Below are 55,323 nucleotides of genomic sequence, written 5' to 3'. Positions count from 1 at the left end.
GTGCTCACGATCCGCGACTCGTCGAGCTCGCGGCCGGTCATGTGCTCGGCGATGGAGCGGCGGTCGAAGTCGGCGACGGGGCCGCTGGTGACCACGCGGCCGGAGCGCATGATCGTCACCCGCTGCGAGATCTCGAGGACCTCCTCGAGCTTGTGCGAGACGAACGCGAGCGCGACGCCGCGGCTGCGCAGCCGTTCCACGATCGTGAACAGCCGCGCCACCTCGGTGTGCGTCAGCGCGGTGGTGGGCTCGTCCATGATGATGACGCGCGCGTCGTTGACGAGGGCGCGGCAGATCGCGGTGAGCTGCTTGTCGGCGACGGAGAGGTCGGCGACGTCGGCGTCGAGGTCCAGGTCGAGCTGCAGCTCGTCGACGATGGCCTTCGCCCGGGGGCGCGCGGTGCCGGCGCGGTAGAGGCGGTGCTTCGCCGCGACGGCCGAGGTCAGCACGATGTTCTCGGCGACCGTGAGGTTGGGGAAGAGCGAGAAGTCCTGGTAGATGACCTGGATCCCGCTCGTGATCGCGGAGGTGGTGTCCATCCGGGAGCGGGTGTCCCCGTCGATGGAGATCTCGCCCGCGTCGGGGCGCTCGGCCCCGGAGATGATCTTGATCAGGGTGGACTTGCCGCAGCCGTTCTCGCCGGCGAGGCAGTGCACCTCGCCGGGGATCAGGTCGAGCGAGACGCCGTCGAGGGCGGTGACGCCGCCGAATCGCTTGGTGATGCCGCGGGCGCTGAGGATCGGGGCGGTGGTGCCGGGGGGAGCGTCGGTCATCGTCGACCTTCCTGAGGGTGCTCCGGGGCGCGCGGGCGGCGCGCCCCGGAGCGGGGGTGGAGGGGGATCAGAAGTCGTACTGCGCGGCGGTCTCCGCGTCGGCCGCGACGGACGCGTTCCCGACGAAGACGTTGTCGAACCCGTCGAGCTTCTTGAGCGAGTCGTAGCCCTCCACGCCGAGGTCGGTTCCCTCGGTGATCTCGCCGCCGTCGGCGAGGATCTTCGCGATCGACAGCTGGGCCTCACCGGCGAGGGCCGGGTCCCAGAAGAAGATCTTGTCGATGGAGCCGTCGGCCAGGTACTGGTTGGCCACCGACGGGATCGAGGTGCCCATCACGCACACCTGGTCCTGGAGGCCCGCCTCCTGCACCGCGCGCGCGATGCCGGGGACGTCGTTGCCGGCGGAGCCCTGGAAGCCCGCGATGTCGGGGTACTTCGCGAGGATCTCCTTCGCGCGCTCGTACGCCGTCTCCTGGTTGTCGGTGCTCTCGATGGGGGTCTCGACGCGGGTCATGCCGGGGGAGTCGGCCTGCTGCGTCTCGTACGCCGCCTCGACCCACTCCATGTGCGTCTTCGCGGTCAGGCCGCCGACGAACTGGACGTACTTCCCCTCGCCGCCCATGCACTCCGAGAGGTTGTCCATGATCTCGGAGCCGTAGGACGCGTTGTCGAAGGCCTCGATGTCGACGTCGACGTTCTCGATGCCGGACGCCTCGTGCGAGACGACGATGATGCCCTGCTGGCGGGCCTGGGCGAGCACGTTGCTGAGCGACTCGGGCGAGTTCGGGACGACCGTGATGGCCGTCGGGCGCTGCGCGATCAGGTCCTGCACGATCGCGGTCTGCTTCTCGGGGCTGACGTCGTCGGCGCCCTCCTGGCGGGCGTCGATCCCGGTCTCGTCGGCGAAGTCCTGCACGCCGACGGCCATGCGCTGGAACCACGGGATGGTCTGCGCCTTGACGACGGTCACCATGACCATCTCGCCGGGGGCGGCCGAGCCTCCGCTGCCGGCGGCGGTGTCGGAGCCGGCGCCGACGGTCGTGCATCCGGTGAGGAGGATTGCGGCGCCCGCTGCGAGCGTCATGCCTCGGAAAAGTCGAGAGCGGTCCATTCGTTGACTCCTTCGTGAACGAGAGGATGGCGGCCGTTCGGCCCTCATCCGGTGCGGTGTTCTGACGCTGCTGTGTCGGAATCCGTCGCAGGAGCCCGACGCTAATCGCTGATCGAGCACGCCGTCAAGCGATAACGCGCAGATGGCTGCACTCTTTCGCGCATGACACGTGGGAAGCGCGCGAATCGCGCATCCCGGGCGCCGCGGGTGCGTTCGACCGCGCAGATCAGCCGCGTACCCGCCGGTCGGGACGCGCAGCCGCCCGCGCATGCGCGCAATCTGCGCGTTTCCGCGCGCCGTCTGCGCCTCCTCCCCGCTCCGCCCCGTAGCCTCGACGGAGGCGAGACCAGGATCGAGGTGTGGGATGTCCCGTCAAGCAGAGATCGTCGACGTCCTCCAGGACGGCGGCTTCCAGTCGGTGCGAGACCTCGCGGAGCGGTTCGACGTCACTCCGTCGACCATCCGGCGCGACCTCGAGCGGCTCGAGGCGATGGACCTGGTCAAGCGCACGCACGGAGGCGCGATCCCGGTGAAGCAGTCCGAGACTCCGCACCACTTCAAGGAGGAGCTGCACCGCAGCGAGAAGGCGGCGATCGGGCGGGCGATGGCCGAGCGCGTCCTCGAGGGGCAGACGATCCTCCTCGACGGGGGCACCACGACGCTCGAGGTCGCGCGGCACCTCGAGAACCAGCGCCTCACCGTCGTGACCGGCGACCTCCGGGTCGCCCTCGCCGTCGCCCGCAAGCAGACGATCCACCTCGTCTTCATCGGGGGCGAGCTCCTGCCGAACGCCTTCTCGATGTGGGGGCCGACCTCGGTGCAGCAGCTCTCGAACCTGCGGGTGGACGTCGCGATCTTCGGCGCCGACACCGTGGGCGACGACGGCATCTACAGCACCACCAGCTACGAGCTCGAGCTCAAGCGCCTGATGATGGCGTCCGCGCGCGAGGCGTTCTTCGTCGCCGACAGCTCGAAGTTCGGGCGGGAGGCGCTGTTCAAGGTCTTCGGCACGGAGGACTTCACCGCGGGGATCACCGACAGCCTGCTCGACCCGCTGCGGGCGTCGCACTTCCCGGTGCCGCTCATCCAGGCGTCGATCCTCCCGCCCGACGGCAGGCGCGCCTAGCCGCGAAGCCCGCGCCTCTGCGGGGCGGAGGCGCAGTCGTCCCCGCGGCGGGACGGCGCTCGTCACTCCTGTGGTGGAAGCGCGGCCGTCACTCCTGCGCGGCCGCCGCGAGGGCGCGGTCGAGCCAGTCCGCGAGCAGCAGGCGCTCCGCGGGCGTGAGACCGGCGAGCTCCGGTGCGAGGGCCCGGACGCCGACGAGGGCGGTGAGCCGCCCGCTGTCGCCGGGGGAGGGCGGGTCGGCGAGGATCCCCGCGAGCACGCTGTCGAGCGCGGCGTCGGCGAGACCGGGGTCGCGGTCGGCGGCGGGGGTGGAGAGCAGGGTGGTGACCACGCCGGTGCCCGCCGCCTGGATGAGGCCGACGGCGCGCTCCTCCGGCACGCGGAGGCGGCCCTCGGCGGCCACTCGCTGCACGCGCGCGGCGAGGACCCGCCGCCCGGAGAGGGCGGCCGGCGATCCGGAGGCGCGGCCCGGATCGCCGAGGAGGCGGAAGAGCGCGGGGTTGGCGAGGCCGAACTCCACCTGCGCGGCCCAGCCCGCGCGCAGGTCCTCGACCGGGTCGACGCCGCCGGCGACGGCCGCTTCGACCGTCCGCGCTTTGGAGTCGACCCAGGTGGCCAGTACGTGCTCCGCGACCGCCTCGAGCAGGCCGTCCTTGTCGCCGAAGAGGCGGTAGATCGCCGGGGCCTGCAGCCCGGCCGCCTGGGCGACCGCTCGCGTGGTGACGGCGGCGGGGCCCTCGTCGCGGAGGAGGCCGGCGGCCGCCTCGACGATGCGCAGGCGCGTGTCGGTCGGAGGAGTGGAGCTGGTCACGTATCGACGGTAGCGCACGGTTGCTATCAAGGGAATTCCGTGGTTATCTTCGTCGTGGTATCGCTGATACCCCTCATCGGAAGGCTCTCCCCATGATCATCGTGACCGGTGCCACCGGCGCTCTGAACGGCGCCACCGTCGACCACCTCCTCGACTCCGTCCCCGCCTCCGGGATCGCCGTCGTCGCCCGCGACGCCTCGAAGGCCGCCCGCTTCGCGGAGCGCGGAGTGGAGGTGCGCGTCGGCGACTACGCCGACCCCGCCTCCCTCCCGGCCGCCTTCGACGGAGCGGATCAGCTGCTCCTCGTCTCCTCGAGCGATCCGCGGGCCGACGCCGTCGCCCTGCACCGCACCGCCGTCGAGGCGGCCGTCGCGGCCGGAGTCGGACGGGTCCTCTACACGAGCCACCAGGGCGCCGCCGCCGACACCCCCTTCGGCCCGGGCCGGGACCACGCGGCGACCGAGCGCCTGCTCGCCGAGTCCGGACTCGCCTGGACGTCGCTCCGCAACGGCTTCTACGCGCACAGCCTGGGCCTCTTCCTCGGACCGTGGCGGGAGGCCGGAGTGATCGAGGTCCCCTCCGACGGCCGCGTCTCGTGGACGGCCCGCGAGGACGAGTCGGAGGCGGCCGCCCGGCTCCTCCTCTCGGGGAGCCCGCACGACGGGCCGGTCACGCTGACCGCGACGGAGGCTCCGACGTTCGAGGAGATCGCCGGGATCGCGGCCGAGGTCGGCGGGCGGCCCGTCGAGCTGCGCGTCCTCGGCGACGACGAGTGGGTCGCCGCGCGCGTCGCGGCGGGTCAGCCCGAGTTCCTCGTGCGCTTCACCCTCGGGATGCACCGGGCGGCCGAGCGCGGCTTCTTCGCGGGCACCGGCCCCGAGCTCGGGCGCCTCCTCGGACGCGAGCCGCGCAGCGTCCGCGACCTGCTCGAAGCCGGACCGGCAGCCGTCACCGGATGACGCCGGGCGGGCCGTCCCGGGTCCGCCCGCGCGCCGCGGCACCGCGCCGTCCGCCGAGGCGCCGCCGAGGGAGCGGTGCCTCGGTGTCAGGGCGGTGTCCCGACTCCCTCCGCACGACGACGGGAGCCCGCCGCACCGGTGAGGTGCGACGGGCTCCCGGGGAGTGCCGTGCGTCAGCCGCAGCTGCGCGCGCTGTACGGCGCGGTGGCCGTGGCCGTGACGGTCTTGCCGCCGACCGAGGCCGTGCCGGTGACCGTCGCCTCGCCCGCGGCGAGCTGCGTCGAGCGCACCGTGAACGCGGCGGAGCCGGAGGCGCCCGGCTTCACTCCGGCGATCGTCTTCACGCCCTCCGGGGTGCTGATCGAGACGTCCATCGGCACCGTGTCGCCGTTCCTGCCGACGACCGTCAGCACGACCTTGCCGGCGACGCAGCGCGACGTGGCGGTCGCGCTCACCTTCAGCGAGGACTGCACGGTGACCGTGACCTGCACCGGCATGCGCGACGCGTCCTGCGCGACGCCCGAGACCGTGAAGGTCCCGGCCGTGGCGTAGGCGGCGGGCGCGACGGCGTCCCAGGCCACGTCGACCGTGCTGGTGGTGCCGGCGGCGGTCGTGATCGTGGCGCGGGGCAGGACCGGCGCGGTGCCGACCGTGGTCGTCGCGGTCAGCGGAGCGACCGAGGCGACGGCCAGGCCGGGGGCGTAGCCCTCGAGCACCTTCTGGTACTCGGAGCGCGTCACCGGGATGACCGTGCCGTGGCGCGGCTTGCCGCCGTCGGCGTTCTGCGGCAGGCCCGTGCGGAGCTTCGCTCCGAGCGGCTGCCAGGAGTCGCCGTTCGCGAGGTCGTCGGTGCCGAACGGGATGTAGTGGTTCGGCCCGTCGTGGTAGTTCGGCTGGTCGATGAAGAGGAACCAGTCGAGGCCGTTCACGTCGCCCTCGTTGGCGGGGAAGACGTTGGGGCCCTCACCGCTGGTGAAGGTCTTCCCGGGCTCGCCGTTGGGCAGGCCCGAGGCCACCTTCTCCTTGACCAGCGACCACTCGTCCGCCGGTCCGCCGGTGCCGGGCAGCGAGCCCGAGACGGTGGCCAGCAGGTCGGTGCTCTTCTCCTCGCGGAGGGTCATCGACGCCTCGTCCTTGGTGAAGCGGTAGTAGGTGTCGCCGTCCTTGGCGACCGTCGAGTCGATGGTGCCCTTGCCGGCGCCGCGCTTGACGTCGATCCACGGCTTCGCCTCCGAGAAGGAGGTGAAGTCCTCGGTCGTCGCGTACATCATCTGGTTGTAGGTGACGGAGGTGCGGTCGGCCGTGTTCGTGGTCGGGTACATGTTCGAGGCCCAGAACACGACGTAGGTCTGGAGCTCGTCGTCCCAGTACGCCTCGGGGGCCCAGGTGTTGCCGGCGAAGTCGGTGGAGACCTTGACGTGGCGCTGGGCGGACCAGTTCACCAGATCGGTCGACTCCCAGACCTCGATGTACTTCGAGCCCGACTTCTGCGCGGTGTCGAAGCCGCCGGGGAGCCCGTCGATCTTCAGGTCGGTGGCGAGCATGAAGAACTTGTCGCCCTCGTGCGAGCGGATGATGAACGGGTCGCGCAGGCCCATCGTCCCCAGGTTCGAGGTGAAGACCGGCTTGCCGCCGTTCAGCGTGTTCCAGCTCAGTGCGTCGTTGCCCTTCGAGGCGGCGAGGCTGATGCGCTCGGCGCCGTCGCCCTCTCCGGTGAAGAACGCCCAGACGTACGCCTCGGTGTCGTCGGTGCCGGCGGGGAGCGGCTGCACCCGGAGGGTGAAGTCGCGGGTCCGGGTGGTGGATCCGCTGGTCGCGGTCGCGCGGACGACCACGTCGATCGAGGGGCTCCCGGTCGCGGGGCGGTCGACGTCGATGGTGCGGGTGCCGGCGGCGCTGCCGTCGCGGACGGTCGCTCCGCTCGGGCTGACGACGCTCCAGGCGATGCTCGAGCCGAGCGTGCCGGTGGTGGGCACCGAGACGTTCGTGCGGATGTCGCCGACGTTCGGGATCGCGATCGCGGCGAGGTCGCGCTGGACCTTCGTCGCGTCGTCCAGCTGCGCGGCGACGCGCACCGTGTAGTCGACCGAGCGGGTCTCAGTGCCGACCCTGTAGGTGGCGGTGAGGGTGGCGGTGGCGTCCGGCTGTCCCGCGGCGGGGCGCGTGACGGTCGCGGTGCCGCCGGTGATGGCCACGGCCGCGCTGTTGGACGTCCAGGTGATGCCGACGCCGCTGGCGGTGGTGGGCACCGTGAAGCCGGCGGTCGCCTCCGTGGGCACCGTGACCGACGCGACGGCGCGGTCGAGGGCCTGCGAGGAGTAGAGCGCCTGCACGGAGCTGCTGCTGAGGGCGCTGTCGTAGACGGCGAAGTCGTCCATCTCGCCGTTCCAGCCCGGGTCGTTGTAGGTCGAGCGCGCGATGTACGCGACGAGCGACGGGCCGAACGAGGAGACGTCGCGGGCGATCGTGCTCTGCGAGATCTGCGCGCCGTTGACGTACACGGTGAGCTTGCCGGTCGAGCCGTCGATGACGGTCGTGTAGAGCGAGAGGCCCGAGGGGGTGCGCGCGCCGACGGTCGGGGTGCCCGTCGCTCCGGCGCCGACCTCGGTGTTGTAGGGAGCGCCCGCGTTGACCGAGTTGGTGACGACCGACTTGGTGTAGCCGGAGAGGTTGCTCGGGTTGAGCAGCCAGTAGCCGGAGGAGAACGAGGCGCCGGAGGCGACGGGCGCTCCGACGAACGCGGCGGCGACGTTGCCGGTGCCGCCCTTGTGGGCGAGCCAGGTGGAGAAGGTCAGGTCCTTCTTGCCGACGAGGCCGGCGGTGGGGATCTCCAGGTAGGGGGCGGCCGCGGCGGATCCGCCGGGGAGGCTGATGAGCCCGTTGCGGAACTGGGCTCCGGAGCCGCGCAGCGTCGCGCTGTAGCCGTTGCCGCTGGTGTCGGCGACCGTGGTGCCGGTGGGGGCGGTATCGAACGTGTAGTGGAGTATCGGGGTCTCGGTGGCTCCGAAGGCGGAGCTGGGGACCGTGGCGCCGAGCAGCGCCGTGGCGGCGACGGTCGCGACCGCCAGAGCGGTCCTCACCGCCGATCGTGATCGTCTCATGCAGATAGGCCCTCGTGATCGGGTGCGGCGTCGAGGCACGATCCGCAGGGCCGCGGAGGTGTGCGTCTTCGCACGGAATGTGAACGTGAACATCCTAGATCGCGGTACCGGATCCTGACCAGACCCCGGGAGAGGTCTGCGGGCTCGTGCAGAACGCCCGCCGAAAGCGCCGTCCCTCGCCCGCCGACGCACAGGCCCTCCTCTCCGCCGACGTTCTGCAGGAGCCGGCCGGGTGGCACGATGTCCGCATGGCCTCCGACCGCCCCGTCCTGCTCGTCGTCGACGTCGCCGACGGCGGCCGCGAGGACCCCGAGTTCGAGATCGAGCTGCAGCTGCTGACCGCGAGCGTCGTCACGGCCGCCACCGCCGCGGGCTTCGTGGTCGACCGCGTCCCTGCCGAGCAGGCCGGCGCCGCCGAGCTCGAGCGCCGGCTCGCCACCGCCGACGCCGTCGTGGTCACCGGAGGGGAGGACGTCGACCCGTCCCTCTACGGCGGCCGACCCGACGACCCGCACCGAGGCCAGTCCTTCCCCTCGGCCGACCGCGCGCAGATCGCGCTCGTCCGCCGTGCCGTCGAGACGCGGACCCCGCTGGTCGGGATCTGCCGCGGGATGCAGCTGGTCAACGTCGCCCTCGGCGGCGACCTCGTGCAGCACCTGCCGGGCGCCGGTCACGTGGGCCGGTCGGTCCCCGGCGAGCACCTGTCCGGGATGGTCGACCACCGCGTGGCGCTCGAGCCGGGCAGCGCCCTCGCTCGCATCCTCGGCGCCGCCGAGCTCGACGTCCGCAGCTCCCACCACCAGGCCGTCGACCGTCCCGGCGAGGGCCTCGTCGTGGTCGGCCGCGCCGACGACGGCACCGTCGAGGCCCTCGAGCACGAGTCCGCGCCGCTCTGGTGCGTGCAGTGGCACCCGGAGGACGCGGGCTCGCGAGGCACCGTGCTCACGGACCTGCTCGAGGCGGCGCTCGCCGCGACCGCTACTTGATCGACCCGCGCATCACTCCGCTGACCACCCAGCGCTGCGCGAAGAGGTACACGATCAGCAGCGGCGCCATCGCCATCAGGTAGGACGCGAAGGCGACGGTGTAGTTCGTGTTGAACTGCCCCTGGAAGACGTACTCGGCCAGCGGCAGGGTGCGGGCGGACGGGTCCGAGAGCACCACGAGCGGCAGGATGAAGTCGTTCCACGCCCACACGCAGGTCAGGATCCCGACGGTCGCGTTCATCGGGCCGAGCAGCGGGAAGATCACCTGCCAGTAGGTCCGCCAGGTCGAGGCGCCGTCGGTGCGCGCCGCCTCCTCGAGCTCGATGGGGATCGAGCGGATGAAGGCGGTGTAGATGAACGTGTTGATCGAGAGCCCGAACACGGCGTAGAGCAGGATCAGCCCGGCCTGGTTGTCCAGGCCCAGCAGGGCCGTCTCCTTCACCACCGGCAGCATGATGATCGGGAACGGCACGAAGACCGCGGCGAGCAGGTAGAAGTAGACGCCCTTGAAGAACGGCCTGTGCATGTTCCGGGCGACCGCGTAGGCGACCATCGAGTTCGAGAACAGCGTCAGCACGACGGCTCCGACCGTGATCAGCGCGGTGTTCACGAAGGCCTGCGGGAAGCGGGTCGCCGTCCACGCCTCGGCGAAGTTGCCCCACGAGATCGAGGTCGGCAGCTCGAACCCGGTGCCGCCGAGCTGGTCGGGCGTCTTCAGCGCGGTCACGACGGCGAAGTAGAGCGGCAGGAGGATCGTCAGCGAGCAGACCGCGATGAGCGCGGTCGCCCACCAGTTGATCCGGTAGGTGTCGCGGGAGGGCCGGCGCCGCCCCTCGGGCTCGCCGAGGGCGATCGCGGTCGTGGGGGTGATGGTCGATGTCATCAGAACGACGCCTCTCTGCGGCTGAGGACTCGGAACTGGATCAGCGAGACCACGATGATGATGAGGAAGTAGAGGACGGCGTTGGCCGTCTGATAGGCGTACTCGCCGCCCTGGAAGCCGCCGCGGTAGATCAGCAGCGTGATCGACTCCGTCGCGGTGCCGGGGCCGCCGTTGGTGAGGGCGATGATGTGGTCGAACACCTGGAGGAAGTTCTTCATCGAGATGACCATGTTGATCGTGAAGAAGGAGGCGATCAGCGGGAACGTGATCGAGGTGAACTGCCGCCACCTCCCCGCTCCGTCGAGCGAGGTCGCCTCGTAGAGCTCGCCCGGGATGGTCTGGAGTCCGGCGAGGTAGATGATGATCGAGAAGGCCGAGGCCTGCCAGACCGCCAGCACCACGATCGCCACCCACGCCCAGTCGGCGTTCGCGAGGATGTTCTCGCCGATCACCGGGATCGCGCCGAGGATCTGCGGCAGCGAGTTCGCGAAGAGGTACTGGAATACGTAGCCGATGACCAGGGTCGAGAGCACGTAGGGGATGAAGTAGATCCCGCGGAACGCCGTCTGGAACTTGATCCGCGCGTTGAGGGCGACGGCGATGGCGAGCGAGATCACGTTCACCAGCACGGTCGCCACGATCGCGAAGCCGAAGGTGAACCCGTAGGCCTTCCAGACGCGGTCGTCCTGGAGGAGCGCGAGGTAGTTCGAGGCGCCGATCAGGTCCCAGGAGCCGTAGCCCGCGTAGTCCGTGAAGCTGAAGAAGATTCCGGTGAGGACCGGGACCGTGTGGAGCACGAAGAAGAGCAGGACGGCGGGGACCGTCATCCAGTAGAAGGTCTTCGAGGTGCGCCCGATGGTGCGCTTGCGGCGCGCGGGCGGCGGAGGAGTGGTCGCCACCGCCTGCGCGGCGGCCGTCGTGGTCGTGGTCATGGGGTCACTTCCTGGTCGTGCGTGCCGCGACTTTGCGCCACTCACTGTCGAGGGTCCGGAGCGCCGCGTCGGCGTCCCCGCTGGCGAGGAACGCCTGGAGCGTGGGGTTGAGCGGGATGCTCGCGGGGATCTGGTGGTCGACGAAGCCGATCAGCCGTCCCTGCTCGAAGTAGGGCTGCAGCTCGGCCAGCGTGGGGTCCGAGTTGGGTGCGGCGCCGACCAGCGGCGAGAAGGCGGCCTGGCTCGCGACGTACGGCTCGACGACTCCGGGGGTCAGCAGGAAGTCGACGAAGCGGCGGGCCGCGTCGAGGTTCGGAGTGCCGCGGCCGATGGCGACGGCCACGTCGACGCCCGAGGTGACCCGCGTGTCCGCCGGGTCGTCGAGCACCGGGTAGGGGAAGACGCCGAGGTCGATGTCCGGGTTGTTCGTGCGCACCGGGTTGATCGCCCAGATGCCCTGCGGGTACATGGCCGCCTCGCCCGCGGCGAAGGCCTGGTTGCCGTCGTCGTAGCCGCGGCCGAACGAGCCCTCCTGCGTGTACGAGAAGAGCTGCCCGAGCCGCTCCATCGTCGTCGCGTAGTCCTTCGAGAACGAGACGGGGGAGTCGGGGCCGAGCGCCGCTCCCTCCTCGCGCATCGCGTCGAAGAAGCCGTCCGGCTGCAGCTGCCCGCCGAGCGCGTTGAAGGCGGGGGCGCCGGTCCAGTTGTCGAGCAGGGCGCCGTAGAAGGGAGTGATCCCGGCGGCGGTGAGCGTCTCGCAGACGGCGATCAGCTCGTCCCAGGTGGTCGGCACCTCGATCCCGTTCTCGGCGAAGATCGTGCGGTTGTAGAGGATCCCGTCCGCGTTGTTCGCGAAGGCGAGCGCGTTCACCTCCTTCCCCTCGAAGCTGCCGAGGGCGGCGAGGATGTCGAGGGCCGCCGGGTTCACCCGCTCGACCAGCTCGTCGCCGGTGAAGTCGTGGAACACGCCGGCCTTCGCGAGGTCGGCGTAGTAGCCGCTGCCGTTCAGGGTCAGCACGTCCGGCACCTTGTCCTTCACGAGCAGGGTGCGGATGGCCGTGTCGGGGTCGGGCACGTTGTTGGCGATGACCCGGATGTCCGGGTTGGCCGCCTCGAACTCGCGGATGATCCGCGCGAAGTCCTCCACCGCCTCCGCCTTGAACTGGAAGAAGTCGAGCGTGGTCACTCCGTCGCCGGCGCCGGGGGAGGCGCAGGAGGCGAGGGCGGCGGCGGACGCCGCGGCGAGCGGCACCGAGAGGAACAGCCGCCGGGAGAACCCGGGGGGATGCGGATGAGCGGACATGCGGCGCCTCCTTGCGCGTGGGGACAGGTCTCAGGGCGCGCTCGACCGCGGAGGGCGGTGCGAGAGCAGGTGCGGCGGCGGGGGAGCGGGGTCGGCTCCGGCGCCGGGAGGGCGGGTCAGAGGGCGGTGAGCACGAGCACGACGAGCTGCTCCGGATCGAGGACGGGGGCCTGGAGCCCGACGGTGCCCAGCACGCGGCCGCGGAGCGCGGTCCCGTGCTCGGCCCAGCCGAGCGGCGACTGCCCGGGGCCGCCGAGCGGCGACGTGACCGGGGCGAGCGCCACGGAGTAGGTGCGCTCCGGGTCCAGGCCCGGGAGCGTGATCCGGCCGGGCGGGTAGGTCTCGCCGGTGCGGAGCTGGGCGAAGGTGAAGAGGGCGGCGGAGCGGTCGGCGGCGACGACTCCGGAGAGCGAGGCGGCGTCGTCGGCGAGGTCGGCGCGCACGACCGTCCCGGTGTGCAGCAGCGCCCGGTGCTCGCGGTGGAAGGCGACCCAGGCGGTCAGCTCCTCCTCGACGGCGGGGGCGAGATCCGAGACGTCCCACTCGATGCCGAGGTGGCCTGGCAGCGCGGTGCCGGCGCGGAAGGCGAGCGAGTGGGTGCGCTGCGTCGAGTGCGACCGCGGCCCTCCGATGTGCTGCCCCATCAGCTCGGGCGGCACCACCAGCTGGGTGAAGGGCTGGATGGTCTGCCGCTCGAGCGGGTCGATGCAGTCGCTCGTCCAGATGCGGTCGGTGCGGGCGAGGATCCCGAGGTCGACGCGGGCGCCCCCGGAGGCGCACGACTCGATCTCGACGCCGGGATGCCGGGAGCGCAGCTCGTCGAGCAGGCGGTAGAGCGCGAGCACGTTCTCGTGGACGGCGGAGCGGCCGGTGGCGGGCGAGACCGCCTCGATCACGTCGCGGTTGTGGTCCCACTTGAGGTACGCGATCGGGTACTCGGTCAGCAGCGCGTCGAGGGCGCCGAGCACGTGCTCGAACGCACCGCGCTGCGAGAGGTCGAGGACCTGCTGCTGCCGCCCCGAGGCCGGGAGGTGGCCGGCCGGGCCGAGGATCCACTCCGGGTGCGCGCGGGCCAGGTCGGAGTCGGGGCTGATCATCTCGGGCTCCACCCAGAGGCCGAACTGCATCCCCAGGCCGGTGACGACGTCCGTCAGCGGGGTGAGGCCCTCCGGCCAGACCGAAGGGTCGACGGTCCAGTCGCCGAGCGCCGCGGTGTCGTCGCGGCGGCCGAGGAACCAGCCGTCGTCGAGCACGAAGCGCTCGACCCCGATCCGCGCGGCCCGCTCGGCGAGGGCGGTGAGGCGAGCGAGGTCGTGGTCGAAGTAGACGGCCTCCCAGGTGTTCAGGGTGACGGGCCTCGGAGCGACGGGGTGCTGCGGGCGGGCGCGGAGCGACGCGTGGAACCGGGCCTGCAGAGCGCTGAGCCCGTCGCCCCAGGAGCCGTAGGCGACCGGGGTCTCGTAGCTCTCGCCCTGCGCGAGCTCGATCTCGGCGGGCCGCAGCAGCTCGCCGGCCGCGAGGAGCGAGACGCCCTCGACGGTGCGCTCGGCGCGGAGCGAGGTGTCGCCGCTCCAGCCCAGGTGGACGCCGTGCACGAGCCCGCGCTCCCAGCCGAAGCCGGGCGTGCCCGCGGCGAGGAGGAGGGTCGCGTCGGCGCCGGGGCGGCCGCGGCGGGTGCGGCGGGTGTGCTCGCCGATGGTCAGTGGGCGGCGCTGCGGGTGGCGCTCGCGGAGGTGGTGCCCGGTGGTGTCGAGGATCTCGCGCGCGGTCGCGGGGAGCGGGAAGCCGAGCTCGAAGCGCTCGAGGCGGAACGGGCGGGCGTCGAGGTTCTCGACCCGGGCGCGCTGGGTGAGCAGGCCGGCCGCGTCGACCTCGAGGTCCACGGTCAGGCGCACGCCCGCGCCGGTGGCGACGGTCCGGAGGGCGGAGCCGAGCGCCTCGATGCTCTCGACCTCGAACCGCTCCGACGCGGCCGCGCGCTCGTGGGTGCCCTCGAAGGTGGGGGCGTGCTGCCAGCCGTCGGCCTCGACGGCGACGAGGCCGAACGGCGCGAAGGCGTCGAGTCCGCCCGAGACGCGCTGGGGGAGGGCGGCGTCGGCGAGGGCGGATAGTTCGGCGGCGGAAAGATCTCCGAGCGCGGCGCCCCAGTGCACGATCGTGGGGAAGGTGACGAGGCGGGCGTCGACGACGACGCTGGTGCCCCCGTCCTGCAGGTGGAAGAGGCGCGATTCCTGGCCGGAGAGGGTCACGGAGTCGTTCGTGGGGGCGATGCTGCGGTGCATGGCTTATTTCTAGAGCAGAAGTAATAGGGGTGTCAAGAGCAGCGCGAGTGTCCGGATCCGTTCCTGGAGCGGCGCACTGCCGGTAGCTTTCTACCAGGCCGGAAAGAAGGAGCCCCGTGACCGACACCATCGTCGCCGAGGACGCCTCCGGGAGCTCCTCCGAGCTCCTGGCGCGCGAGGTCCTGATCCACGGTCCCGTCTCGCGGGCCGAGCTCGGCCGCCGCCTCGGCCTCTCGCCCGCCAGCCTGACCCGGCTCGCGCGCCCGTTCCTCGACGGCGGCCTGGTCGTCGAGGGCCTCGAGCAGAGCACCGGAGTCGGCCGCCCCGCCCGGCCGCTCGACATCCGCGCCGACGCGCTGAGCTTCGCGGGCGTGAAGATCACCGGCACCGAGGTCCTCGCCGTCCGCACCGACCTGCGCGCGCGCACCGAGCGGGAGCTGGTCCGCCCGCTGCCGGGGACGGAGCCCGCCGACGTGATCGCCGCGATCGTCTCGGTCGTCGACGAGCTCGGCGGCCCCTCCGCCTTCGCCGGCCTGGGCGTGACGCTCGGCGGGAGCATCGCCGCCGACGGCCGGGTGAGCCGCGCGCCGTTCCTCGGCTGGCGCGACGTCGACCTCGCCGCTCCGCTCTCGGCCGCTCTCGGGCTGCCGGTCGCCCTCGAGAACGACGTGGTCGCGCTCACGGGAGCCGAGCACTGGTTCGGGCGCGGCCGCGGCATCCCGCACTTCGCGGTGCTCACGGTCGGCGCGGGCGTGGGCTACGGACTGGTGGTGCACGACCGGGTGGTCGCGCCCCCGGAGGCGGGGCTCGGCCTGGGCGGCCACTACCCGCTGGATCCCACCGGCCCCGTCTGCGAGGCCGGCCACCGCGGCTGCTCGACCGCGATGCTCAGCCTGCCCTCGCTCCTCCGCCAGCTCTTCGTCGCCACCGGCCGCGAGCTGACCCTGGCCGAGGGCTTCGCCGCCGCTCGCGCGGGCGACCCCGGTGCCGAGCGCATCCTCGCCGACTCCGGCACGGCGCTCGGGACGATGATCGCCGCGATCGGCAACCTCTCGATGTCCGGCACGGTGATCCTGGCCGGGGAGGGTGTCGCCCTCTACACGGAGCAGGCCGCGGTGGTGGACGCCGCGATCGCGGCCACGCGCGACCCGGACGCTCCGCCCCTGGCGCTGCTCGTCGACGACGGCGGGCTCGTGGAGTGGGCGCGCGGCGCGGCGGCCGTCGCGATCCAGCGGCTGCTGCCGCGGATCGCGCTCGGGACGCTGGGGTAGCGGGGCTCCGCGGCGCGCGGGTGCTCGGGGCGCCGGGCTCGCGGGTCCCCGCGCCCAGTGTGCCGTCGGCACGCTCGCCCGGCGGGTCTCAGCGCCGCGCGGAGGCTCGGAATGTCGGCTCGGCGGGTGTCCGCTCAGGGCGGGTGCCGGGACGCCGGCCTCGCGGGCTAGGCGCCGAGCGCCGAGCCGGGCAGGTCGCTCTGCAGGCCGTCGACGATCCGGCCGAACGCCGCGATCGCCTGGTCGTCGCCGAGACGACCGGAGTCGACTCCCCCGGCGATGCGCAGGACCTCTGCCCGGCGCTCCGCCCGCTCCACCGCGTCGAGCCCGGAGGCCCCGATCGCTCCGGATGCGCGCACTCGCGCGACGATCGTGCCGACGTGCCATCTGCCGCGTGCCATCTGTCTCCTCCTGAAGTCCCCGCCTCTCTTCGGAGCGGGCGCACACCCGGATGGGTGCGCGTCCCCGGGTCCTCACCCCCGTCGCTCCGGCGATGCGTCACGAACGGTCGTCATCCGGCCGCCGTGGCGACCGTTCGTGACGCATCGATCGCGCCGCAGGGCCAGTCCTCGCGGCGGGCAGTGTGCGGTCGGCCTCGCCGGGTGGCGACCCCCTCCGCCTGGCCCGGACCGCGCGCGGGACGCCGCGGGCTCGCCAGGCGCCCGCGCCCGTACTTATGTCGATCATCGCGAAGTCTTATGTGTGTTTCAGACGCATCGCTGTGATACTGAAGCGAAGCCGCCCCCGGCTCCCCACCGTGACATCGACGTCAGAAAGGTTGGACATGTCAGAGCAGCGTCGCTTCCCTGTCCGCAGATCCGCTTACCTCGCCCTCCCCGCCGTGGCAGCCGTGCTCCTCGCCGGCTGCTCGGGATCTCCCTCGGGTGAGAGCTCCGACGGCTCCACCTCGTTCTCGCTGACCTACGCGAAGTCGAACACCATCGCCAGCCCGTTCGAGACGCTGGCGCAGGACTACATGGACAGCCACCCCGGCGTCACCATCACCCTCTCGCCCCAGCCCAACGACACCTACGGCGACGCGATCCGCACCCAGCTCCAGGCGGGCAACGCCCCCGACGTGATGGAGACCGAGGCCGGCTCCGGCCAGAGCCGCAGCGTCATCCCCCTCGCGGAGGCGGGCTTCCTCGAGGCCATCCCCGACGCCGCCGAGGTCATCCCGCCCGGCAGCGAGAGCAGCTACTCCGTCGACGACTCGATCTACGGCCTCCCCCTCGGCGTCTCCTACGCGGGCCTCATCCTCAACAAGACGACCGCAGACTCGGTGGGCCTCGCGGACTTCCCGACAGACTTCGCCTCGGTCGAGAAGGCCTGCGCGACGGCCGCGGACGCCGGGAAGTCGATGTTCGTCGTCGCGGGCGGCGCCGCTCCCAACGCCGGGATCACCGCTCTCATCGTCTCCGCCACCCGCGTCTTCGCCGAGACGCCCGACTGGAACGAGCAGCGCGCCGCGGGCGACGTCACCTTCGCCGACAGCGAGGGCTGGAAGGACACCCTGCAGACCGTCGTCGATCTCAACGAGGCGGGGTGCTTCCAGGGCGGAGTCGAGGGTGCCGGCTTCGACGCCATCACCAACAACATGACCTCCGGCGCCTCTCTCTCCTTCTTCGGGCCCCTCGGCTCGGCCTCCGAGCTGGCCAAGGCCTCGCCCGACCAGACCTTCGTGGCGCAGGCGTTCCCGCCCGCCACCTCGGGCGACAAGCCCTACGGCGTCGCGAGCCCGACCTACTCGCTGTCGATCAACGCGAAGTCTGCCAACAAGGAGGCGGCCGGCGACTTCCTCGACTGGCTCGCCGACCCCGCGCAGGCGACCGCCTTCGCCGACGCGTCCGGAGGCCTCCCCGTCTCCGGCCTCGCCGACATGGACTTCACCGGCGGCACCTACGAGGGCGTCTCCGACCTGCTGAAGAACGGCGACTACACCCCGCTGCCCAACCAGGCCTGGGCCAACGCCTCGGTCTACGACGCCATGGCGACCGGCGTGCAGGGACTGCTCACGGGCCAGTCGAGCATCGACCAGGTCCTCGCCTCGATGGACACCGCCTGGGATCAGTGAATCCCGGTCCCGCCCGGCCGCTCGGCGGCCGGGCGGGACGCTCCGCTCACCACCTGCTCACGACGACGTAGCGAGGACCCGATGACATCGACCGTACGAGACGCGACCACAGGGCTCGTCGTTCCGCCCCGGAAGTCGAAGGGTCCCCTCGACCGGGTCACCCATCCGCCCCGCCGCAAGAAGGGCCTGCTCCAGCTCGGCCACTGGTGGTGGGCGCTGCCCGGCATCCTGATGGTGATCGCCATCCACTACGTCTCGACCAGCGTCGGCGCCTTCTTCGCCTTCACGAACTGGACGGGCATCGGCGGCTTCGACCTGGTCGGCTTCGACAACTTCGCGAAGATCTTCGCCGATCCGAGCAAGGTCGGGGCGCTGGTCAACACGCTCTTCCTCGCCTTCGCCTCGGTGATCCTCTCGAACCTCGCCGGCCTCGGCCTCGCCGTGGGGCTCAACCGCCTCCTCAAGACCCGCTACATCCTCCGCACGCTCTTCTTCATGCCGGTGGTGCTGAGCCCGCTCGCCACCTCCTACATCTGGAAGTTCATCTTCCAGTTCGACGGGCCGCTCAACGTGGTGCTGCAGGGCGTCGGCCTCGGCTCGATGGCCCGCTCCTGGCTCGCCGACCCCGTCTTCGCCATCTGGGCGGTTCTGGTGGTCGTCGTCTGGCAGAACATCGGCTTCGCCATGGTGATCTACGCCGCCGGCCTCGCCTCGGTCCCCGTGGAGGTCGAGGAGGCGGCCGCGATCGACGGCGCGAACCTCTGGTCGCGCTTCGTCCACGTCACGCTGCCCTCGATCCGCCCGTCGATCGCGATCGCGACGACCCTCGGCCTGGTGAACGGCCTGCGCATCTTCGACCAGATCATGGCCCTCACCGGCGGAGGCCCGGCCAACGCGACCTCGACCCTCGCCACCGAGGTCTACAAGCAGGCGTTCAGCCTCGGCCAGTTCGGCAACGGCGCCGCACTGGCGCTGATCCTCACCCTCATCATCCTGTTCTTCGCGGTGGTCCAGCAGCGGGTCACGCAGGACCGCACCGGCAAGGAGTGACATGTTCCGCTACACGAGATGGACCGCCGTCCGCGAGGTCTCGCTCTGGGTCGTCGCGCTGGTCTACCTGCTCCCCTTCTACTTCCTCATCGCGATCTCGTTGAAGCCTGACGAGGAGGTGTTCAGCACCTCCCGGCTCGCGCCGCCCGCCTCGCCCACGATCCAGAACTTCGTCGACGTGCTCTCGGCGACGGGGCAGTCGAACGTGCTGCTCGGCCTGCTGAACAGCGCGATCATCACCGCGGGCAGCATCCTCGTGATGGTGCTGCTGGGCTCGCTGACGGGCTACGTGATCTCGCGCAGCACCCGCCGCTGGAGCCGTGGGGCCTACCTGCTGTTCCTGATCGCGATCGTGCTGCCGACCCAGCTGGGCACCGTGCCCCTCTACATCGGCGCCAGGACGATCGGCCTCACCGGCTCGGTCTGGGGCATGATCATCCTCTACAGCGGGATGCTCCTGCCGCTCGCGATCTTCCTCTACGCCGGCTTCTTCCGCGGGCTCGGCACCGAGTACGAGGAGGCCGCGTCGATCGACGGGGCGACCCGCACCCAGATCTTCTTCCGGGTCGTGCTGCCGCTGATGTCGCCGGCGACCGGGACGGTGGCGATCCTCGCCGGCCTCATCGTCTGGAACGACTTCTTCACGTCGCTGATCTTCCTCGGCGGCTCGACCAGCCAGACGCTCCCCGTCGCGATGTACTACTACATCGGCTCCCTGGTCTCGCAGTGGAACCAGATCTTCGCGATCGTCATCATCTCGATGATCCCGATCCTCGCCTTCTACCTCTTCGCCCAGAAGCGCTTCATCCAGGGCTTCGCCGGCGGCCTGAAGGGATGAGCGCCGCGGAGGCGCCCGCCCCTACGGGTGACCGCCGGGCGGACTTCGCCCGCTTCGTCGAGCTGTTCTACACGCGCAAGCGGGTCGCGGAGGCGTTCGCCTTCCTCGTCTCGAAGGACTACCGGCAGCACAACCCGACCATCCCCGACGGGCCGGCGACCGCTGTCGCGATGCTCACCCCGAAGTTCGACGGCTCGCCCGACGCCCGCTTCGAGGTGCAGCGCACTCTCGTCGACGGCGACCTCGCGGTCGTCCACGTCCGGGCCACGCGGCCCGGAGCGCCCGACGCCGCGGTCGCCGACTTCTACCGCTTCGACGGCGACCGGATCGTCGAGCACTGGGACGTGCTGCAGGCCGTCCCGGAGTCGCCGGTCCACGACCACCCCATGTTCTGACGCCCCGCGATCCGAACCGACCGTTCCGTCCATCAGGAGATCCCATGTACCAGCTAGCCCCGAACATCGAGCTCCTCTTCACCGAGGCGGGAGCCGACTACGCCGACCGCGTCCGTGCGGCCGCCGCGGCGGGTTTCACCGCCGTCGAGATGTGGGGGCCGACGGGCGTCGATGCCCCCGCGAAGCCCAAGGACGTGCCGGCCCTGGCCGCCGCGCTCGAGGAGACGGGAGTGGTCCTGACCGCTCAGCTCTCGGAGCCGCGCACCCAGTTCATGATCCCTCCCTTCGACGACTCGCCGTTCTTCGCCGCCCTCGACGGCGGGGTGGCGATCGCCCAGCAGCTGAAGTGCACCCGCATGGTGGTCGGCAGCGGTACAGGGTTCGGCGGGAGCAAGCGCCAGGTGCAGCTCGACAAGCTCGCCGAGATCTACCGCCGCGCGATCGCGCAGATCGAGGGTTCGGGCATCACCCTCGTGCTCGAGCCGGTGAACGTCCGGGTCGACCACCCCGGATCGCTCCTGGACCGCACGGCCGAGGCCGCGTACGTCGCGCGCGAGGTCGACTCGCCCTTCTTCGGCGTCCTCTACGACCTCTACCACTCGACCGTCGAGGGGGAGGACCCGGCGACCGAGATGACCGCCGCCGCCGACGTCATCCGCTACGTGCAGATCGCGGACGCGCCGGGACGCGGCGAGCCGGGCACCGGCGACATCGACTGGCCGGCCCGCCTGGCCGACCTGCGCGCCTCCGGCTACGACGGCCCGATCGGCCTCGAGTACTACCCGCAGACCGAGTCCGTCGCCTCCGTCGCCCGCATCAAGGGCTGGGCGGAGCAGGCATGACCAGCCGGTACCCGGAGGCCGTCGACGTCGCGATCGTCGGCAGCGGTCCGACCGGCGCGGCCTACGCCCGCATCCTGACCGAGACCTCGCCCGGGACCACGATCGCGATGTTCGAGCTCGGCCCGACCGTCACCTCTCCCGCCGGAGCGCACGTCAAGAACATCCAGGACCGCGACGCACGGACCCGCGCGCAGCGCCTCTCCGAGGGCTCGGCCGCCGGTGCGCCGACGATCAGCGACCCGGGAGGCGTGAAGGCAGGCATGCGCGCGGCCCGGGCCGGGACCTTCCTCCTCGAGGAGCACTACCGGGTCGACGGCGAGGACGGCCTGCCCGCGGTCGCGATGTCGACCAACGTCGGCGGGATGGCCGCGCACTGGACCGGCGCCTGCCCGCGACCCGGCGGATCGGAGCGCATCGCGTTCCTCCCCGACCTCGACGAGCTGCTCGGCGAGGCGGAGCGCCTGCTCGGCGTCACCACGCACGCCTTCGACGGCGCGCCCTTCGGGGACCTGGTGCGCGCGCGCCTCGCCGAGGCCGTCGACCGGGGCCGCGTCGCCGAGACGTCCGTGCAGCCGATGCCACTCGCCGCGCACCGTCGAGACGACGGGCGCCTGGTCTGGTCGGGCTCGGACGTGGTGCTCGGCGACGAGACGCGCGCGAACCCGCGCTTCACCCTCTTCGACGAGTCGCAGGTCGTCCGCGTCGTCCTGGCCGAGGACGGCCGGGCGGTCGGCGTCGAGGTCCGCGACGTCCGTTCCGGTGAGGTGCAGACGGTGTCGGCCCGGGCCGTGGTGGTCGCTGCCGATGCGTTGCGCACCCCGCAGCTGCTCTGGGCGTCGGGCATCCGCCCGCCGGCCCTGGGCCGCACGCTGAACGACCAGGCCCAGATCGTCTTCGCGGTGCGCATCCGCGACGCCGCCGACGCTGTTCAGCAGGTCGACTCCGACGCGGCCATCGGTCTGAGCGAGCAGAGCGGCGTCACCTGGGTGCCCTTCGTGGACGAGCTGCCCTTCCACGGGCAGATCATGCAGTTGGACGCCTCGCCGGTGCCGATCGCCGAGGACGATCCGGCCGCGCCGGGCTCCATCGTGGGCCTCGGCCTCTTCTGCGCCAAGGACCTGCAGTCCAGCGACCGCGTCGAGTTCTCGGACGACGAGCTCGACGGGACCGGGATGCCCACACCGGTGATCCACTACACGCTCACTCCGCGCGACCACGAGACGATCGACCGCGCACGGGAGGAGATCGTGCGGCTGGGCCGGGCGATCGGCGAACCGCTCGACGACCGCGCCTTCGTGATGCCGCTCGGGTCCTCGCTGCACTACCAGGGCACGACCCGGATGGGCGAGACCGACGACGGCGAGAGCGTCGTCGACTCCGACAGCGAGGTCTGGGACGTCCCCGGCCTCTTCCTCGGCGGCAACGGCGTCATCCCGACGGCGACCGCCTGCAACCCGACGCTCACCTCGGTCGGCCTCGCCGTCCGCGGCGCCCGGCGCATCGCCGCCCTGCTCGCCGGCTGACCCGACTCCCCACACCAGACGACGACGCCGGGCGACAGCCCGGCGAGATGGAGGTACTCCCGTGATACCCGACCGCATCATCGAGCGAGGGACGCTCACCAGCGAGGACGGCCGCGTCGCCGTCGAGGTCCGCATCCCCTGGTACCGCGCCCTCCCGGGCTCGTGCATCGCGGGCGCCGGCCTCACCGTCGACGGCGTCGCGGCCCCGGAGGAGTCGCTGCGCTGGAGCATGAACGGCCGCGAGTTCCGCTTCGGGGAGCTCGTCGACGCCACGGACGAGTGGTGGTTCCCGCTCGACTCCGCCGTCCTGTCCGGCGACCTGGCGCTCGCCGACCCCGGCGCCGACCACGAGGTCGCCGTCGACTTGACGCTGTACATCCCGTACATCGTCACCGACCACGGCGTGCTCCACATCGAGGAGCACGGAACCGCGACCATGAAGGCGGACCAGCGATGAGCACCACCCTCGGCACTCCGATCCAGGGAGTGACCCTCTACAGCTTCACCCGCGCCTTCCACGCCCGGGAGTACGACCTCGAGCAGCTCATCCGGAAGGTCGCGACCGACGGTTACGGCCCGGGGCTCGAGATCATCGGCTTCTCGAGCTTCCGCGGCTTCCCCGAGATCGAGGACTCGTTCGCCGGCTGGTTCAAGGACCTCGTGGCCGAGACCGGGCTGGTGCAGACGTCCCTCGCGGTCAACGCCGACGTCGGTCTGCGCCGCGACCGCCTGCTCGACCAGGACGAGCTGATCGCCTACATGGAGCGCCAGATCGTCGCCGCGGCGACCCTCGGCTTCCCGATCGCGCGCGTCCAGATCTCGCTGACGCCCGACTCGATGGAGGCGCTGCTCCCCGTCGCGGAGAAGTACGGCGTGACGCTCGCGCTCGAGGTGCATGCCGACCAGTACGCGTCGCACCCGCGCATCCTCGCGCTCCGCGACCGCTTCGCGGAGCTCGACTCCCCCCTCCTCGGCTTCACCGCCGACTGGGGGGCGACCGTCTCGGCCTTCGCCCCTTCGCTGCTGGAGGCCTACCGCCGCCGCGGGGCGAGCGAGGAGCTGCTGCATGCGATCGTCGACCTCTGGAACGGCTTCTACGCCGAGGGCCCGCCCGCCGACCAGGAGGTGCACGGGCAGCGCTTCGGCGCGTTCATCGGCCTCGCGCACCGCTTCGGCCGACCGGACCTGGGCATCGACTTCGCGATCAACGGCACCGGGCTCTTCGGGCCCGCCCGGGTCGAGGACTGGCTCGAGATCATGCCGTTCGTCCGCCACGTCCACGGCAAGTTCTTCGGCATCGACGAGAACGCTGAGGAGCCCTCCGTGCCCGTCCGCGACCTCGTCCGCCTGCTCGTCGAGCAGGGCTACACCGGCGCGATCTCGAGCGAGTACGAGGGCTGGCACTGGAACTCCTGGCAGGACCCGTTCGAGATCATCCGCGACGAGCAGGCCGTGCAGCGCTCGGCCGCTGAGGCCTCGGGCTCGCGCATGACCACCGATGCCGAGGCGGCGCGACGTCAGCTCGCGCAGCACCTCGCCGCTCCCGTCCGCGCATGACCGTGCGACCGGCCCCGACCCCCACCGACCAAGGAGACCGCTCATGACGGACACGCAGACCACGACCACGAGTGCCGACGGCATCGCCGGCACCGGCATCAAGCTCGGCACCACCCTCTACTCGATGACGAGCGAGTTCGCGGCCGGCCAGTACACGCCCGAGACGCTGATCAGGGCTGTGCACGACGAGGGCATCGGCCCGGGCGTCGAGTTCAACATCGCGCAGCTGCTGCGCACCTATCCCGACGTCGACGACGAGTTCGTGAAGCTCTGGTTCGACTCGCTCGAGAAGTACGGACTCGAGGCCAGCGCCGTCGGCACGAACCTCGACATGGGCCGCCGCAAGGAGCGGGACATGAGCCCGGACGAGGAGCACGACTTCCTCGCCCGCCAGCTCGAGACCGCGCACACGCTCGGCTTCTCGAAGGTCGTCATCCGCTCGCACGGCAAGGAGCTGCTGCGCAGCCTCCTGCCCCTCGCCGAGAAGTACGACCTCAAGCTCGGCTACGAGATCCACGCTCCGTCGGGCCCCAACAACCCGCAGGTGCTCCAGATGCGCGAGATGTACGACGAGCTGCAGTCCGACCGGCTCGGCTTCACCGCCGACTTCTCCTCGACGATGCACAGCCTCTCGCCGACCCTCCTGCGCACGCTGTCGCAGATGGGGATGGATGAGAAGCACTTCCCCGTCATGGACGAGATCTGGCACGAGCCGACGCCGATGCACGTGCGCAACCAGAAGTTCGAGGACTACCTCTCGGGCGAGGGCGTCGACTTCCTCCGCTTCGGCCCGTTCACCCGTCTCGCCTTCAACATGCACGGCCTCGTGCCGCCGGAGGAGTGGCTCGACATCATGCCGCAGATCTTCCACGTGCACGCGAAGTTCTACGACATCGGCGCCGACGGCCAGGAGCCGGCCATGGACATCCCTCGCATCGTCAAGCAGTTCGTCGACGGCGGCTACACCGGTTACCTCTCCAGCGAGTGGGAGGGCCACGCCTTCTCCGACCTGGGCGAGGCCGACCCGATCGACCTGGTCAAGAAGCAGCACGCGCTCATGCGCACCGCGATCGAGGACGCCGTCGCCGCGTCCTCGAGCGCCCCGTCCTCCCGAGAGCAGTAAGGAACCGCCATGGCCACCCACAACTCCCTCTTCGCGCCCGAGGACGTCCGCCGCACCGACGACGGCCTCGCCGTCTCGGTCCAGCTCCCCTGGTACCGCAGCCTCTGGCTCTCCGCGGTCGACGACGTCGGCGCGAGCGTCGACGGGGTCGAGATCCCCCGCGACCGCCTCCGCTTCGAGCTCCAGGGCACGAGCTACCGCATCGACGACCTGAAGGAGCAGTGGGAGACGCTCTGGTTCGTCGCCGACCGGCCCGACGTCGTCATCACGCTCGACGACCCGCCGGCCCCCGGCGCCGCGGTCCAGGTCGAGATCGTCCTCACGATGCGCCTGCTCTACATGCAGATCGCCCCGCAGCGCTACGTCACCAATCGGGTGACCGTGGCGCGGGAGACGGTGCTCGCCTAGACGATCACCTCGGTCGGCCGAGAAGGCCCGTTCTCCACCCCGAGAACGGGTCTTCTCGGGCGAGTGGGGCCGTCGGCTTCATCGCAGGCCGCGGGTGAGTGCGGCGGCGGCCAGGCGCAGGTGCTCACGGGTCATCGCGTCGGGATCCTTCTCCGGGAGCCACTCGTGACCGCCCCACTCGCTGGTGAGGGTGCCCTGGAAGCCCGCTTCGAGCAGGAGGGGCGCCAGAGACTCGAGCGGAGCGGTGACGCGTCCGTCGCGGTCGTCGAGGTCCCAGAACTTGAGGTGCACGCCCGCGGCCAGCGGCAGCAGGGGGATCAGCTCGCCGGGCGAGGTGCGCCCGAAGCGGATCAGCAGGTCCATGTAGAGGACGTGCACGTGCGGCGGGACGGCGCCCGAGCGCAGCAGCCGGACGACTTCGTCCCCGGTCCCGTGGCCGGTCCAGTCGTCGGCGAGGCGCGAGACGAAGTCCGCAGGCAGCCCCGCCTCCGCGAGGCGCGCGAGGTAGCTGGTGGGCAGGGCCGGCATCAGGAGACTGACGTCGACGGCGAGCCGGAGGCGCGGATCGTCGAGCGCGGCGATCGTCTCGAGCGCTGCCGCGACATCGGGCCGCGCGGGCGCCTGCTGCCCCTGGATCTCCTCCTGCAGGACCAGATCGAGCTCGTGCAGGTGGGGGAGCAGCGCCTCCAGGAGAGGTCGCCCGGCCTGCCCGAGCGGGAGGCGCACGGAGCGCGCGCCGAGCCATCGGGCCGCGCGCAACTGGGGAAGGAGGAAGGCGAGTCGCTCGTCGTGCGTGCGCCGGCGCGAGGGCGTCACGAAGTCGTCGAGGCTCGCGCCGAAGACATCGACCCGCACGCCCGCCTCCGCGAGCCGCTCGGCGAGTCCCTCCGACTCTGCGCGCGTGGGCGCGGGGAAGCTCCGCAGCACCTGGCCGGCCTCGAGCTCCACGACGTCGACGATCCCCGCCGTGCCGATGCCGGCGACGATCTCGGCGGCGCTCCGATCGGCGCGCTGGAGGTCGACGGTCCAGTTGAACGTGCTCGCGGCGAAGGTCCAGCCGGCGGGGAGAGGTGCATCGGTCATGGGCTCTTTGTATCGTCTCTGTCATACTTCTGTCGACTTCCGAAAAAAGAATCGCACCGGAGGCGTTCTCGGCGCCGCCAGGAGGAGAGCTCTCGATGACGACCGCCCTGCGCCCCGATGCGCTCCGGACCACGACGGCCGGACTCGAGCTCGACGTCGGCCTGCCGTGGATCCGCTCCCTCGCCCTGGACTGCGTCCTCTCCCTGGAGCTCGTCATCGACGGCGAGCCGGTGGGTGGGCTGTCCGTGATCCTCGACGGCCGGCCGGTCGCGCCGGTGGCGCTCGGGGGGGAGTCGGGCTGGTGGTTCCTCCAGGATCGGCTGCTGCTCGCCGCGCCCCGTCCGCTCGCGCCGGGAGAGCACCGGGTCGAGGTCGCCCTGGAGCTCCTCGTCCCCTACCTCTCGGCCGGCGGCGACCAGCCGCTCATCGTCCCCGTCCGGGTGTCCGGGCTTCTCAAGGTCTGAATACTACAAAAGAGTGCCACGATGGAGCGGAAGCGGTATGCTGACGGGGACGCCGGGGTCTGCACGACCCGTTCGCCGCCTCTGACGGAGGCTGCGGCACACACGGTCGCGTCGATCATCCGATCGATCGGATGCCCCTCATGACACGCTCCGACTCCTCCGCTCCCTCCGCCGCCCGCCGCGACCCGGCTGCGCTGTCGCCGCTCCGGCTCCGCCTGCTCGTCGGCTCGCTCCTCGCGGTGTCCTTCCTCGGCGCCCTCGACCACACGGTCGTCTCGACCTCGCTCGCGACGATCGCCGGCGACATCGGCGCGCTCGACCAGATGAGCTGGGTCATCGTCGCGTACACGCTCGCGAGCACGGTGCTCCTGCCCGTCCTCGGCCGGATCGGCGATCAGGTCGGCCCGCGCCGGGTCTTCCTCGCGTCCCTCGTGCTCTTCCTGCTCGCCTCGCTCGTGTGCGGCTTCGCCTCCGACCTGCCGCAGCTGATCGCCGCTCGCGTCGTGCAGGGGATGAGCTCGGCCGGGCTGCAGCTGATGTCGCAGACGATCGTGGCGACCGTCACGACGCCGCGCGACCGGCCGCGCGTGATGAGCATCGTGGGCGCGGCCTTCCCGCTCGCGATCCTCATCGGCCCCGTGCTCGGCGGCCTCATCACCGACACCGTCGGCTGGCCCTGGATCTTCTGGATCAACCTGCCGGTCGGCACCGCGGCGCTCGTCCTCGCGCTCTGGGCCGTCCCCGCCCTCCCGCCCCGCGGCCGGCGCAGCTTCGACGGAGCGGGCGCGGTCGCGCTGACCGTCGCGCTGGTCGGCCTTGTGGTCGGAGTGACCCGCCTCGGCGCCGGCCTCGACGCGACCACGGTGTCCGCGTTCGCGGCGGCGGTGGTCGGCGCCGCCGTGCTGGTCGTCGTCGAGCGCCGCTCGGACGTCCCGATCCTGCCGCTGCACCTGCTGCGCGACCGCACCGTCGCCTGCGCGATCGCCCTCTCGGCGATCATCGGCGTCGGACTCTTCTCGATCGTCTCGTACGTGCCGACCTTCATCCAGATGGCCTACCGCACCTCCGCCACCGTCTCGGGGCTCGTGCCGATCGCGACCGTGTTCGGGATGCTCGTCGCCAACATCGCCTCGGGCTGGATCATCAGCCGCTCCGGGCGGTACCGGGCGTTCCCCGTCGTCGGCACGTCGCTCGCCACGCTCGGGCTCGCCGCGATGGCCGTCGTCCCGCACGGGTCCCCGCTCGTCGTGCCGATGGCGCTGATGGCGGTCGTCGGCATCGGCACCGGCTGCTTCATGAGCCTCATCGTCGTGCTGGCCCAGAGCGGGGTCGCGCCCGGCGAGATCGGGGCGATCACCGCGACGTCGAATCTCGTGCGCCAGATGGGATCCACGATCGGCACGGCCGCCATCGGCGGTTCGCTCGGAGCCGGAGTCGCCGCGCTGCTCCCAGCGGGCGTCGACGCCGCGCGGGCGACTCCCGCCGCCGTCCGCTCGGCCGATGCGGCGACCCAGGAGGCGGTCGCGTCCGCCTACGCCGACGTGATGGCGCCGATCTTCCTCGTGCTGGCGGGCGTCTACGCCCTCGGGATCGTCGTCGCTGCGCTCCTCCCGGCCGCCCGCCTCTCGGACGAGCAGCCCCCGCCCTCGGCGGCTCCCCTCGCGGAGGCGGCGCCGGCCTCGACGCCGTCCCCGGTGCCGTCCTCGTCCTCGTCCCCGTCCGACTCCCGCTCGGCGTGACACCGCAGTCCGCCGCCGGCCCCACCACCAGGAGCATCCCGTGACCAGCACCAGCACCAGCACCAGCACCAGCACCAGCGGCCCTGTCGTCGTCGTCGTCGGCAGCGGTCCCATCGGCTCCGCCTACGCGCGAATCCTCCTCGAATCGACCGACGATGCGCGCGTCGTGATGCTCGAGGCGGGACCGCAGGTCACACCGACCCCCGGCGAGAGCGTCCGCAACATCGCGGACCCGGGGGAGAAGGAGCGGGCCCGCGAGCGCTCGCAGGGGCCCCAGGCGGGCGAGCACCGGGAGTCGCTGGGCATCCCGGCGGCCGCCGTGGTCGAGGGGATGTTCACGGCCCGGCAGGGGACCCACCTCCTCGACTTCGGCGGGGCGGGCTCGGCCCATACCGACACGTTCCCGGCCGCCGCCGCGTCGACGAATGTCGGCGGGATGGGCGCCCACTGGACCTGCGCGATTCCGCGGCCCGCAGGCTCCGAGCGCGTCCCGTTCCTCGACGACGCGGAGTGGGACGGGCTGGTCGAGACGGCCGAGCACCTGCTGCACGCGCAGGCGGCCGCCTTCGCGGACTCCGGGATCGGCGCCGCCCTGCGCTCGCTGCTCGAGGAGGAGTTCGCAGCCGAGCTGCCCGACGGTGCCGGTGTCGGGACCCTGCCCGTCGCGGGGGACCCGCAGCCGGACGGCACCATGCGCTGGGCCGGTGCGGACGTCGTGCTGGGCCCGCTGATCGATCCCGCGTCGCCGCTGTCGCAGCGCTTCGAGCTGCGCGACCTGCACCTGGTCCGCCGGATCCTGCTCGAGGGCACGACGGCGGTCGGCGTCCGGGTCGAGGACCTGCGCACCGGCGAGGTCGAGGACCTGCCCGCCGATCTCGTCGTGGTGGCCGCGGACGCCTTCCGCACGCCGCAGCTGCTCTGGGCCTCCGGTGTGCGGCCCGCCGCGCTGGGCCGCTACCTGACCGAGCACCCGGTCGTCATCTCGACGGTGTCGCTCGACGGCGACTCGATGGGGCGCTTCGCCACCCGCGACGACCTCGCCCGCGAGAAGGCGGCGCGCGCGGTGAATCCGGCCGACCCGATCTCGGCGGTCAACCGCATCCCGTTCTCGGAGCCCGGCCACCCGTTCTCGCTGCAGGTGATGTACGCCGAGAGCCCGCCGTTCCCGCTCTCGCCCGACCATCCCGAGCACGGCAACGAGTGGGGGTACGTGAACATGGGCTATGGCATGCGCAAGCAGCCCCGCGTCGAGGACGGCGTCTCGTTCGACGATGACGAGCTCGACTACCGGGGGTTCCCGAACATGACCGTCGACTACGCGCTCGGGGAGCAGGAGGAAGCCGAGATCGCCGACGCGACCGAGCACCTCCGCCGGGCGGGAGAGGCGCTGGGCACCTTCATCGCGGAGCCGCGGCTGCTCCCGCCGGGATCGAGCCTGCACTACATGGGGACGACCAGGATGGGCGCCGCCGACGACGGGACCTCCGTCGTCGATCCGGACTCGCGCGTCTGGGGCCACACGAACCTCATCGTCGGCGGCAACGGGGTCATCCCGACCGCGACGTCGATGAACCCGACGCTGATGAGCGTGGCGCTCGCCGTCCGGGGAGCCCGGGCCGCGGCGGCCCGCCTGTCCGCCTCCGCTTCTGTAGCAGAACGACGCTGACTCCGCCATCCGGGACAGAAGTACTTGTACCGCAGACCTATCATCGATCATGGCCACCTCCTCAGCACTGCGGTTCGCCGCCCAGACCGACTCGACCACGAGTCTCCTGGCGATCGTCGACCTCGTCCGCACCGGTGCCGCGCGCACCAAGCCCGAGCTCGGCCGAGCCACCGGGCTGGGCCGCGGCGTGATCACCCAGCGTCTCGACCAGGCGACCGAGATGGGCTACCTGGAGGAGTCGACCTTCGGTCCCTCCAGCGGTGGACGCGCGCCGCGCACCCTGAGGTTCCGGGCCGAGCGCGGCCTGATCCTCGTCTGCGCGGCCGGGGGACTGCACCTGCGGGTCGGCATCGCCGACCTCGACGGTGTCGTGCTGGCGCGGGCGCATCGCGACTGGGACATCTCATCGGGTCCGGAGGCGACCATCGCAGCCGGAACGGCCATGCTCGACGCCCTGCTCGCCGAGCGGGACGACGACGTGCCCGTGTGGGGCGTCGGCGTCGGGCTGCCCGGCCCGGTCGAGTTCGACAGTGGCCGGCCGGTCGCGCCGCCGATCATGCCGGGCTGGAACGGCTACGACGTGCGGACCCCGTTCGTCGACCACTACGGAGCCCCCGTCTGGGTCGACAACGACTCGAACCTCCTGGCGTTGAGCGAGCGGCGCCGCCAGCGCTGGGGTGCCCGCGCCGACCTGATCTACTTCAAGGTCGGCACCGGCATCGGCGCGGCGCTGCTCACCCGCGGCGTCCTGCACCGCGGGGCGTCCGGAGCGGCGGGCGACATCGGGCACGTCCGCGTCACCGACGGCACGCACCTCTGCCGGTGCGGCAAGGTCGGCTGCCTCGAGGCGGAGGCGGGCGGCTGGGCCCTCGTCCGCGACGCCCGCGCCGCCGTCGCGGAGGGGCGGAGCGACGCTCTGGCGGCGAGGCTCGAGGAGTCGGGCGACATCACTCCCGTCGACATCTCGATCGCCGCGCAGAACGGCGATCCCGTCTCGATCGAGCTCATCCGGCTCTCGGCGCGACTGGCCGGCGAGTCGATCGCGACCCTGGTCAACGTCTTCAATCCCACCGCGATCGTCCTCGGCGGGGCCGTCGCCGCGTCCGGTGAGATGTTCCTGGCCGGCGTCCGTCAGCGCGTCTACGAGCTGTCCCTGCCGCTCGCCACCCGGGACCTGCAGATGGTGCGCTCGATCGGCGACGAGGACGAGCCGCTCACAGGCGGGGCGGAGATGGTGCGCGAGCAGCTGTTCGACGTGTCCTTCCCGCGCTGGATCGCCGACGGCCGCCCGAGCGTCGAGGCCATGAGCGTGAGCAGCTGACGCGATGACCGTCGCAGGGGCCCGGGGACGCGTGCCGATCGCCGTCGTCGGTGCGGGGATGAGCGGGCTCGGCATCCACCTCCCGCTGATCCGCTCGGTGCCCGGGCTCGAGCTCGTGGCGGTCGTCGCCCACTCGGCGCCGGGGCGGGAGCGCACCGCCCCGACCGGTGTGCCGCTCGTCGGCTCGATCGAGGATCTGGCGGACGTCCGGCCCCGCCCCGCGGTCGCCGTCGTGGCGACGCCCGACCGGCTGCACGTGGAGCACGTCAGCGCGCTGCTGGATGCCGGCATCGGCGCTGTCGTCGAGAAGCCGCTCGCCGACACCCCCGAGCGTGCGCGCCTGCTCGCGGCTCGCGCGGTGGAGACCGGGCTCCCGCTGATCGCCTTCCTGAACCGGCGCTGGGACGGCGACTTCCTGACGCTCCGCTCGGTCCTCGAGCAGGGCCTCGTCGGCGAGCCGGTGCTCTTCGAGTCGACGATCGCGCGGTGGATCGAGGGAGCCGCCCCCGGGTGGCGCGGTGAGGCCCTGGCCAGCGGGGTGGACGGGGTGCTCGGCGGATTCGGCAGCCACCTCGTCGACCAGGCGGTGGCGCTGTTCGGTCCGGTCGACCGCGTGTACGCCGAGGTCGGCCGCCGCCGGGCTGCGAGCGCCGTGCCGGACGACGCGCTGCTGATGCTGCGGCATGCGGGCGGGATGCGCTCGCACCTGCGGATGACGATGGTGAGCAGTGTCGAGCAGCCGCGGTTCCGCCTGCAGGGGCTCGCCGGTGCGCTCGAGAAGCACGGCTTCGACGGGCAGCAGGACGCGCTGGTGCGGCGGGGCGAGGATCCGCTCGACGCGCGCTACGGCATCGAGCGGGCCGAGCTGTGGGGCTCCCTCCACACGGCAGAAGGGGCGCGGCCGGTCGAGACGCTGCCGGGGGAGTGGCGGGCGTTCTACGTCGGCCTCGCCGAGCACCTGCACGGCGGCCCCGCGCCCGTGCCCCTCGACGACGCGGTGCACGGCCTCGACGTGCTGCACGCCGCTCGCCGGTCCGCCGACAGCGGTGGGTCGGTCCGGGTCGAGCGCTGAGGGAGCGCTCCGCGGAGTGCTCGGGCGGCCGTCGTCCCGGGCGGGCGACGCGCAGGAGCGCCGCACCCCCTCCCGGCGGTGCGGCGCTCCTGAGGCTCGGCGGCCGCGCGGCTCGGAGCCGACGAATCAGCGCGCGTGGCTCAGCGCAGGCGGATCAGCCGCGGCCCTGCACCTTGTAGGGGTTGAGCAGCGCGTCCTTGATCTCGTCCGGCACGCCCTCCTCGGTCGCGCTCGGGCCGTCGGCCGGCGGGAACGACTCCGTCATCGACATCGGCATGGCGCTGTTGCGGTAGAAGTTGTTCGAGCCGAGCGAGGGCTTCCAGGTGTTCGGCGTCCAGTCCGGCACGTAGTTGCGGTAGCCGCCCGTGTTCATCTCGATGCGGAGCGTGGACGGGTCGCGGAAGTAGAGGAAGTTCTGCTCGCCGATGCCGTGGATCGAGGGGCCGTACTCCATCGGCACGCCGTTCTCCATCAGGATGTCGGCGGCCTGGAGGAGGTCCTCGCGCTGGTCGACCCAGAAGGCGTAGTGGTTGACGCGGCCGGGGCGCGAGGAGCCGTCCAGCACGACGCCCAGGTCGTGCGACTTCTCGTTGGTGGTCAGCACCGAGAAGACCGAGATCGGCGCCTCGTCGAGGACGGTGCGCGCCATGATGCGGAAGCCGAGCACGTCGTTGTACCACTTCGCGAAACCGTCGACGTCGCGCGAGGCGATCGTGACGTGGTCGAGCTGGCGGGGCGCGCCGAGGTGGCGGCTGCGGCGCGACGGGCGGTCGGGATAGATCGAGCCGGCGTCGCCCTCGGCGTGGAAGTGCTCGACGTCCCAGTGCAGGGTCATCGAGTGGCCGTAGGGGCCGGTGAAGCGGTAGGCGCGGCCGATGCCGGCGCCCTCGAACCACTCGCCCGCGGAGCCGGCCTCCTCGATGCGACGAGCAGCCTCCTCGAGGGCCTCGGCGCTGGAGGTGCGCCACGCCATGGTCTCGAGCGAGGGCTCGTCGCCGGCGACGATCACGACGCTGTAGCGGTAGTAGTCGCCCCAGCAGCGGAGGTAGACGGCGTCGTCGGTGCGGTCGACGACCGTGAGGCCGACCTGCTCCTCGTAGAAGCGCACGCTCGCCTCGACGTCGGGGGCGGTGATGGTCACGAACGAGAGATGGGAGAGCAGCTTGATCATCGTTGATCCTTTCCTGAGCTGGTGAGCGTCGTCGGCGGCCGGGACGAGCGTCGACGCGGCGTGACCTCACTCTCGCGACGTCCGAGCGCATCAGGGAACCCGCAGTTGGCTATCGTCCGCATCAGTCGCGCCGATGCCGTCGCGCATCCGTCCGATCGATGGGCGGCATCGTCGAATCGATCTGGCGGATCCCCCCGGCCGGCGTCAGAGTGAGGAAGCGGCGACGACGCCGCAGGACCGGAAGGACCGTCACCGATGACGCTGCGACCCGAGGACGCCCACGTCCGATTCGGCCTGGTGCGCTACCGCGCTCCCGGCGGCCCTGCCGCCGCCGGCGGCTCCACCGATCTGGGCGTCGTCTCCGAGGGGCGGGTGCACCGCGTCGACCTGGCTCAGCTGGGTGCGGCCGACGTGAACGACGTCTTCGCCCGCTGGGCCGAACTCGAGCAGGCGGTCCGCGCGATCCCCGGGCACTCCGAGGGCCTCGCCCTCGACGAGGTCGAGCTCCTCGCCCCCGTCGCCCCGCGCCAGCTGCTGCAGACCGGCGCCAACTACCGCACCCACGTCATCGGGCTGGTCGTCGGCCACCGCTCGCCCGACGATCCCCGTCCCGTGGAGCAGGTCCGCGCCGAGGCCGCTGCGATGATGGACGCCCGCGCCGCGCACGGCGAGCCCTACTTCTTCATCGGGCTGCCGCAGACCGTGGTCGCCGCCGACTCCGACCTGGTGCTGCCCGCCGCCAGCGAGCGCCACGATTGGGAGCTCGAGCTCGCCGTGATCATCGGCACGGAGGCGTTCCACGTCTCCCCCGAGGACGCCATGGACCACGTCTGGGGCTACACGATCGTGAACGACGTGAGCACCCGCGACCTGATCTTCCGCAAGGACATGCCCGAGATCGGCACCGACTGGTTCCGCGCGAAGAACTCGCCCGGCTTCAATCCGACCGGCCCGTTCGCCGTGCCCGCCTCCGAGTTCGCGGACGCCCCCTTCGAGCTGCGGCTCGACCTCAACGGCGAGACGATGCAGGACGCCGACACGAGCGACCTCCTCTTCGACATCCCGCGGCTGATCTCGGCCGCCTCGCAGACGATCCCCCTCCTCCCCGGCGACCTGCTGCTCACGGGCAGCCCGGCCGGCAACGGCCAGGCGCGCGGGATCTTCCTCAAGGCCGGCGACCGCCTCGAGGGCTCGGTGACCGGTCTCGGCACGCAGCGCTTCACCTGCGTGGCGGAGCAGCCCCGATGACGACCCCGCCGACCCGCGACCCGGCGGATCTCGACCGCAGCGACCCCGCCGAGGAGGTCCGCCGCTCCGCCGAGGCCCACCGCAACTGGGGCCGCTGGGGCGAGGACGACCGCGTCGGCACCGCGAACCTCATCACCGACGAGCGCCGCCTGGCCGCGGCCCGCCTCGTCACTCGCGGCGCGGCGTTCAGCCTCTCGCAGCGCTTCGACTCCGAGGGACCGCAGAACGGCTGGCGCCGCCGCACGAACCCCGTGCACACGATGCTCGACACGGGCCTGGACGCCGAGTTCGGCGACCAGGGCTTCCCGCACGGCATCGGCGGAGCGGACGACGTGGTCGCCATGCCGCTCCAGGCCTCCACCCAGTGGGACGGCCTCGGGCACATCTTCGACCGCGGGAAGGCCTGGAACGGCCGCGCCGCCGGCCGGGTCGTCACGAGCGAGGGCGACGCAGTGACCGGGATCGAGCACGTGAGCGCCCTGCTCAACGGCCGCGGCGTGCTCCTCGACGTCGGCAGCGCGATCGGCGAGGGCGGCGAGCTGCCCGACGGCTACGCGATCACCGTCGCCGACCTCGAGCGCACGATCGCCGCGCAGGGAGCGAGCTCCCGCGTCGGCGAGGGCGACCTGCTGCTCGTCCGCACCGGACGCCTCGCCCGCGCCAGGCGCGAGGGCTGGAACGGGTACGCGGGCGGCCCGAGCGCCGGCCTCTCCTTCACCACCGCGGGCTGGCTGCGCGAGTGCGACGTCGCCGCGGTCGCCACCGACACCTGGGGCTTCGAGGTCCGCCCGAACGAGTTCGACGAGGCCTTCCAGCCGCTGCACCAGGTCGCCATCCCGAACATGGGCCTCACCATCGGCGAGATGTGGGACCTCGACGCACTCGCGGCCGACTGCCGCGCGGATGGAGTCTGGGAGTTCCTCCTCGTCGCCGCCCCTATCCCGTTCACGGGCGCCGTCGGAGCCCCGGTCAACCCGATCGCCCTGAAGTAGCCCCACCTCCCCGGCGCTCGTCGCCTCCGCACCACCACTCTGAAGGAGCCGGTCATGCCAGCACTCTCCTCCGTCGGCATCGTCGGGGCCGGCTTCGCCGGTCTCGCCGCCACGATCCTCCTGCGCGAGGGAGGGGTCGACGTCGACCTCCTCGACTCGCGCGACGGCCTCTCCGACACCGGGTCGGGCATCACGATCCAGGGCAACGCCTGCCGCACCCTCGCCCGGCTGGGCGTCTGGGACGAGGTGCTCGAGCGCTCCTACCCGGCCGACGTGCTGGGCCTGCGCGCACCCGATCCGCAGGCCACGGTGGTCGCGCTGATCCCGGACGCGAAGACCGGCGGCCCGGAATTCCCCGCGACGATCGGGATGTACCGCCCCGAGCTGGCGCGGATCCTGCTCGCGCGGGCCGAGGAGCTCGGCGCCCGCGTCCGCTGGTCGACCCGCGTGGACGCGCTCGACGACCACGGCGACGCCGTCACCCTCCACTCCACCGTCGGCGGGGAGCGCGTCAGCGACCGCTACGACCTCGTGATCGGCGCCGACGGCCTGCACTCCGCGGTCCGCTCGATGATCGGCATCGAGACGACTCCGCAGCGCAACGGCATGGGCATCTGGCGCGCCTTCGTGCCGCGCCCCGCCGAGGTCACCCACACCGACCTCGTCTACGGCGGCCCCTGCTACATCGCCGGCTACTGCCCGACGAGCGAGGACCGGATGTACGCCTACCTCGTCGAGGACGCGCAGGAGCGCCAGCTGCTCTCCGCGGAGGAGCAGGTCGCGACGATGAAGGAGCTCGCCCGGGCGTACCACGGGCCCTGGGACGAGGTGCGCGAGAGCATCGACGACAGCTCCCGGGTCAACTACACCTGGTTCACCAGCCACCTCATCGACGGGCCGTGGAACCGCGGCCGCGTCGTGGTCATCGGCGACGCCGCCCACTCCTGCCCGCCCACCGTCGCCCAGGGCGCCGCGATGGCCCTCGAGGACGCCCTGGTGCTCTCGGAGCTGCTGCTCGCCGCGGACACCGTCGACGAGTCGGTCTTCCAGGCCTTCACCGCCCGCCGCCTCGACCGCGCCCGCCAGGTCGTCGAGGCCTCGGTGCAGCTGTGCGACTGGCTCTTCGCGCACGACCGCGGAGCCGACGTCCCCGGGCTGATGCGCCGCGTCGCCGCCGTCGTGGGGCAGCCGGCATGAGCGTCGTCGACGTCCACGCGCACGTCCTGCTCCCCGGGCTCCAGGCCGCGGTCGCCGCGCGCGACCCCGAGGGCATCGCCGCCGCGCAGGCGCTCGACGCGCGCCGCCAGGGACCGGAGTCGCTCGCCGTCTCGGGCGGCATGATCCGCTCCCGCTTCGGGCGTCTCACCGTGCTCGAGCGCCGCCTCGCCGACATGGACGAGACCGGAGTCGACGTGCAGGTCGTCTCCCCGTCGCCCTCCCACTACTACCCCTGGGCGGACGCGGCGCTGGCCGACTGGTCGGCGCGGGAGGCGAACCGCCTCGTGGCCGAGCTGGTCGCGCAGGCGCCCACCCGGCTCCGCGGACTCGGGCTGGTCGCCGCGCAGCACCCGGAGCTCTGCGTCGACCTGCTGGACGACGCGCTCGGACGCGGGCTCGCCGGCGTCGAGATCTCCTCCACCGCGAACGGCGTCGAGCTCTCGGATCCGCGACTCGACCCGTTCTGGGCCCGCGCGTCCGAGACGGGCGCCGTGCTGTTCCTGCACCCCTTCGGCTGCACCCTCGACGAGCGGATCGACGAGCACTACCTCTCGAACATCGTCGGCCAGCCCGCCGAGAACGCGATCGCGCTCTCGCACCTGATCTTCGGAGGCGTCCTCGACCGGTTCCCGGATCTGCGGATCGTCGCGGCCCACGCGGGCGGCTACCTCCCCACCTCGATCGGCCGGAGCGACCACGGCTGGCGCGTGCGCCCCGAGGCCCGCTCGTGCGAGCACCCGCCGTCCAGCTACCTGCGCCGCCTCTGGTTCGACTCGCTGACCCACTCGCCCTCGCAGCTGCGCGCCCTCGTCGAGGCCGCCGGAGCCGACCGGGTGCTGCTCGGATCGGACTACCCGTTCGACATGGGCGTCGAGGACCCGGTGGGGGCGGCGCGGGAGGCGCTCGACTCGCCGACGCTCGAGGCGGTGCTCGGCGGGAACGCGGAGGCGCTGCTCTCCGGTCCCGCGGTGCCGCGATGAGGCTCGCGCGCTGGATCGGGTCCGACGGCGCTTCCGCCGAGGGGCTCGTCGTCGACGACCGCGTGATCGCCTTCGCGGACGGGCTCACCGTGCTCGACGTCGTCCGCGGCGGTCTCCCGGAGGCGCTGCGCCGCGGCGCCTCGCTGGTCTCCGGCGACGGCGAGCCGCTGTCGGCCGTGCGCCTGCGGACTCCGCTGGACCCGCCGAGCGTCCGCGACTTCGTGGCCTTCGAAGAGCACGTCGAGGGCGTCGTCCGGAGCATCGACTCCTCCGAGGGCGTGGTCCCCGAGTGGTACGAGGCGCCGACCTTCTACTTCACCAACCCGCACACCCTGCTCGCGACCGGCGAGGAGCTCGTGCCGCCCGCCTCCGAGCGCCTCGACTTCGAGCTCGAGGTCGCGGCCGTCATCGGGGGCACCGGGCCGTCGCGCTCGCTCGACGCGGCCGCCGCCCACGAGCGGATCTTCGGCTACGCGGTCTTCAACGACTGGTCGGCCCGCGACGTCCAGGCCCGCGAGATGAAGGTGCGCCTGGGTCCCTGCAAGGGCAAGGACTTCGGCAGCACGCTCGGCCCGTGGATCACGACCGCCGACGAGGTGGCGGAGCGGCACGACGCGGAGGGGTTCCTCGACCTGACGATGACCGTCTCGGTCAACGGCCTCGAGATCGGCCGCGACACGCTCGCCGACATGGGCTGGCCGTTCGCGGAGCTGGTCGCTTACGCGTCCCGCGACTCGCGGCTCGGCGCGGGCGACGTGCTCGGCTCGGGCACGGCGGGAACGGGCTGCCTGGCGGAGCTGTGGGGCCGGGCGGGATCGTTGACGCCGCCTCCGCTGCGGGCGGGAGACAAGGTGACGATGACCGTGGACCGGCTCGGGACGATCACGACCGTGGTCGGAGCGGCTCAGCCGGTGCCGCCGCTGGCGCGGGCCCGGCGCCGGCCGGGGTCCCCCGCGGCTCGGGCGCGCTCCGCGGGCTGATCCGCGGAGGCGTCCGGAGGCGTCATCAGGCCGGTTGGGAACATTACCGACGCCAGCCGCGCTGGTAATGTTATCGGCCGTGACCCGGCGCGACCGCGGATCGGGCGGGACCCGCGTCACTCCTCCTCGAGCACCCGCCCGTGCCGGCGGAACTGCTGCCGCATCCACTGGTGACCCGGGTCGTCGTTGTGCATCGGATGCCACCACAGCGCTCCCGAGAGCCGGAGCGCCTCGAACGGCAGCGGCAGCACGCGGAGGTCACCGGCCGAGAGCATGCGGTCGGCGAGGCGCTTCTGCACGATCCCGATCCGGTCCGTCCCGACGATGAAATAGGGCAGCGCCAGGAACCCCTCGACCACGACGTCGACCCGCGGCTCGATGCCGATCGTCTCGAGCTGGCGGGACGCGGCGGTGAAGGCGCTGCGGGTCTTGTAGGTGAACACCCACGGCAGCCGGTGCAGGTCCTCCAGGGTCAGCGCGTCGCCGACGGAGTCGTTGCCCGCCCAGACCACGGCGAGCCAGTCGTCCTCGTAGAGGTCCATCGACGGCAGGTCGCTCGCGAAGCCGCGGGGGAGGAGCATCCCGTCGACGTTGCGGAGGGTGTTCATCGGGTCCTCGACGATCGAGGGGTTGTGCAGGGAGAAGCGGAACCGCACGTGCGGAGCCGCGTCGCGCACCGCGATCGAGACGCGGCTGCCGACGATTCCGAACGAGTAGTCCGAGCCGTAGAGGTGGAACTCGCGCGGCGACGTGGCGGGGTCGAAGAGCGCGGCGGTCGAGAAGACCATTCGCGTCGCCTCGAGGGCCGAGCTGGTCTGATCGATCAGCCGGATGGCGAGGGGCGTGAGGCGGTAGGTGTTGCCGTCACGGGTGAGGATCTGGTCGTCGAAGTGGATCCGCAGCCGCGCGAGGGAGGCGCTCACCGCCGGCTGGCTGAGGCCCAGGCTCTGCGCGGCGCGGGTGACGCTGCGCTCCGCGAGGAGGGCGTCGAGCACCACGAGGAGGTTCATGTCGGGTCGCGGACTCATCCGCCCGGTGCTCATGCCCGGACGTCCTGTGCCCCTGATCGGGTGCTCATGGTTCCTCCTCGGGGCGCGTCGATGCGCCGCCCCCACGGTAGCGCGGCGTCATCCCTCCAGCGTCGCCTCGATCCCGCGCATCAGCGCGTGCTGTCGGCGCAGCTGCTCGATCGAGCGCCACGGGTCCCGGTCTCCCTCGTACTCGCTCGAGAGGTAGCCCGTGTAGCCGCCGTCCTTGAGCGCCTGGAGCACGGGGCGCCAGGGGATGTTCTGATCGACGAGGTCGTCGTCGATGTCGTGGAACTTGGCCTGCACGAAGACGACGTGGTCGATGACGTCGAGCAGGTCGCGCGGATCCACGCCGATCCCGTCGAGGAAGGCGGGACGCGTCTCGCGGGTTTCGCCCGGGCGGAGGGGGATCGGCCGGTCCTGGAAGATCCCGGTGTCGATGAGCAGGCCGAAGTGCTTCGTGCCGGTGCGCTCGATGAAGGCCAGGTAGTCGTCGACGACGGGGTGCTTGATCGGGGTCGGCGAGTGGATCTCGGGGCAGATCACGACGTCGAGCTCCTCGGCCGTGGACAGGCTGCGCTCGACGACCTCGGTCCAGATCGGGTGGGGGACGAGATCGCTCGAGACGACCCCGATCTTGGGGCGGACGAAGCGGAAGCCGAGCCTCGACGCGAGCCGCAGATCGCGCGTGAGGATCGCGGTCCCCTCCTCGACCGTCATGTCACGGTCGCGGTGGAGCCGGGTGTCGATCCAGGAGCCGTAGTTGGTCGGCTCGAGGCGGTGCCGCTCGAGGGACGCGAACCACGCGTCGATCCAGGCGGTGGTGGGCTCGGGGTAGCCGGGGACGTGGCCCTCGCCGAGGATCTCGACGCCGGTCGCGCCGAGGTCGGCGACGACGGTGAGCGCCTCCTCGAGGCCGAGGACGGTGCCGTAGTCGCCCATGAAGCTGTAGAGGCTGACTCCGTACTGGAAGCCGGGAGTGTCTGCGCTCATCGGACGATCGTCACCTTCCTGGTGCTGCGGTACCGCGACGGCTGGTGCTCGATCGGGATGTAGGAGGCGCGGAGGAGCAGCTCCACCTCGACCTCGTGGACGCCGGGGGCGAGACCGCCGGGGTGCGGCACGGTCACGACGCCGGGCTCCTCGAGCTGCCAGCGCAGGCCGTCGCTCCGCCGGAGCTCGTCGATGCCGATGTCCCGGCCGTCGAACCGCCAGAGCGGAGTGTCGTGGCCGACGTCGACCACGTCGTCGACGCGCACCGAGACCCCGTCGATCAGGCTGGCGGCCAGGCCGCGGTACGAGGGCATGCGCAGATGGAGGCGGAAGCCCGTCACCTCGTCGCCCTCGCGGACGTTCGCGAAGCCCACTGATTGGATGAGCTCTCTCTCCAGGAACATCGTCGTCCTCTCCGTCGGGTCGTGCGGAATCGCACTTGTGCAGGAAACAGACAACACCATGACGAAGAAGAACAGAAGTGGCTCGAGCGCATCCACGGGGACGAAGCGCGGCATCACCGATCGCGTCTTCGCAGGCGCGATCCGCGCGGCGAGGATGAGGGCAGCCCTGCTCGACCGGAGGATCGCCGATGATCACCACGCCCACCCGCCGCGCCGTCGTCGTCGGCTACGCCCGGACCCCGTTCGCGCGGTACCTCGGCCGCTTCGCCTCCCTTCCCGCCACGGAGCTCGGCGCCCACGCCGTCGCCGCGGCCCTCTCGCGCTCGGGCGTCTCGCCCGACGACGTCGAGATCGTGCTGATGGGCCAGGTGCTGCAGGCCGGCGCCGGCCAGAACCCGGCGCGGCAGACCGCCCGGGGTGCGGGCGTCCCGCTGCACGTCCCGGCCCTGACGCTGAACGCCGTCTGCCTCTCGGGGGCGGAGGCGGTCGCCGACGCGGCGCGCCGCATCGTCCTCGGCGAGGTCGACGTCGCGGTCGCCGGGGGCCAGGAGTCGATGTCGCTCGCCCCGCACGTCTGGACGGGCTCGCGCCGCGGCCGCCGCTTCGGCGAGGTGGCGATGCTGGACACGATGGAGGTCGACGGCCTGAGCGACGCGTTCGAGCGCCGCTCGATGGGAGCGTCGACCGAGGAGGAGAACGGACGGCTCGGCCTCGGCCGCGCCGAGCAGGACGCCTTCGCCGCCTCCTCGCACGCCCGGGCGGCGGCCGCGGCCGACGTGCTGGCCGAGGAGATCGCTCCGCTCACCACGCAGGGCCGCGACGGAGCGCTCGTGTCGGCGGACGACGGCGTGCGCCCCGACAGCACGGTCGAGACGCTCGGCGCCCTCCGCCCCGCGTTCGCCGCCGACGGCACGATCACGGCGGGCAACTCCTCGCAGATCACCGACGGCGCCGCCGCCCTCGTGCTGATGGAGGAGTCGGAGGCGCGACGCCGCGGCCTCGTCCCGCTCGCCCGCGTGGAGGCGGCCGCGATGGTCGCCGGCCCCGGGCTCACCCTGCACTCGCAGCCCTCCGCCGCGATCCTCCGCGCCCTCGAGCGGACGCCGTGGAGCGTCGCGGACCTCGCCGCGGTCGAGATCAACGAGGCCTTCGCCGCGGTGGCCGTGCAGTCGACCGCCGACCTCGGCGTGGACCCCGCCCTGGTGAACCCGCACGGCGGCGCGATCGCCCTCGGTCACCCCATCGGCGCGTCCGGCGCCAGGATCGTCGGCCACCTCGCCCGCCGGCTCGCCGCGCTCGGATCCGGCTCGATCGGCGCCGCGGGCATCTGCGGCGGCGGCGGCCAGGGCTCCGCGCTCGTCCTCTCGGCCGTGGACTGAGCCCGTGACCGCGCCGGTGTCGGTGGCGTCGAGGCTGCTGTCCATCCTCGACGTGTTCGCCGAGCCCGGGGCGCGGGCCTCGCTCAGCCTCTCGGAGATCGCCCAGCGGACGGGCCTGCCGCTGTCGACCGTGCACCGGATGCTCGCCGAGCTCGTGGAGTGGGGCGGGCTCGCGCGCCGCGACGACGGCCGGTACACGCTGGGCCTGCGCCTGTGGGAGCTCGGGACCCGGGTCCCCGCGACCCGGTCGCTCCGCGCGATCGCCCTGCCGTTCCTCGAGGACCTGTACGAGGCCACCCACCAGCACGTCCACCTCGCCGTGCTCGACGGCGCCGAGGCGCTCTACATCGAGAAGCTGTCGGCGCACCGCGCGGTGCCCGTCGTCTCGAGCGTCGGGGCGCGCCTGCCCCTGCACGCGACCGGAGTCGGACTGGTGCTGCTCGCGCACGCCCCGGCCGAGGACCTCGAGGAGTACGTCGCCCGCGACCTTCCGCGCTTCCTCCCGCGCACGGTGACCTCGCCCGACGCGCTGCGCCGGCGGCTGGCCGAGATCCGCCACTGCGGCGTCGCGCTCTCCTCCGAGGAGATGACGGCGGGGACGAGCTCGGTGGCTGCTCCCATCCGCGACCGCGCCTCCCGCGTCGTCGCCGCGCTCTCGGTGGTCACGGGCTCGGAGCCGCGGCCGGACGACCTCCTCGAGCGCGAGGTGCGCGCCGCTGCGGCCGGAGTGAGCCGGGCGCTCGGCTACCGGCGCTCGGTGGTCGCGTGAGCGCGACCGGCGAGGCTCCTCCCCAGGCGGGCTCGACCCCGTTCCTTCCACTGGATGGAAACCCCGCTCCCCGCGACCGGTCCGGCCCCGAGCATCGTGGTGTCCCTGTCACCGTCGCGAGGAACCCCGTGCCCACTCCCACCACACGTGTCGCCGTCATCGGCGCCGGGCCCGCGGGCCTGCTGCTCAGCTGGGCGCTCCGGCGCGCCGGCATCGACTCCGTCGTCCTCGAGAACCGCTCGCGCGACTACGTCCTCTCGCGCATCCGCGCCGGCGTGCTCGAGCAGAGCTCGGTCGACGTGCTCACCGGTCTCGGCCTCGGCGAGCGCCTGGCGCGCGAGGGGATGCAGCACAGCGGCATCTACCTCCAGGGCCCGGATGCGCAGGGCGTCAGCCGGCGCCACCACGTCGACTTCGACGAGCTGATCGGCCGGACCGTCACGGTCTACGGCCAGCAGGAGGTGGTCAAGGACCTCGTCGCCGCGCACGAGGCCGAGGGCTCGGACGTCCGCTACGGCGTCTCCGACGTGGCGCTGCACGACCTCGAGAGCGATCGGCCGTCCGTGACCTTCACGCACGACGGCGAGGAGCATCGGCTCGAGGCGGCGTACATCGTCGGCGCCGACGGCTTCCACGGGATCAGCCGACCCAGCATCCCGGCGGCCGAGCGCGCCGAGCTCGACCGCGCCTACCCCTACGCCTGGCTCGGCGTCCTCGCCGACGTCGCGCCGTCGACCGACGAGCTCATCTACGCGTTGCACCCCGACGGCTTCGCCATGCACTCGATGCGCAGCCCCTCGGTCTCGCGCCTCTACCTCCAGGTCGACCCCGACGACGACATCGCGGCCTGGCCGGACGAGCGGATCTGGGCGGCGCTGCAGGAGCGCCTGGGCGTCGAGGGCTGGACCCTGCAGGAGGGGCCGATCACCGAGAAGTCGATCACTCCGATGCGGAGCTTCGTCTCGTCCCGCCTCGCCCACGGCCGACTGTTCCTCGTCGGGGACGCGGGCCACATCGTCCCGCCGACGGGAGCCAAGGGTCTGAACTCGGCCATCGCCGACGTCGTCCTGCTGGTGCGCGGCCTGATCGCGGCCGACGGGGGCGACGAGACGCTGCTGGAGGGCTACGAGGCGGCCGCCCTCGCCCGCCAGTGGCGGGTCCAGCAGTTCTCGGTGTGGATGACCGAGCTGCTGCACCGGCCGACCCTCGAGGCGAGCGGCGAGTTCGACTTCCGCGCGCAGCTCGGGCGCCTCGACTACGTGATCGGCTCGGTGCACGCCCAGCGCTCGCTCGCGGAGCAGTACACGGGACTGCCGCTGTGAGCGCGCCGGAGCCGCTCGGCCAGGCCGCCGTCTCGGCAGAGATCGCCGCGATCGAGCAGGAGGCGCGCGACCGCGTCCGCTCGGGCGGCGCCGCCGAGGTGCACCCGCGCCGCGACTACCCGCCGTACCGGAGCACCGCCCTCCGGCACCCGACGCACGAGCTGGTGCGCGCCGATCCGGAGGAGATCGAGCTCACCTCGCCGGCGTTCGGCCACACCGACGTCGACGAGTACGAGAGCGACCTGACGATCCAGCACGCGGGCGAGCCCCTCGGCGAGCGGATCACCGTGTCGGGCCGTGTGCTCGACGGCGACGGACGGCCGGTGGCCGGGCAGCTCGTCGAGCTCTGGCAGGCCAACTCCTCGGGCCGCTACGTGCACAAGCGCGACCAGCACCCGGCGCCGCTCGACCCGAACTTCACCGGGGTCGGCAGGCTCATCACCGGGCCGGACGGCGGCTACCGCTTCACGACGATCAAGCCCGGCGCCTACCCGTGGCGCAACCACCGGAACGCCTGGCGGCCCGCGCACATCCACTTCTCCTTCTTCGGCACCGCGTTCACGCAGCGCCTGATCACGCAGATGTACTTCCCCGGCGATCCGCTCTTCCCGCTCGACCCGATCCTGCAGTCGATCACCGACCCGGCGGCGCGCGAGCGGCTCGTCGGCAGCTACGACCACGAGGCCAGCACGCCCGAGTCCTCGCTCGGCTACCGCTGGGACGTCGTGCTCACCGGGGCGCGGTCGACCCCCCTCGAAGCGGAGGACGACGATGCCTGAGCTCGCACCCACGCCGTCGCAGACGGTCGGCCCCTTCTTCGGCTACGCGCTGCCCTACGACGGCGGGCCGGAGCTCGTCGCGGCGACGCACCCCGGAGCGATCCGCCTCCGCGGCACGATCACCGACGGCGCGGGCGAGCCCGTCCCCGACGCGGTCGTCGAGATCTGGCAGCGCGACGCGGAGGGCCGCATCCCCCGCGAGCGCGGCAGCCTCCTGCGCGACGGGATCGCCTTCACGGGATTCGGCCGCACGGCCACCACCCGCGCCGGCGAGTACGCCTTCACCACGCTCCGACCGGGGGCTCCGGGGGGAGGCGCGGCGTTCGTCGTCGTCACCGTCTTCGCCCGCGGCGTCACCCACCACCTCGGGACCCGCGCCTACTTCTCGGGCGAGGACGCGCTCCTCCGCTCGCTCGAGCCGGCCCGCCGGCGCACCCTGCTCGTCGTCGAGGAGGGCGCGGCGACCGGCCTGCCGGTCGTGCGGTTCGACATCCGGCTGCAGGGCGACGGCGAGACCGTCTTCCTCGACCTCTCGGGAGGACTCGATGGCTGAGCGGCGGAGCCTCGTCGATCCGCTGGCCTCGCCCGCGATCCGCGAGCTGACCGGCGACGAGGCGCTGCTCGGCGCGATGATCGACGCCGAGCTCGCCCTCGCGGCCGCCCTCCGGGAGGAGGGAGTGGTCGGCGCCGACCTCTCTCCGCACGCCGAGGAGATCCGATCCGCGGTGCTGGAGCAGCTCGACGCCGTCGCCGAGGAGGCCCGAGCGGGCGGCAACCCGGTCATCCCCCTCGTGCCGCGCCTCCGCGCCGCCGCCGAGGCGGCCTCCCCCGGCTCCGGCGCCGCGCTCCACCTGGGCGCGACCAGCCAGGACGTCGTCGACACGGCCGTGATGGTCCGCGCCGCGGCCGTCCTCGAGCGGATCGACGAGGAGCTCGTCCGGCTGGGCGACGCTCTGGCGGCGCTCGCCGACCGGCACCGGGCGACGCCGATGGTCGGCCGGACGCTCGGTCAGCACGCCGCCCCCACCGTCTTCGGAGCCGTCTCCGCCGAGCGCCTCGGCGCGGTCACCTCGGCCCTCGCCGCCGTCCGGCGCACCCGGACCGCCCTGCCCGCGCAGCTCGGCGGAGCGGTCGGGACCCTCGCGGCGCTCGTGGCGGTCGTCGGCGAGCGCACCTCCCCCGCCGACGCCGTCGAGCGGACCCTCCGCGTGGTCGCCGGATACGCCGACCGCCTCGGACTCCGCGCACCGGCCGCCGTCTGGCACACCGACCGCACCCCCGTCGTCGAGCTGGCCTCCGCACTCGGGCTCGCCGCCGGAGCCGCGGGCGCCGTGGCCCTCGACGTCACCCTGCTCGCCCGCACCGAGACCGCCGAGCTCGGCGAGAGCCTCGGAGCGGGCGAGGGCGGCTCCTCGGCCATGCCGCACAAGCGCAACCCGATCGGCGCGGTCCTGGTCGTCGCCGCCGCCCGGCAGGCCCCCGGGCTCGTCGGCTCGCTCTTCGCGGCGCTCGCCGCCGAGGACCAGCGGTCGAGCGGCGCGTGGCACGCCGAGTGGCGTCCGCTGCAGCAGCTCCAGGAGGCGGCGCTCGGCGCGGTCACGGGCGCCGCTGATCTGGTCGCCTCGCTCGAGGTGCGCGCCGACGCCATGCGTGAGCACCTCGTCTCCGGCGACGGCTCCGTGTTCAGCGAGGACGTCGCGACGCTGCTCGGCGAGCGCCTCGGGCGGGCGGAGGCGTTCGCCCTGCTCGCAAGGGCCTCGCGGGAGAGCGCCGCGACCGGCCGCCCGCTCCGCGTCGTCGTCTCGGGCCTGCTCGGCCCGGACGAGGCCCTCCAGGAGCGCGTCGCCCGGGCCTTCGAGCCCTCCTCCTCGCCGGGCGTCACCGGTGCCTGGATCGACGCGGCGATCGCCCGCTTCGCCGCCGACCGCGACTCCGCGGCCGCCCCCGAGGGAGAGACCGCACCATGACCGTCCCCGTGCTCGCCGGCCTGACCACGGCCACCACGTCCCTCCGCAGCGACGCGCCCCTGCTCGTGCTCGGCCCCTCGCTGGGCACGACCACCCGGCTCTGGGAGGCGGCGCTCCCCGAGCTCGCCCGCTCGTTCCGGATCCTCCGCTTCGACCTCCCCGGCCACGGCCGGAGCCCCGCCGCGACCGCGCCGTTCTCGATCGCCGAGCTGGCGGAGGCGGTCCTCGGCCTCGTCGACGCGGCCGGCGGCGGCGCCTTCCACTACGCGGGCATCTCGCTCGGCGGCGCGATCGGCCTCGGGCTCGCGGTCGACGCCCCCGAGCGGCTCGCCTCCGTCACCGCGATCTGCTCGGCGCCGCGCATCGGAACGCCCGACGGCTGGGCGGACCGGGCCGGGACAGCGCGACGGAGCGGCACCGCGTCCCTGGTGACGCTCAGCGCCGAGCGCTGGTTCGCGCCCGCGTTCGTCCGGTCCTCCCCGGACACCGTCGGCGCCGCTCTGGGCGAGCTGGTGGACGTCGACGACGAGTCGTACGCCCTCTGCTGCGAGGCCCTCGCCCACCCGCCGGGCCTCGCCGCCGCCCGCGACGTGCTCCTGGTGGCCGGCGCACTCGACGCCGCCCTGCCGCTCGCGAGCATCCGGGAGCAGGCCGAGGCGATGCCCGGCGCCCGCGTCGAGGTGCTCGACGGCGTCGGCCACCTCCCCGGCTACGAGGCGCCCGAGCGGCTGGCGGCGATCGTCTCCCGCCGCGCCTCCCTCGGCGGCACGACCCGGCGGGCGGTGCTCGGCGATGCGCACGTCGACGCGGCCGCCGCCCGCATCACTCCCGAGACCGCCGACTTCCAGGAGTTCCTCACCCGGTACGCCTGGGGCGAGGTCTGGACGAGGCCCGGGCTCGGCCGCCGCGAGCGCAGCATGATCACGCTCGCCGCGCTGGTCTCCCTCCGCGCCGAGGACGAGATCCCGATGCACCTGCGCGGAGCCCTCCGCAACGGCGTCACCCGCGCCGAGATCGCGGAGGTGCTGCTGCACACCGCGCTCTACGCGGGCCTGCCGGCCGCCAACGCCGCGTTCGCGCGGCTCCGGGCGGTCCTGGCCGAGCTCGACGCCGATGGAGGACCGGACGAGCCGGCCGCCCTCACGACCACCGACGACGAAGCAGAGGACCGACGATGACGCTGGACAAGGGCAGGACGAGCGCGGCGGAGGCCGTCGCCGACATCCCCGACGGGGCCTCGATCGCCGTGGGCGGCTTCGGCCTGGTCGGCGTGCCGATCGTGCTGATCCGCGCGCTGCTCGCCCAGGGCACGCATGGGCTCTCGGTCGTCTCGAACAACTGCGGCGTCGACGGCTGGGGGCTCGGCGAGCTGCTCTCCGCGGGCCGGATCGACCGGGTCACCGCCTCCTACATCGGCGAGAACAAGGACTTCGCGCGGCGCTACCTCGGCGGCGAGCTCGAGGTCGAGCTGACCCCGCAGGGCACGCTCGCCGAGCGCCTCCGGGCGGGCGGCAGCGGCATCCCCGCGTTCTACACCGCGAGCGGCGTCGGCACGATGGTGGCCGAGGGCGGGCTCCCCTGGCGCTACGCCGCCGACGGGAGCGTGCTCGTGCGCAGCGACCCCAAGGAGGTCCGCGTCTTCGAGTCGCTCGGGAAGCCGACGCAGTACGTGCTCGAGGAGGCCATCGTCACCGACTTCGCCCTCGTCCGCGCCGCCCGAGGCGACCGCCACGGCAACCTCGTCTTCTCGAAGTCGGCCCGCAACTTCAACCCGCCGGCCGCGATGGCGGGGCGGATCACGATCGCCGAGGTCGACGAGCTCGTCGAGCCGGGCGAGCTCGACCCCGACGACATCCACCTGCCCGGCATCTACGTCGACCGCATCGTCGAGCTCTCGCCCGAGGAGGCCGCCGACCTGCCGATCGAGAAGCGCACCGTGAGGCCCCGCGCCTCGCGAGAGGAGGACCGCGCATGACCCCGCTCACCCGCGACGAGACGGCCGCCCGCGCGGCCCTCGAGCTCACCGACGGCGCGTACGTCAACCTCGGCATCGGGCTGCCCACGCTCATCCCGAACCACATCCCCGCCGGAGTCACGGTGACCCTGCACTCCGAGAACGGCGTGCTGGGCGTGGGCCCCTACCCCTGGGAGGGCGAGGAGGACCCGACCCTCATCAACGCGGGCAAGGAGACGATCACGGTCGAGCCCGGCGCCGCCTACTTCGACTCCGCGCAGAGCTTCGCCATGATCCGGAGCGGCCGCGTGGACGTCGCCGTCCTCGGCGCCATGCAGGTCTCGGCGCACGGCGACATCGCCAACTGGGCCGTGCCCGGCCGGATGGTCAAGGGCATGGGCGGGGCGATGGACCTCGTCCACGGCGCCGACCGCGTCATCGTGCTGATGGAGCACGTGACGAAGACGGGCGAGCACAAGATCGTGCCCGAGTGCCTCCTCCCGCTCACCGGGCGGAGGGTCGTCGACCGGATCATCACCGATCTCGCCGTGATCGACGTCACCGAGGAGGGGCTCGTCCTGCGCGAGACCGCCCCCGGAGTGAGCGTCGCCGAGGTCGAGGCCGCGACCGGGGCACCGCTGATCGTCGCCCTCGCGGAGGCGGGACGATGACGCTGCTGCGCGAGGTCGTGGTCTGCGAGCCGCTGCGCACGCCCATCGGCCGCTTCGGCGGGGCGCTGCGCTCGGTCGCGCCGGCGGAGCTCGCCGCGACCGTCCTCCGGGCGATCGTCGAGCGGGCCGGGCTCGACGGCGGGGACGTCGACGACGTGATCCTCGGCCAGGGCTACCCGACGGCCGAGGCGCCGCCGATCGGCCGGGTCGCCGCTCTCGACGCGGGGCTGCCGGTGACGGTCGGCGGGTCGCAGGTCGACCGGCGCTGCGGCTCCGGGCTCCAGGCCGTGCTGGATGCTGCCATGCAGATCCAGACGGGCGTCAGCGACCTCTGCCTCGCGGGCGGGGTCGACTCCATGAGCTCGGCGCCGCTGTACTCGGTCGACGCCCGGTGGGGCGTGGCGGGCACGAACGGGCTGCTCCTCCGTGACGCGCTCGGCCGCGGCCGCGAGACCGCCGGCGGGCGCCACCACCCGATCCCCGGCGGCATGATCGAGACGGCGGAGAACCTCCGCCGCGAGTACCGCATCCCCCGCGACGAGCAGGACGCCCTCGCGCTGCGCTCGCACCGCCGGGCGATCGCGGCGGCGGAGGCGGGCTTCTCCGCCGAGGAGATCGTCCCCGTCTCCGTCCCGGGCCGCCGGGGCGCTGTCACCGTCGTCGACCACGACGAGGGGCCCCGCGCCGACACGACGCTCGAGGCGCTGGCCCGGCTCTCGCCCGTGCGGCGCGACGTCGATCCCGAGGCCACCGTCACCGCGGGCAACGCCTCCGGCCAGAACGACGCGGCAGCGGCGTGCATCGTCACCACCCCCGAGCGCGCCGCCGAGCTGGGCCTGCGCCCGCTCGTCCGGCTGGTCTCGTGGGCGCGCGCGGGCGTCGAGCCGGAGCGGATGGGGATCGCCCCCGTCGCCGCGACGGCGCGGGCCCTCCAGCGCGCCGGCCTCTCGCTCGCCGACATGGACCTGATCGAGCTCAACGAGGCCTTCGCCGCCCAGGTCCTTGCGGTGAGCCGCGAGTGGGGCTTCACCGAGGAGGACTGGGAGCGGACCAACCCGCTCGGCTCCGGCATCTCGCTCGGCCATCCGGTCGGCGCGACCGGGGCGCGGATGCTCGCCACCGGCTCCCGGCACCTCGTGCGCACCGGCGGCCGCCACCTCCTCGAGACCATGTGCATCGGCGGCGGCCAGGGGCTCGCGGCGGTCTGGGCCGCCTGCGAGTAGGAGCCGCTGCGGAGGAAGGACGGCGCGGGGGAGGGGCCGCCTGCAAGCCGGGGCCGCCCGCGGGGGAGAGACGGCCTACGGGTGGACCCGGCCGGCGAGGTGGGGTCGCCAGCAGGAGTGCGCTCGTGCTCGACGTGGCGCCCGTCCGGGCGCCGTTCAGTCGGCCGGGCGGTCCGCGTCCGCCCGGACCGCCCGTGGGGCTCAGGCCGCCGCGTCGCTCAGACCGCTGCGAGGCTCGCGTGCATCGACCGCCGGATCAGGTTGTGCTGACGGCGCACGAGGGCGATCGGGTCGACCTCGCCGAGATCGAGGAAGGCGTGGCCCTCCCACTCGCTCGACATGTACCCGCGGAAGCCGCCGCGTACGAACACGTCGACGATCGCCGGGTAGTCGATCGCGGGCTCCTGGCCCTCGTCGTCGATGTCGTAGAACTTCGCGTGCACGTGCAGGATCTGCGGCATGATGTCGGCCCACTCCTCGACGGGGACGTGTCCGTGCATGTTGAAGGCGAGGAACGCGAACGAGCCGAAGTCGCCCGGGTCGATGCCCCGCGATCCCAGGTAGGCGAGGAACTCGCCCTGCCGCTCCCGGCCCGGGGCGTCCTGCGCCCAGATCCGCTGCAGCTCCGCCGTCGCCTCGGCGTCGAGCCCCATGCGCCGCATGGTCCGGAGGAGGGCCGGCGACATCGCGTGCATCGTCGAGGAGAAGTCGGCGACGAAGCCGAGCAGCGGCGAGTCGAGCTCGGCGTAGAGCTCGCGGATCTCCTGCACGGCCGGCGCGTTGGGGCCGGACGGGGCGTGGATCTCGTAGCCGAGCGCGACGTCGAGCGACTCCGCGAGGGGGAGCAGCCGCTGGAGCAGCGTCCGGCGAGCACTCTGGATCCGCATCAGCGGGAACCCGAGGCGGTGCGCGCCCCGGAGCAGCTCCGCCGAGAACTCGTACTCCTCGTCGTCGTCCATGTCGCGCGTGCGCAGGCGCCCCATGTCGAGGTTCGCGCCGAACGCGCTGGCTTCGAACCCGTGGCGGTCGAACGCGGTGCGCCAGGTCGAGACGAAGTCGGGGGTCACCACCGGGTACTGCCGGAGGGTCTGCGAGGCGACGATCTCGATCCCCGGCCCCACCCCCTCGGCGGCCACGCGGTCGAGGAGGGACTCGAGGTCGTACTGCCCCGCGTTGAGCTCGGACGTCGCCGAGTAGAGCGTGAGGCCGAGCTTGAACGGCTCACCGGGCTGCGCCTCGACCGCCTCGACCGTCGTCGTCTCCAGCCGCAGCTCGTCGCGCACCGGCTCATCGGCGGTGCGGACGACGAGGTCGCGCGTCTGGTGGACCACCTGGGGCACGTAGGTCTCGGGCTTGATCTGCATGTAGGGCAGGCTCAGCCGGGCGGAGGCGACGACGCGGTGGACCGAGCCCGCGGCGAGCGGCTCGTCGAGGGCGACGACCAGTACCGCCGCGTCCGAGAGGAACCAGAGCACGTCCCACTGCTCGCGGAGCTGGTCCACGCGGAAGACGGAGCCGCCGAGCTCGAACCGGAGGCGGTCGCCCGGCACCGTCGTCCCGTCGATCGAGACCTCGAGGCCGTCCACGGACGACAGCCAGAGACTGCGGTACCAGGGCAGGTGGAGCAGGAGCACGGCCCCCTCGGGGTGGACGCGCAGGCTGTGGTCGTCGATCAGGATGTTGTGCGTCGCCATGGGAGTCCTCGGTTCGGTGGCCGCTCGCGATCGCGGCGGTCGCGCCAGCTTAGGTCTGAATTCGTCAGAAGCGGCCCCGAATAGTGAACGGCGATGCCGCGCATCACGGATCGTTCTAGGCGCTTCCTTCGTTCTGCCGGTTCCAGACAATAGTCTGTAGTAAATGGACTAGAGGTCGACAGGCCGCTCACCGACGAGACGGACCCGCCCGCGCACCTCACCTCTGGAGGCCTCCATGCCCGACACCCTCGACGTGCTCATCCTCTCCGGCCACATGACGGTGGAGCACGACAACGAGTTCCGCAGCTTCCGTGCGCACAACCAGTGGCTCACGACCCTCCTCGAGGACACTGGGCGCTTCCGGGTCCGCGTCACCGAGGATCCGCGCGGTCTCACCTCCGCCGTCATCGACCGCTACGACGTCCTGATCGTGGTGTACGAGGGACGGGACGGCTACCGCGACAGGGCCACCGGCTTCGGCCCCGAGACCGACGCCGCGATCCTGCGCTTCATCCACGACGAGGGCAAGGGGATCGTCTGGTTCCACGGCTCGGCCGTGCAGGAGGACGACTGGGGGTACCCGGAGGAGTACAACGTCATGCGCGGCGCGAAGCTCAGCGTGCCCACCGGCATTCGGCCGCGCCCATGGGGCGAGGCGCTCCTCTCGACAGCGGAGCCGCGTCACGCGATCACCGAGGGGATCAGCGCCACCTGGACCGTCACCGGCGACGACATCCTGACCGGAGTCGAGATGTACGACGGTGCCGAAGTGCTGATCACGACCTTCGACGATCTGGAGTCGTACCAGCGGGCCCCGATGTGGCCGATGTCGCACTACCCGGTCGCGATCCCCGAGACCGGCCTCGCGGACCTCCCCGGCATGAACACGGACCAGCCCCTGGCCTGGATCAACGAGTACGGCGCGGGCCGCTCGTTCACGATCACGATCGGACACGACATCGACACCTTCCGCCGCATCGAGTTCATCCGGATGCTCCCCCGCGGTGTCGAGTGGGCGGCGACCGGCGAGGTCACTCTGACGGGTCCCGACCGCAGGGGCGAGCGGCGCTTCCTGCCCTGGCCCTACTACAACCAGGAGGGCTGATCCCATGAGCGGCGCGCCTGCACGACCGGGTCGGGTGGTGCCGATGGCGGCCGTCCCCGCCCTCCTGCCCGGCCCCCGACCGCCGATGCGCGGCGAATCGTCCGTGCAGGCCCGCCGCGACCTCCGCCGCTCGATCCTCGCCGCCTACGCGCTCGCTGAGTCCGCCGAGGCCTCGATCGCGGCGCTGACCGTCTCGGTCGAGGACTGGCGCTGGATCGCGCGCTCCGCGGCCCGTGAGCTCGGCCGGCCCGTGCGGACCTCGGAGTCGGGCGGATCCGTCCGCGCCGTCCTCGCTCCGGTCGCCGCGCAGCCGCGGGACACGAAGGGTCCGTGGGCGGGCGCCGCGGAACAGGGCGGCGCCGCCTGACGCAGTGCCCCGCCCCCGCGGCAGCGATCGAGCGGAGCGGCGTCGCGCCCCTCTCTCCCCCGTCCGACGTCTCAGTCGTCACGAGCGGCCGTCATCCGGCCGCCGTGCCGACCGTTCGTGACGCATCGATCGGTCTGGGACTGACGTCGAGACTCCGGTGGCGGCGCTCGCGGAGAGGGGGCCGGGGCGCCAGACTGACGGCGAGCGGAGGGAGGCACGATGCGACGCCTCCGCGCCCTCGCCGCCGCGCTGCTCCTCCTGCCCGCCCTCGCGGCCTGCGCGCCGGGAGGCGCGACGGACGCCCCGAGCGGCACCGCTGCGGCCACCGCGGCTGCGACCACCGCCACCCCGGCTCAGGCCGCCCCCGACCCGGCCCGCTCCTCCGC

51 protein-coding genes (1 of these 51 only partly in view) are annotated in these 55,323 nt (G+C 72.6%); 36 read left to right on the top strand and 15 right to left on the bottom strand.

Going from position 1 to position 55,323, the window contains the following annotated elements; translation table 11 throughout:
- Together C5C39_RS01975 and C5C39_RS01970 are read right to left on the bottom strand one after the other, a co-directional pair.
- Positions 1-773: the 5' portion of a sugar ABC transporter ATP-binding protein gene (locus C5C39_RS01975; protein ID WP_104328618.1), read on the bottom strand. Its footprint begins 739 nt before the window's first position; the window shows 773 of its 1,512 coding nt (coding positions 1-773); it begins with the start codon at positions 771-773; its stop codon lies beyond the left edge, outside the window.
- Between the two features lie 67 nt (positions 774-840).
- The gene (locus tag C5C39_RS01970; RefSeq protein ID WP_258060406.1) at positions 841-1,857 is read right to left on the bottom strand and encodes an autoinducer 2 ABC transporter substrate-binding protein; all 1,017 of its coding nucleotides are present in this window, start codon (positions 1,855-1,857) and stop codon (positions 841-843) included.
- A gap of 391 nt (positions 1,858-2,248) precedes the next feature.
- Here C5C39_RS01970 and C5C39_RS01965 point away from each other — a divergent pair, with 391 nt between their 5' ends.
- A complete protein-coding gene (locus C5C39_RS01965) occupies positions 2,249-3,010 on the top strand; it encodes a DeoR/GlpR family DNA-binding transcription regulator (RefSeq protein ID WP_104352529.1) in 762 nt (253 codons plus the stop codon).
- A gap of 88 nt (positions 3,011-3,098) precedes the next feature.
- Here C5C39_RS01965 and C5C39_RS01960 read toward each other — a convergent pair whose 3' ends face one another.
- Positions 3,099-3,821: a TetR/AcrR family transcriptional regulator gene (locus C5C39_RS01960; protein ID WP_219813306.1), complete on the bottom strand. Its 723-nt coding sequence runs from the start codon at positions 3,819-3,821 to the stop codon at positions 3,099-3,101.
- Between the two features lie 92 nt (positions 3,822-3,913).
- Here C5C39_RS01960 and C5C39_RS01955 point away from each other — a divergent pair, with 92 nt between their 5' ends.
- The gene (locus C5C39_RS01955; protein ID WP_104352527.1) at positions 3,914-4,780 is read left to right on the top strand and encodes an NAD(P)H-binding protein; all 867 of its coding nucleotides are present in this window, start codon (positions 3,914-3,916) and stop codon (positions 4,778-4,780) included.
- 173 nt (positions 4,781-4,953) lie between these two features.
- Here the strand turns inward: C5C39_RS01955 and C5C39_RS01950 are convergent, their stop codons facing one another.
- The gene (locus tag C5C39_RS01950; protein WP_181136292.1) at positions 4,954-7,860 is read right to left on the bottom strand and encodes an immunoglobulin-like domain-containing protein; all 2,907 of its coding nucleotides are present in this window, start codon (positions 7,858-7,860) and stop codon (positions 4,954-4,956) included.
- A 269-nt stretch (positions 7,861-8,129) separates the two neighbouring features.
- On the opposite strand from C5C39_RS01950, the gene C5C39_RS01945 reads away from it, so the two are divergent.
- Positions 8,130-8,867: a gamma-glutamyl-gamma-aminobutyrate hydrolase family protein gene (locus C5C39_RS01945; RefSeq protein WP_104352525.1), complete on the top strand. Its 738-nt coding sequence runs from the start codon at positions 8,130-8,132 to the stop codon at positions 8,865-8,867.
- Here C5C39_RS01945 and C5C39_RS01940 read toward each other — a convergent pair.
- The 4 genes from C5C39_RS01940 to C5C39_RS01925 all read right to left on the bottom strand — a co-directional run bounded on the left by C5C39_RS01940 (position 8,860) and on the right by C5C39_RS01925 (position 14,267).
- The gene (locus C5C39_RS01940) at positions 8,860-9,750 is read right to left on the bottom strand and encodes a carbohydrate ABC transporter permease (RefSeq protein ID WP_347877594.1); all 891 of its coding nucleotides are present in this window, start codon (positions 9,748-9,750) and stop codon (positions 8,860-8,862) included. The two genes, C5C39_RS01945 and C5C39_RS01940, sit on opposite strands and share 8 nt — an antisense overlap.
- On the bottom strand, positions 9,750-10,682 hold the full coding sequence (locus tag C5C39_RS01935) for a carbohydrate ABC transporter permease (protein WP_104352524.1): 933 nt from the start codon (positions 10,680-10,682) through the stop codon (positions 9,750-9,752). The genes C5C39_RS01940 and C5C39_RS01935 overlap by 1 nt, the downstream gene beginning before the upstream one ends.
- A gap of 4 nt (positions 10,683-10,686) precedes the next feature.
- Positions 10,687-11,985, bottom strand: a complete 1,299-nt coding sequence (locus tag C5C39_RS01930) for an ABC transporter substrate-binding protein (protein ID WP_104352523.1) — start codon at positions 11,983-11,985, stop codon at positions 10,687-10,689.
- A 116-nt stretch (positions 11,986-12,101) separates the two neighbouring features.
- Positions 12,102-14,267 (bottom strand): alpha-galactosidase, encoded by a 2,166-nt coding sequence (locus tag C5C39_RS01925; RefSeq protein ID WP_104352522.1) that lies wholly within the window; start codon positions 14,265-14,267, stop codon positions 12,102-12,104.
- Between the two features lie 116 nt (positions 14,268-14,383).
- Between C5C39_RS01925 and C5C39_RS01920 the strand changes: the two genes are divergently transcribed.
- Positions 14,384-15,538, top strand: coding sequence for an ROK family transcriptional regulator (locus C5C39_RS01920; protein ID WP_104255234.1), 1,155 nt, complete (start codon positions 14,384-14,386; stop codon positions 15,536-15,538).
- A 167-nt stretch (positions 15,539-15,705) separates the two neighbouring features.
- Here the strand turns inward: C5C39_RS01920 and C5C39_RS01915 are convergent, their stop codons facing one another.
- Positions 15,706-15,939, bottom strand: a complete 234-nt coding sequence (locus C5C39_RS01915; RefSeq protein ID WP_104352521.1) for a hypothetical protein — start codon at positions 15,937-15,939, stop codon at positions 15,706-15,708.
- Between the two features lie 383 nt (positions 15,940-16,322).
- Between C5C39_RS01915 and C5C39_RS01910 the strand changes: the two genes are divergently transcribed.
- From C5C39_RS01910 to C5C39_RS01865, 10 genes are all read left to right on the top strand, one after another.
- A complete protein-coding gene (locus tag C5C39_RS01910; protein ID WP_104352520.1) occupies positions 16,323-17,612 on the top strand; it encodes an ABC transporter substrate-binding protein in 1,290 nt (429 codons plus the stop codon).
- An 81-nt stretch (positions 17,613-17,693) separates the two neighbouring features.
- Positions 17,694-18,662, top strand: a complete 969-nt coding sequence (locus C5C39_RS01905) for a carbohydrate ABC transporter permease (RefSeq protein WP_104352519.1) — start codon at positions 17,694-17,696, stop codon at positions 18,660-18,662.
- 1 nt (position 18,663) lies between these two features.
- Entirely contained in the window at positions 18,664-19,500 is an 837-nt protein-coding gene (locus tag C5C39_RS01900) for a carbohydrate ABC transporter permease (RefSeq protein WP_104352518.1), read from the top strand.
- Complete coding sequence (locus C5C39_RS01895; RefSeq protein WP_104352517.1) at positions 19,497-19,895, top strand: nuclear transport factor 2 family protein; 399 nt, start codon at positions 19,497-19,499, stop codon at positions 19,893-19,895. The genes C5C39_RS01900 and C5C39_RS01895 overlap by 4 nt, the downstream gene beginning before the upstream one ends.
- Positions 19,896-19,939: 44 nt before the next feature.
- Positions 19,940-20,737, top strand: a complete 798-nt coding sequence (locus C5C39_RS01890; protein WP_104352516.1) for a TIM barrel protein — start codon at positions 19,940-19,942, stop codon at positions 20,735-20,737.
- A complete protein-coding gene (locus C5C39_RS01885) occupies positions 20,734-22,260 on the top strand; it encodes a GMC oxidoreductase (RefSeq protein WP_104352515.1) in 1,527 nt (508 codons plus the stop codon). The genes C5C39_RS01890 and C5C39_RS01885 overlap by 4 nt, the downstream gene beginning before the upstream one ends.
- A gap of 61 nt (positions 22,261-22,321) precedes the next feature.
- Entirely contained in the window at positions 22,322-22,717 is a 396-nt protein-coding gene (locus C5C39_RS01880; RefSeq protein ID WP_104352514.1) for a DUF6379 domain-containing protein, read from the top strand.
- A complete protein-coding gene (locus C5C39_RS01875) occupies positions 22,714-23,817 on the top strand; it encodes a sugar phosphate isomerase/epimerase (RefSeq protein WP_104352513.1) in 1,104 nt (367 codons plus the stop codon). Before C5C39_RS01880 ends, C5C39_RS01875 begins: the two co-directional genes overlap by 4 nt.
- A gap of 43 nt (positions 23,818-23,860) precedes the next feature.
- A complete protein-coding gene (locus tag C5C39_RS01870; RefSeq protein ID WP_104352512.1) occupies positions 23,861-24,940 on the top strand; it encodes a sugar phosphate isomerase/epimerase in 1,080 nt (359 codons plus the stop codon).
- A gap of 9 nt (positions 24,941-24,949) precedes the next feature.
- A complete protein-coding gene (locus C5C39_RS01865) occupies positions 24,950-25,348 on the top strand; it encodes a DUF6379 domain-containing protein (protein ID WP_104352511.1) in 399 nt (132 codons plus the stop codon).
- A gap of 78 nt (positions 25,349-25,426) precedes the next feature.
- On the opposite strand, the gene C5C39_RS01860 is transcribed toward C5C39_RS01865, so the two are convergent.
- On the bottom strand, positions 25,427-26,431 hold the full coding sequence (locus C5C39_RS01860; RefSeq protein WP_104352510.1) for a restriction endonuclease subunit R: 1,005 nt from the start codon (positions 26,429-26,431) through the stop codon (positions 25,427-25,429).
- A gap of 95 nt (positions 26,432-26,526) precedes the next feature.
- Between C5C39_RS01860 and C5C39_RS01855 the strand changes: the two genes are divergently transcribed.
- The 5 genes from C5C39_RS01855 to C5C39_RS01830 all read left to right on the top strand — a co-directional run bounded on the left by C5C39_RS01855 (position 26,527) and on the right by C5C39_RS01830 (position 32,693).
- Positions 26,527-26,895, top strand: a complete 369-nt coding sequence (locus C5C39_RS01855; RefSeq protein WP_104352509.1) for a hypothetical protein — start codon at positions 26,527-26,529, stop codon at positions 26,893-26,895.
- Positions 26,896-27,035: 140 nt separating this feature from the next.
- Positions 27,036-28,634 carry an MFS transporter gene (locus C5C39_RS01850; RefSeq protein ID WP_104352508.1) on the top strand — a complete coding sequence of 533 codons (1,599 nt, stop codon included), beginning with the start codon at positions 27,036-27,038 and terminating at the stop codon, positions 28,632-28,634.
- A gap of 40 nt (positions 28,635-28,674) precedes the next feature.
- Complete coding sequence (locus C5C39_RS01840) at positions 28,675-30,300, top strand: GMC oxidoreductase (protein ID WP_258075750.1); 1,626 nt, start codon at positions 28,675-28,677, stop codon at positions 30,298-30,300.
- A 49-nt stretch (positions 30,301-30,349) separates the two neighbouring features.
- Positions 30,350-31,621 (top strand): ROK family protein, encoded by a 1,272-nt coding sequence (locus C5C39_RS01835; RefSeq protein WP_104352507.1) that lies wholly within the window; start codon positions 30,350-30,352, stop codon positions 31,619-31,621.
- Between the two features lie 4 nt (positions 31,622-31,625).
- Entirely contained in the window at positions 31,626-32,693 is a 1,068-nt protein-coding gene (locus C5C39_RS01830; RefSeq protein ID WP_104352506.1) for a Gfo/Idh/MocA family protein, read from the top strand.
- A gap of 154 nt (positions 32,694-32,847) precedes the next feature.
- Here C5C39_RS01830 and C5C39_RS01825 read toward each other — a convergent pair whose 3' ends face one another.
- On the bottom strand, positions 32,848-33,864 hold the full coding sequence (locus tag C5C39_RS01825) for a VOC family protein (protein ID WP_104282542.1): 1,017 nt from the start codon (positions 33,862-33,864) through the stop codon (positions 32,848-32,850).
- 255 nt (positions 33,865-34,119) lie between these two features.
- Between C5C39_RS01825 and C5C39_RS01820 the strand changes: the two genes are divergently transcribed.
- Genes C5C39_RS01820 through C5C39_RS01800 form a run of 5 tightly spaced genes read left to right on the top strand, consistent with a single transcriptional unit; the run spans position 34,120 to position 39,282 of the window.
- Complete coding sequence (locus C5C39_RS01820) at positions 34,120-35,112, top strand: fumarylacetoacetate hydrolase family protein (RefSeq protein WP_104352505.1); 993 nt, start codon at positions 34,120-34,122, stop codon at positions 35,110-35,112.
- Positions 35,109-36,104 (top strand): cyclase family protein, encoded by a 996-nt coding sequence (locus C5C39_RS01815; RefSeq protein WP_104352504.1) that lies wholly within the window; start codon positions 35,109-35,111, stop codon positions 36,102-36,104. The genes C5C39_RS01820 and C5C39_RS01815 overlap by 4 nt, the downstream gene beginning before the upstream one ends.
- A 54-nt stretch (positions 36,105-36,158) precedes the next feature.
- Entirely contained in the window at positions 36,159-37,301 is a 1,143-nt protein-coding gene (locus C5C39_RS01810; protein ID WP_104352503.1) for an FAD-dependent monooxygenase, read from the top strand.
- Entirely contained in the window at positions 37,298-38,302 is a 1,005-nt protein-coding gene (locus C5C39_RS01805; RefSeq protein ID WP_104352502.1) for an amidohydrolase family protein, read from the top strand. The genes C5C39_RS01810 and C5C39_RS01805 overlap by 4 nt, the downstream gene beginning before the upstream one ends.
- On the top strand, positions 38,299-39,282 hold the full coding sequence (locus tag C5C39_RS01800) for a fumarylacetoacetate hydrolase family protein (protein WP_104352501.1): 984 nt from the start codon (positions 38,299-38,301) through the stop codon (positions 39,280-39,282). Before C5C39_RS01805 ends, C5C39_RS01800 begins: the two co-directional genes overlap by 4 nt.
- Positions 39,283-39,398: 116 nt before the next feature.
- Here the strand turns inward: C5C39_RS01800 and C5C39_RS01795 are convergent, their stop codons facing one another.
- The 3 genes from C5C39_RS01795 to C5C39_RS17785 all read right to left on the bottom strand — a co-directional run bounded on the left by C5C39_RS01795 (position 39,399) and on the right by C5C39_RS17785 (position 41,707).
- Positions 39,399-40,310 carry a LysR family transcriptional regulator gene (locus tag C5C39_RS01795; RefSeq protein ID WP_244229519.1) on the bottom strand — a complete coding sequence of 304 codons (912 nt, stop codon included), beginning with the start codon at positions 40,308-40,310 and terminating at the stop codon, positions 39,399-39,401.
- 99 nt (positions 40,311-40,409) lie between these two features.
- Complete coding sequence (locus tag C5C39_RS01790) at positions 40,410-41,303, bottom strand: sugar phosphate isomerase/epimerase (RefSeq protein WP_244229518.1); 894 nt, start codon at positions 41,301-41,303, stop codon at positions 40,410-40,412.
- The gene (locus tag C5C39_RS17785; protein WP_244229517.1) at positions 41,300-41,707 is read right to left on the bottom strand and encodes a DUF6379 domain-containing protein; all 408 of its coding nucleotides are present in this window, start codon (positions 41,705-41,707) and stop codon (positions 41,300-41,302) included. Before C5C39_RS17785 ends, C5C39_RS01790 begins: the two co-directional genes overlap by 4 nt.
- A gap of 188 nt (positions 41,708-41,895) precedes the next feature.
- On the opposite strand from C5C39_RS17785, the gene C5C39_RS01785 reads away from it, so the two are divergent.
- The 10 genes from C5C39_RS01785 to C5C39_RS01740 all read left to right on the top strand — a co-directional run bounded on the left by C5C39_RS01785 (position 41,896) and on the right by C5C39_RS01740 (position 51,771).
- Positions 41,896-43,086, top strand: coding sequence for an acetyl-CoA C-acyltransferase (locus C5C39_RS01785; protein WP_104352499.1), 1,191 nt, complete (start codon positions 41,896-41,898; stop codon positions 43,084-43,086).
- A gap of 4 nt (positions 43,087-43,090) precedes the next feature.
- The gene (locus C5C39_RS01780; protein WP_104282549.1) at positions 43,091-43,855 is read left to right on the top strand and encodes an IclR family transcriptional regulator; all 765 of its coding nucleotides are present in this window, start codon (positions 43,091-43,093) and stop codon (positions 43,853-43,855) included.
- A gap of 128 nt (positions 43,856-43,983) precedes the next feature.
- Entirely contained in the window at positions 43,984-45,177 is a 1,194-nt protein-coding gene (locus C5C39_RS01775) for a 4-hydroxybenzoate 3-monooxygenase (RefSeq protein ID WP_104328254.1), read from the top strand.
- On the top strand, positions 45,174-45,956 hold the full coding sequence (gene pcaH, locus C5C39_RS01770) for a protocatechuate 3,4-dioxygenase subunit beta (protein WP_104352498.1): 783 nt from the start codon (positions 45,174-45,176) through the stop codon (positions 45,954-45,956). Before C5C39_RS01775 ends, pcaH begins: the two co-directional genes overlap by 4 nt.
- Positions 45,949-46,509 carry a protocatechuate 3,4-dioxygenase subunit alpha gene (gene pcaG / locus C5C39_RS01765; protein WP_104352497.1) on the top strand — a complete coding sequence of 187 codons (561 nt, stop codon included), beginning with the start codon at positions 45,949-45,951 and terminating at the stop codon, positions 46,507-46,509. The genes pcaH and pcaG overlap by 8 nt, the downstream gene beginning before the upstream one ends.
- Positions 46,502-47,923 (top strand): lyase family protein, encoded by a 1,422-nt coding sequence (locus tag C5C39_RS01760; protein ID WP_104352496.1) that lies wholly within the window; start codon positions 46,502-46,504, stop codon positions 47,921-47,923. The genes pcaG and C5C39_RS01760 overlap by 8 nt, the downstream gene beginning before the upstream one ends.
- A complete protein-coding gene (locus C5C39_RS17780) occupies positions 47,920-49,101 on the top strand; it encodes an alpha/beta fold hydrolase (RefSeq protein ID WP_104352495.1) in 1,182 nt (393 codons plus the stop codon). Before C5C39_RS01760 ends, C5C39_RS17780 begins: the two co-directional genes overlap by 4 nt.
- Positions 49,098-49,898, top strand: coding sequence for a CoA transferase subunit A (locus tag C5C39_RS01750; protein WP_219813305.1), 801 nt, complete (start codon positions 49,098-49,100; stop codon positions 49,896-49,898). Before C5C39_RS17780 ends, C5C39_RS01750 begins: the two co-directional genes overlap by 4 nt.
- Entirely contained in the window at positions 49,895-50,548 is a 654-nt protein-coding gene (locus tag C5C39_RS01745; protein ID WP_104352494.1) for a CoA transferase subunit B, read from the top strand. Before C5C39_RS01750 ends, C5C39_RS01745 begins: the two co-directional genes overlap by 4 nt.
- Positions 50,545-51,771 carry an acetyl-CoA C-acetyltransferase gene (locus C5C39_RS01740; protein ID WP_258075749.1) on the top strand — a complete coding sequence of 409 codons (1,227 nt, stop codon included), beginning with the start codon at positions 50,545-50,547 and terminating at the stop codon, positions 51,769-51,771. The genes C5C39_RS01745 and C5C39_RS01740 overlap by 4 nt, the downstream gene beginning before the upstream one ends.
- 218 nt (positions 51,772-51,989) lie before the next feature.
- Here C5C39_RS01740 and C5C39_RS01735 read toward each other — a convergent pair whose 3' ends face one another.
- Complete coding sequence (locus C5C39_RS01735; RefSeq protein ID WP_104352493.1) at positions 51,990-53,465, bottom strand: DUF6379 domain-containing protein; 1,476 nt, start codon at positions 53,463-53,465, stop codon at positions 51,990-51,992.
- Positions 53,466-53,700: 235 nt separating this feature from the next.
- Here C5C39_RS01735 and C5C39_RS01730 point away from each other — a divergent pair, with 235 nt between their 5' ends.
- Positions 53,701-54,570: a ThuA domain-containing protein gene (locus tag C5C39_RS01730; protein ID WP_104352492.1), complete on the top strand. Its 870-nt coding sequence runs from the start codon at positions 53,701-53,703 to the stop codon at positions 54,568-54,570.
- A gap of 4 nt (positions 54,571-54,574) precedes the next feature.
- On the top strand, positions 54,575-54,937 hold the full coding sequence (locus tag C5C39_RS01725; protein ID WP_146083861.1) for a hypothetical protein: 363 nt from the start codon (positions 54,575-54,577) through the stop codon (positions 54,935-54,937).
- Positions 54,938-55,323 lie beyond the last annotated feature (386 nt).

The sequence above is a fragment of the Rathayibacter sp. AY1F3 genome (genome assembly GCF_002931975.1).
In the GTDB taxonomy this organism is placed as follows: domain Bacteria; phylum Actinomycetota; class Actinomycetes; order Actinomycetales; family Microbacteriaceae; genus Rathayibacter.
This window is presented reverse-complemented; position numbering and strand designations above follow the sequence as displayed.

What these genes read in the sequence shown, in the direction of transcription:
- C5C39_RS01970 (WP_258060406.1), bottom strand. Translation starts at nt 1,857, where the DNA reads ATGACGCTCGCAGCGGGCGCCGCAATCCTCCTCACCGGATGCACGACC.
- C5C39_RS01965 (WP_104352529.1), top strand. Translation starts at nt 2,249, where the DNA reads ATGTCCCGTCAAGCAGAGATCGTCGACGTCCTCCAGGACGGCGGCTTC.
- C5C39_RS01955 (WP_104352527.1), top strand. Translation starts at nt 3,914, where the DNA reads ATGATCATCGTGACCGGTGCCACCGGCGCTCTGAACGGCGCCACCGTC.
- C5C39_RS01945 (WP_104352525.1), top strand. Translation starts at nt 8,130, where the DNA reads ATGGCCTCCGACCGCCCCGTCCTGCTCGTCGTCGACGTCGCCGACGGC.
- C5C39_RS01940 (WP_347877594.1), bottom strand. Translation starts at nt 9,750, where the DNA reads ATGACATCGACCATCACCCCCACGACCGCGATCGCCCTCGGCGAGCCC.
- C5C39_RS01935 (WP_104352524.1), bottom strand. Translation starts at nt 10,682, where the DNA reads ATGACCACGACCACGACGGCCGCCGCGCAGGCGGTGGCGACCACTCCT.
- C5C39_RS01930 (WP_104352523.1), bottom strand. Translation starts at nt 11,985, where the DNA reads ATGTCCGCTCATCCGCATCCCCCCGGGTTCTCCCGGCGGCTGTTCCTC.
- C5C39_RS01925 (WP_104352522.1), bottom strand. Translation starts at nt 14,267, where the DNA reads ATGCACCGCAGCATCGCCCCCACGAACGACTCCGTGACCCTCTCCGGC.
- C5C39_RS01915 (WP_104352521.1), bottom strand. Translation starts at nt 15,939, where the DNA reads ATGGCACGCGGCAGATGGCACGTCGGCACGATCGTCGCGCGAGTGCGC.
- C5C39_RS01910 (WP_104352520.1), top strand. Translation starts at nt 16,323, where the DNA reads ATGTCAGAGCAGCGTCGCTTCCCTGTCCGCAGATCCGCTTACCTCGCC.
- C5C39_RS01905 (WP_104352519.1), top strand. Translation starts at nt 17,694, where the DNA reads ATGACATCGACCGTACGAGACGCGACCACAGGGCTCGTCGTTCCGCCC.
- C5C39_RS01900 (WP_104352518.1), top strand. Translation starts at nt 18,664, where the DNA reads ATGTTCCGCTACACGAGATGGACCGCCGTCCGCGAGGTCTCGCTCTGG.
- C5C39_RS01895 (WP_104352517.1), top strand. Translation starts at nt 19,497, where the DNA reads ATGAGCGCCGCGGAGGCGCCCGCCCCTACGGGTGACCGCCGGGCGGAC.
- C5C39_RS01890 (WP_104352516.1), top strand. Translation starts at nt 19,940, where the DNA reads ATGTACCAGCTAGCCCCGAACATCGAGCTCCTCTTCACCGAGGCGGGA.
- C5C39_RS01885 (WP_104352515.1), top strand. Translation starts at nt 20,734, where the DNA reads ATGACCAGCCGGTACCCGGAGGCCGTCGACGTCGCGATCGTCGGCAGC.
- C5C39_RS01875 (WP_104352513.1), top strand. Translation starts at nt 22,714, where the DNA reads ATGAGCACCACCCTCGGCACTCCGATCCAGGGAGTGACCCTCTACAGC.
- C5C39_RS01870 (WP_104352512.1), top strand. Translation starts at nt 23,861, where the DNA reads ATGACGGACACGCAGACCACGACCACGAGTGCCGACGGCATCGCCGGC.
- C5C39_RS01865 (WP_104352511.1), top strand. Translation starts at nt 24,950, where the DNA reads ATGGCCACCCACAACTCCCTCTTCGCGCCCGAGGACGTCCGCCGCACC.
- C5C39_RS01860 (WP_104352510.1), bottom strand. Translation starts at nt 26,431, where the DNA reads ATGACCGATGCACCTCTCCCCGCCGGCTGGACCTTCGCCGCGAGCACG.
- C5C39_RS01855 (WP_104352509.1), top strand. Translation starts at nt 26,527, where the DNA reads ATGACGACCGCCCTGCGCCCCGATGCGCTCCGGACCACGACGGCCGGA.
- C5C39_RS01850 (WP_104352508.1), top strand. Translation starts at nt 27,036, where the DNA reads ATGACACGCTCCGACTCCTCCGCTCCCTCCGCCGCCCGCCGCGACCCG.
- C5C39_RS01835 (WP_104352507.1), top strand. Translation starts at nt 30,350, where the DNA reads ATGGCCACCTCCTCAGCACTGCGGTTCGCCGCCCAGACCGACTCGACC.
- C5C39_RS01830 (WP_104352506.1), top strand. Translation starts at nt 31,626, where the DNA reads ATGACCGTCGCAGGGGCCCGGGGACGCGTGCCGATCGCCGTCGTCGGT.
- C5C39_RS01825 (WP_104282542.1), bottom strand. Translation starts at nt 33,864, where the DNA reads ATGATCAAGCTGCTCTCCCATCTCTCGTTCGTGACCATCACCGCCCCC.
- C5C39_RS01820 (WP_104352505.1), top strand. Translation starts at nt 34,120, where the DNA reads ATGACGCTGCGACCCGAGGACGCCCACGTCCGATTCGGCCTGGTGCGC.
- C5C39_RS01815 (WP_104352504.1), top strand. Translation starts at nt 35,109, where the DNA reads ATGACGACCCCGCCGACCCGCGACCCGGCGGATCTCGACCGCAGCGAC.
- C5C39_RS01810 (WP_104352503.1), top strand. Translation starts at nt 36,159, where the DNA reads ATGCCAGCACTCTCCTCCGTCGGCATCGTCGGGGCCGGCTTCGCCGGT.
- C5C39_RS01805 (WP_104352502.1), top strand. Translation starts at nt 37,298, where the DNA reads ATGAGCGTCGTCGACGTCCACGCGCACGTCCTGCTCCCCGGGCTCCAG.
- C5C39_RS01800 (WP_104352501.1), top strand. Translation starts at nt 38,299, where the DNA reads ATGAGGCTCGCGCGCTGGATCGGGTCCGACGGCGCTTCCGCCGAGGGG.
- C5C39_RS01795 (WP_244229519.1), bottom strand. Translation starts at nt 40,310, where the DNA reads ATGAGTCCGCGACCCGACATGAACCTCCTCGTGGTGCTCGACGCCCTC.
- C5C39_RS01790 (WP_244229518.1), bottom strand. Translation starts at nt 41,303, where the DNA reads ATGAGCGCAGACACTCCCGGCTTCCAGTACGGAGTCAGCCTCTACAGC.
- C5C39_RS17785 (WP_244229517.1), bottom strand. Translation starts at nt 41,707, where the DNA reads ATGTTCCTGGAGAGAGAGCTCATCCAATCAGTGGGCTTCGCGAACGTC.
- C5C39_RS01785 (WP_104352499.1), top strand. Translation starts at nt 41,896, where the DNA reads ATGATCACCACGCCCACCCGCCGCGCCGTCGTCGTCGGCTACGCCCGG.
- pcaG (WP_104352497.1), top strand. Translation starts at nt 45,949, where the DNA reads ATGCCTGAGCTCGCACCCACGCCGTCGCAGACGGTCGGCCCCTTCTTC.
- C5C39_RS01760 (WP_104352496.1), top strand. Translation starts at nt 46,502, where the DNA reads ATGGCTGAGCGGCGGAGCCTCGTCGATCCGCTGGCCTCGCCCGCGATC.
- C5C39_RS17780 (WP_104352495.1), top strand. Translation starts at nt 47,920, where the DNA reads ATGACCGTCCCCGTGCTCGCCGGCCTGACCACGGCCACCACGTCCCTC.
- C5C39_RS01750 (WP_219813305.1), top strand. Translation starts at nt 49,098, where the DNA reads ATGACGCTGGACAAGGGCAGGACGAGCGCGGCGGAGGCCGTCGCCGAC.
- C5C39_RS01745 (WP_104352494.1), top strand. Translation starts at nt 49,895, where the DNA reads ATGACCCCGCTCACCCGCGACGAGACGGCCGCCCGCGCGGCCCTCGAG.
- C5C39_RS01740 (WP_258075749.1), top strand. Translation starts at nt 50,545, where the DNA reads ATGACGCTGCTGCGCGAGGTCGTGGTCTGCGAGCCGCTGCGCACGCCC.
- C5C39_RS01735 (WP_104352493.1), bottom strand. Translation starts at nt 53,465, where the DNA reads ATGGCGACGCACAACATCCTGATCGACGACCACAGCCTGCGCGTCCAC.
- C5C39_RS01730 (WP_104352492.1), top strand. Translation starts at nt 53,701, where the DNA reads ATGCCCGACACCCTCGACGTGCTCATCCTCTCCGGCCACATGACGGTG.
- C5C39_RS01725 (WP_146083861.1), top strand. Translation starts at nt 54,575, where the DNA reads ATGAGCGGCGCGCCTGCACGACCGGGTCGGGTGGTGCCGATGGCGGCC.